Origin of the sequence: Serratia sp. 2880STDY5682894 (genome assembly GCF_001537385.1) — a bacterium.
Taxonomy (GTDB): domain Bacteria; phylum Pseudomonadota; class Gammaproteobacteria; order Enterobacterales; family Enterobacteriaceae; genus Serratia; species Serratia nevei.
Map to the genome: position 1 here is coordinate 388802 of NZ_FCJA01000003.1, position 57197 is coordinate 445998.

The 57197-nt window shown below is 60.8% G+C and carries 53 protein-coding genes (2 of these 53 running past the window's edge); 27 read left to right on the plus strand and 26 right to left on the minus strand.

Features of this window, described 5'->3' with window-relative positions; genetic code table 11:
• The 5 genes from AWX27_RS10095 to AWX27_RS10115 form a co-directional block, all read left to right on the plus strand.
• Window positions 1-658: the 3' portion of a beta/alpha barrel domain-containing protein gene (locus tag AWX27_RS10095; RefSeq protein ID WP_060421635.1), read on the plus strand. 35 nt of this gene lie to the left of the window's left edge; the window shows 658 of its 693 coding nt (coding positions 36-693); its start codon lies off the left edge, out of view; its stop codon occupies window positions 656-658.
• Between the two features lie 183 nt (window positions 659-841).
• Window positions 842-1192 (plus strand): hypothetical protein, encoded by a 351-nt coding sequence (locus AWX27_RS10100; RefSeq protein ID WP_139159301.1) that lies wholly within the window; start codon window positions 842-844, stop codon window positions 1190-1192.
• 381 nt (window positions 1193-1573) lie between these two features.
• Window positions 1574-3055 (plus strand): Tle-like phospholipase domain-containing protein, encoded by a 1482-nt coding sequence (locus AWX27_RS10105; protein ID WP_060421637.1) that lies wholly within the window; start codon window positions 1574-1576, stop codon window positions 3053-3055.
• Window positions 3052-3825, plus strand: a complete 774-nt coding sequence (locus tag AWX27_RS10110) for an ankyrin repeat domain-containing protein (RefSeq protein WP_060421641.1) — start codon at window positions 3052-3054, stop codon at window positions 3823-3825. Before AWX27_RS10105 ends, AWX27_RS10110 begins: the two co-directional genes overlap by 4 nt.
• 89 nt (window positions 3826-3914) lie before the next feature.
• Window positions 3915-4658 carry an ankyrin repeat domain-containing protein gene (locus tag AWX27_RS10115; RefSeq protein WP_060421644.1) on the plus strand — a complete coding sequence of 248 codons (744 nt, stop codon included), beginning with the start codon at window positions 3915-3917 and terminating at the stop codon, window positions 4656-4658.
• A gap of 475 nt (window positions 4659-5133) precedes the next feature.
• Here AWX27_RS10115 and AWX27_RS10125 read toward each other — a convergent pair whose 3' ends face one another.
• Window positions 5134-6822 (minus strand): aspartate:alanine antiporter, encoded by a 1689-nt coding sequence (locus AWX27_RS10125; protein WP_047728000.1) that lies wholly within the window; start codon window positions 6820-6822, stop codon window positions 5134-5136.
• Between the two features lie 293 nt (window positions 6823-7115).
• On the opposite strand from AWX27_RS10125, the gene AWX27_RS10130 reads away from it, so the two are divergent.
• Window positions 7116-7505, plus strand: coding sequence for an inner membrane protein YbjM (locus AWX27_RS10130; protein WP_033637808.1), 390 nt, complete (start codon window positions 7116-7118; stop codon window positions 7503-7505).
• 45 nt (window positions 7506-7550) lie between these two features.
• On the opposite strand, the gene AWX27_RS10135 is transcribed toward AWX27_RS10130, so the two are convergent.
• A complete protein-coding gene (locus AWX27_RS10135) occupies window positions 7551-7814 on the minus strand; it encodes a GrxA family glutaredoxin (RefSeq protein ID WP_004938676.1) in 264 nt (87 codons plus the stop codon).
• A gap of 230 nt (window positions 7815-8044) precedes the next feature.
• Here AWX27_RS10135 and AWX27_RS10140 point away from each other — a divergent pair, with 230 nt between their 5' ends.
• From AWX27_RS10140 to rlmC, 9 genes are all read left to right on the plus strand, one after another.
• Complete coding sequence (locus AWX27_RS10140) at window positions 8045-8347, plus strand: YbjC family protein (RefSeq protein WP_033646672.1); 303 nt, start codon at window positions 8045-8047, stop codon at window positions 8345-8347.
• Between the two features lie 56 nt (window positions 8348-8403).
• Window positions 8404-9306, plus strand: coding sequence for a 30S ribosomal protein S6--L-glutamate ligase (rimK, locus tag AWX27_RS10145; protein ID WP_038880682.1), 903 nt, complete (start codon window positions 8404-8406; stop codon window positions 9304-9306).
• A 136-nt stretch (window positions 9307-9442) separates the two neighbouring features.
• Window positions 9443-9922: a type III secretion system chaperone family protein gene (locus tag AWX27_RS10150; protein WP_060421651.1), complete on the plus strand. Its 480-nt coding sequence runs from the start codon at window positions 9443-9445 to the stop codon at window positions 9920-9922.
• A gap of 406 nt (window positions 9923-10328) precedes the next feature.
• The gene (gene potF, locus AWX27_RS10155; protein WP_060421655.1) at window positions 10329-11438 is read left to right on the plus strand and encodes a spermidine/putrescine ABC transporter substrate-binding protein PotF; all 1110 of its coding nucleotides are present in this window, start codon (window positions 10329-10331) and stop codon (window positions 11436-11438) included.
• A 122-nt stretch (window positions 11439-11560) separates the two neighbouring features.
• On the plus strand, window positions 11561-12694 hold the full coding sequence (gene potG, locus AWX27_RS10160; protein WP_049202214.1) for a putrescine ABC transporter ATP-binding subunit PotG: 1134 nt from the start codon (window positions 11561-11563) through the stop codon (window positions 12692-12694).
• A gap of 24 nt (window positions 12695-12718) precedes the next feature.
• Window positions 12719-13681, plus strand: a complete 963-nt coding sequence (potH, locus tag AWX27_RS10165) for a putrescine ABC transporter permease PotH (RefSeq protein WP_049202213.1) — start codon at window positions 12719-12721, stop codon at window positions 13679-13681.
• On the plus strand, window positions 13678-14523 hold the full coding sequence (gene potI, locus AWX27_RS10170; RefSeq protein ID WP_025302238.1) for a putrescine ABC transporter permease PotI: 846 nt from the start codon (window positions 13678-13680) through the stop codon (window positions 14521-14523). The genes potH and potI overlap by 4 nt, the downstream gene beginning before the upstream one ends.
• Window positions 14524-14627: 104 nt before the next feature.
• A complete protein-coding gene (locus AWX27_RS10175; RefSeq protein WP_060421656.1) occupies window positions 14628-15107 on the plus strand; it encodes a YbjO family protein in 480 nt (159 codons plus the stop codon).
• Between the two features lie 69 nt (window positions 15108-15176).
• Window positions 15177-16307, plus strand: coding sequence for a 23S rRNA (uracil(747)-C(5))-methyltransferase RlmC (gene rlmC / locus AWX27_RS10180; protein WP_060421659.1), 1131 nt, complete (start codon window positions 15177-15179; stop codon window positions 16305-16307).
• 32 nt (window positions 16308-16339) lie between these two features.
• On the opposite strand, the gene artJ (AWX27_RS10185) is transcribed toward rlmC, so the two are convergent.
• From artJ (AWX27_RS10185) to AWX27_RS10210, 6 genes are all read right to left on the minus strand, one after another.
• Window positions 16340-17074: an arginine ABC transporter substrate-binding protein gene (gene artJ, locus AWX27_RS10185; RefSeq protein WP_033637816.1), complete on the minus strand. Its 735-nt coding sequence runs from the start codon at window positions 17072-17074 to the stop codon at window positions 16340-16342.
• A gap of 199 nt (window positions 17075-17273) precedes the next feature.
• Window positions 17274-17942 (minus strand): arginine ABC transporter permease ArtM, encoded by a 669-nt coding sequence (gene artM / locus AWX27_RS10190; RefSeq protein WP_033637817.1) that lies wholly within the window; start codon window positions 17940-17942, stop codon window positions 17274-17276.
• Entirely contained in the window at window positions 17942-18658 is a 717-nt protein-coding gene (gene artQ, locus AWX27_RS10195) for an arginine ABC transporter permease ArtQ (RefSeq protein WP_025159684.1), read from the minus strand. The genes artM and artQ overlap by 1 nt, the downstream gene beginning before the upstream one ends.
• Window positions 18659-18667: 9 nt before the next feature.
• On the minus strand, window positions 18668-19399 hold the full coding sequence (gene artJ / locus AWX27_RS10200; RefSeq protein ID WP_004928409.1) for an arginine ABC transporter substrate-binding protein: 732 nt from the start codon (window positions 19397-19399) through the stop codon (window positions 18668-18670).
• Window positions 19400-19431: 32 nt separating this feature from the next.
• On the minus strand, window positions 19432-20160 hold the full coding sequence (gene artP, locus AWX27_RS10205) for an arginine ABC transporter ATP-binding protein ArtP (RefSeq protein ID WP_038884338.1): 729 nt from the start codon (window positions 20158-20160) through the stop codon (window positions 19432-19434).
• A gap of 264 nt (window positions 20161-20424) precedes the next feature.
• Complete coding sequence (locus AWX27_RS10210) at window positions 20425-20967, minus strand: lipoprotein (protein WP_049202208.1); 543 nt, start codon at window positions 20965-20967, stop codon at window positions 20425-20427.
• A 159-nt stretch (window positions 20968-21126) separates the two neighbouring features.
• Here AWX27_RS10210 and AWX27_RS10215 point away from each other — a divergent pair, with 159 nt between their 5' ends.
• On the plus strand, window positions 21127-21450 hold the full coding sequence (locus AWX27_RS10215; RefSeq protein WP_004928400.1) for a heavy metal-binding domain-containing protein: 324 nt from the start codon (window positions 21127-21129) through the stop codon (window positions 21448-21450).
• 49 nt (window positions 21451-21499) lie between these two features.
• On the opposite strand, the gene AWX27_RS10220 is transcribed toward AWX27_RS10215, so the two are convergent.
• On the minus strand, window positions 21500-22972 hold the full coding sequence (locus tag AWX27_RS10220) for a DUF3300 domain-containing protein (protein ID WP_060421662.1): 1473 nt from the start codon (window positions 22970-22972) through the stop codon (window positions 21500-21502).
• Window positions 22973-23159: 187 nt separating this feature from the next.
• Here AWX27_RS10220 and AWX27_RS10225 point away from each other — a divergent pair, with 187 nt between their 5' ends.
• Window positions 23160-23996 carry an N-acetylmuramoyl-L-alanine amidase gene (locus tag AWX27_RS10225; protein ID WP_060421666.1) on the plus strand — a complete coding sequence of 279 codons (837 nt, stop codon included), beginning with the start codon at window positions 23160-23162 and terminating at the stop codon, window positions 23994-23996.
• On the opposite strand, the gene AWX27_RS10230 is transcribed toward AWX27_RS10225, so the two are convergent.
• Both AWX27_RS10230 and AWX27_RS10235 read right to left on the minus strand, forming a co-directional pair.
• Window positions 23997-25007, minus strand: a complete 1011-nt coding sequence (locus AWX27_RS10230) for an NAD-dependent epimerase/dehydratase family protein (protein WP_060421669.1) — start codon at window positions 25005-25007, stop codon at window positions 23997-23999. It lies immediately after the preceding gene.
• Between the two features lie 158 nt (window positions 25008-25165).
• Window positions 25166-26605: a DUF2867 domain-containing protein gene (locus AWX27_RS10235; protein ID WP_060421672.1), complete on the minus strand. Its 1440-nt coding sequence runs from the start codon at window positions 26603-26605 to the stop codon at window positions 25166-25168.
• Window positions 26606-26756: 151 nt separating this feature from the next.
• On the opposite strand from AWX27_RS10235, the gene AWX27_RS10240 reads away from it, so the two are divergent.
• Complete coding sequence (locus AWX27_RS10240) at window positions 26757-27104, plus strand: DUF1294 domain-containing protein (protein ID WP_033654657.1); 348 nt, start codon at window positions 26757-26759, stop codon at window positions 27102-27104.
• Here AWX27_RS10240 and AWX27_RS10245 read toward each other — a convergent pair whose 3' ends face one another.
• The gene (locus AWX27_RS10245) at window positions 27105-27932 is read right to left on the minus strand and encodes a MurR/RpiR family transcriptional regulator (protein ID WP_060421676.1); all 828 of its coding nucleotides are present in this window, start codon (window positions 27930-27932) and stop codon (window positions 27105-27107) included.
• Between the two features lie 167 nt (window positions 27933-28099).
• Between AWX27_RS10245 and AWX27_RS10250 the strand changes: the two genes are divergently transcribed.
• Both AWX27_RS10250 and AWX27_RS10255 read left to right on the plus strand, forming a co-directional pair.
• Window positions 28100-29656 (plus strand): PTS transporter subunit EIIC, encoded by a 1557-nt coding sequence (locus AWX27_RS10250; RefSeq protein ID WP_060421679.1) that lies wholly within the window; start codon window positions 28100-28102, stop codon window positions 29654-29656.
• A complete protein-coding gene (locus tag AWX27_RS10255; RefSeq protein ID WP_060421682.1) occupies window positions 29653-30348 on the plus strand; it encodes an N-acetylmannosamine-6-phosphate 2-epimerase in 696 nt (231 codons plus the stop codon). Before AWX27_RS10250 ends, AWX27_RS10255 begins: the two co-directional genes overlap by 4 nt.
• Window positions 30349-30378: 30 nt before the next feature.
• Here AWX27_RS10255 and ltaE read toward each other — a convergent pair whose 3' ends face one another.
• From ltaE to AWX27_RS10280, 5 genes are all read right to left on the minus strand, one after another.
• Complete coding sequence (gene ltaE / locus AWX27_RS10260) at window positions 30379-31395, minus strand: low-specificity L-threonine aldolase (RefSeq protein ID WP_060421685.1); 1017 nt, start codon at window positions 31393-31395, stop codon at window positions 30379-30381.
• Window positions 31396-31470: 75 nt separating this feature from the next.
• A complete protein-coding gene (poxB, locus tag AWX27_RS10265; protein ID WP_060421690.1) occupies window positions 31471-33192 on the minus strand; it encodes a ubiquinone-dependent pyruvate dehydrogenase in 1722 nt (573 codons plus the stop codon).
• Window positions 33193-33391: 199 nt separating this feature from the next.
• A complete protein-coding gene (hcr, locus tag AWX27_RS10270; protein WP_060421694.1) occupies window positions 33392-34393 on the minus strand; it encodes an NADH oxidoreductase in 1002 nt (333 codons plus the stop codon).
• 56 nt (window positions 34394-34449) lie between these two features.
• A complete protein-coding gene (gene hcp, locus AWX27_RS10275; protein WP_060421649.1) occupies window positions 34450-36099 on the minus strand; it encodes a hydroxylamine reductase in 1650 nt (549 codons plus the stop codon).
• 180 nt (window positions 36100-36279) lie between these two features.
• Window positions 36280-37176 (minus strand): LysO family transporter, encoded by an 897-nt coding sequence (locus AWX27_RS10280; RefSeq protein ID WP_060421699.1) that lies wholly within the window; start codon window positions 37174-37176, stop codon window positions 36280-36282.
• A gap of 187 nt (window positions 37177-37363) precedes the next feature.
• Here AWX27_RS10280 and AWX27_RS10285 point away from each other — a divergent pair, with 187 nt between their 5' ends.
• Window positions 37364-39022, plus strand: a complete 1659-nt coding sequence (locus tag AWX27_RS10285) for an ATP-dependent endonuclease (RefSeq protein WP_038880734.1) — start codon at window positions 37364-37366, stop codon at window positions 39020-39022.
• 14 nt (window positions 39023-39036) lie between these two features.
• Here the strand turns inward: AWX27_RS10285 and AWX27_RS10290 are convergent, their stop codons facing one another.
• Window positions 39037-39990 (minus strand): VirK/YbjX family protein, encoded by a 954-nt coding sequence (locus AWX27_RS10290; RefSeq protein WP_060421702.1) that lies wholly within the window; start codon window positions 39988-39990, stop codon window positions 39037-39039.
• A gap of 194 nt (window positions 39991-40184) precedes the next feature.
• Between AWX27_RS10290 and macA the strand changes: the two genes are divergently transcribed.
• Window positions 40185-41300: a macrolide transporter subunit MacA gene (macA, locus tag AWX27_RS10295; protein WP_060421705.1), complete on the plus strand. Its 1116-nt coding sequence runs from the start codon at window positions 40185-40187 to the stop codon at window positions 41298-41300.
• Window positions 41300-43246 carry a macrolide ABC transporter ATP-binding protein/permease MacB gene (macB, locus tag AWX27_RS10300; RefSeq protein WP_060421708.1) on the plus strand — a complete coding sequence of 649 codons (1947 nt, stop codon included), beginning with the start codon at window positions 41300-41302 and terminating at the stop codon, window positions 43244-43246. The genes macA and macB overlap by 1 nt, the downstream gene beginning before the upstream one ends.
• Before the next feature lie 87 nt (window positions 43247-43333).
• On the opposite strand, the gene cspD is transcribed toward macB, so the two are convergent.
• Window positions 43334-43555 (minus strand): cold shock-like protein CspD, encoded by a 222-nt coding sequence (cspD, locus tag AWX27_RS10305; RefSeq protein ID WP_004928349.1) that lies wholly within the window; start codon window positions 43553-43555, stop codon window positions 43334-43336.
• 356 nt (window positions 43556-43911) lie between these two features.
• Between cspD and clpS the strand changes: the two genes are divergently transcribed.
• A complete protein-coding gene (clpS, locus tag AWX27_RS10310; RefSeq protein WP_004928347.1) occupies window positions 43912-44232 on the plus strand; it encodes an ATP-dependent Clp protease adapter ClpS in 321 nt (106 codons plus the stop codon).
• Between the two features lie 27 nt (window positions 44233-44259).
• Window positions 44260-46539, plus strand: a complete 2280-nt coding sequence (gene clpA, locus AWX27_RS10315) for an ATP-dependent Clp protease ATP-binding subunit ClpA (RefSeq protein ID WP_004928343.1) — start codon at window positions 44260-44262, stop codon at window positions 46537-46539.
• Window positions 46540-46744: 205 nt separating this feature from the next.
• Here the strand turns inward: clpA and infA are convergent, their stop codons facing one another.
• The 7 genes from infA to trxB all read right to left on the minus strand — a co-directional run bounded on the left by infA (window position 46745) and on the right by trxB (window position 54153).
• Window positions 46745-46963 (minus strand): translation initiation factor IF-1, encoded by a 219-nt coding sequence (gene infA / locus AWX27_RS10320; RefSeq protein ID WP_002211347.1) that lies wholly within the window; start codon window positions 46961-46963, stop codon window positions 46745-46747.
• Window positions 46964-47068: 105 nt separating this feature from the next.
• Window positions 47069-47794, minus strand: a complete 726-nt coding sequence (aat, locus tag AWX27_RS10325; protein WP_047727955.1) for a leucyl/phenylalanyl-tRNA--protein transferase — start codon at window positions 47792-47794, stop codon at window positions 47069-47071.
• 29 nt (window positions 47795-47823) lie between these two features.
• Window positions 47824-49563 (minus strand): heme ABC transporter ATP-binding protein/permease CydC, encoded by a 1740-nt coding sequence (gene cydC / locus AWX27_RS10330; protein WP_060421712.1) that lies wholly within the window; start codon window positions 49561-49563, stop codon window positions 47824-47826.
• Window positions 49564-49565: 2 nt separating this feature from the next.
• Window positions 49566-51332, minus strand: a complete 1767-nt coding sequence (cydD, locus tag AWX27_RS10335; RefSeq protein WP_060421717.1) for a heme ABC transporter permease/ATP-binding protein CydD — start codon at window positions 51330-51332, stop codon at window positions 49566-49568.
• A gap of 175 nt (window positions 51333-51507) precedes the next feature.
• Window positions 51508-52125: a glutathione transferase GstA gene (gene gstA, locus AWX27_RS10340; protein WP_060421720.1), complete on the minus strand. Its 618-nt coding sequence runs from the start codon at window positions 52123-52125 to the stop codon at window positions 51508-51510.
• Between the two features lie 93 nt (window positions 52126-52218).
• Window positions 52219-53106, minus strand: coding sequence for a LysR family transcriptional regulator (locus AWX27_RS10345; protein ID WP_060421725.1), 888 nt, complete (start codon window positions 53104-53106; stop codon window positions 52219-52221).
• Window positions 53107-53181: 75 nt separating this feature from the next.
• The gene (gene trxB, locus AWX27_RS10350) at window positions 53182-54153 is read right to left on the minus strand and encodes a thioredoxin-disulfide reductase (RefSeq protein ID WP_047727946.1); all 972 of its coding nucleotides are present in this window, start codon (window positions 54151-54153) and stop codon (window positions 53182-53184) included.
• 654 nt (window positions 54154-54807) lie between these two features.
• Between trxB and lrp the strand changes: the two genes are divergently transcribed.
• Together lrp and AWX27_RS10360 are read left to right on the plus strand one after the other, a co-directional pair.
• Window positions 54808-55302 carry a leucine-responsive transcriptional regulator Lrp gene (gene lrp, locus AWX27_RS10355; RefSeq protein ID WP_004928318.1) on the plus strand — a complete coding sequence of 165 codons (495 nt, stop codon included), beginning with the start codon at window positions 54808-54810 and terminating at the stop codon, window positions 55300-55302.
• Window positions 55303-55422: 120 nt separating this feature from the next.
• Window positions 55423-57197, plus strand: partial view of a DNA translocase FtsK 4TM domain-containing protein gene (locus AWX27_RS10360; protein ID WP_060421728.1) — the 5' end (the start) only. Its footprint extends 1867 nt past the window's final position; the window shows 1775 of its 3642 coding nt (coding positions 1-1775); the start codon lies at window positions 55423-55425; its stop codon lies off the right edge, out of view.

Consider the following 57197-nt stretch of genomic DNA (forward strand, 5'->3'; position numbering starts at 1 on the left):
CAACGACAGCACGGTGCCCGATGCGCAAGCGCGGCTACCAGAGGTGCTGGCTGCCGGCGTGAAGCATATCGGCTTTAAGGATATCGGCCTGCCGCTGGATCAACTCAAACAGTTGGCGCAGGCGATCCACGCCGGTGGCGCCACCGCTTATCTGGAAGTGGTTAGCCTGGATGAGGACAGCGAGATGAATTCGGCGCGTGCGGCGCTGGCGTTGGGCGTTGATGTATTGATGGGGGGAACGCGGCCGGAAAGCGTGCTGCCGATCATTCGTCAGTCTGGCCTGCGCTACTATCCGTTTGCCGGCCGCATCAGCGGCCACCCCAGCGTGCTGGAAGGTGACATTGACGATATTGTCGCCAGCGCCCGCCAGCGCGCCGCTTTACCGGGCGTGACAGGGCTGGATCTGCTGGCCTACCGCTTTGCCGGCGACGTGCCGACGTTGATTCGGCGGGTGTGCGATGCGGTCGACAAACCGGTTTATATCGCCGGGTCTATCGACCGCGAAGATCGCATCGCCGCCGTGGTGACGGGCAATGCGGTTGGCTTCACCGTCGGTACCGCGGCGCTCGACGGCGTGTTTCCCGCCGACAAGCCGGGGCTGACGGCGCAACTCAACGCCGTGAAATGCCTGATTGGCAATGTGATCCGCAAACTGTAACGCGTCTCCATTCGGTTCTTTCCACGGCGATGGGGCGGTTATCTCATTCGTTGAATCATTAATTTGTATGGCTTCTCTTTTTAATGCTCTAGCGAGCAGGCACGCCCTTGGGCGCTCGCCGACATTTACCCGGCAAAACAGCGTAATTGCCGCCAGATTCAATATATATAGAGGGAGTGAAAAATGAATAAAGGGTTAGGGAGTACCGTTGTGGCGGTGAGCCTGTTGTTAACCGGCTGCGATACCTTCAGCCTGCTGCGCGATCAAAAGATCGCCGAGGCCTTTCACGTCGGCGCCGACAAGCGCTCGGTCAGCCGGGATTTCGGCGCGCCGATCGCCACCCGGCCGACGCTGAACGGCCAGGGCGTGTGCCACGACTATAACCACCGCTTGCCGAACGGCACCGTGACGCCGTTCTACGTCGGCTTCAGAAACAGCGACGGCAAAGTGGTGGCCTTTGGCCCCACCACCTGCGGGGAAGCGCAGGCCAACGGTAATCTGAACAGTGATGAACCTATCAAACAGCGGTTCTAAACGGGCATTGCTGCGCCGGCCTGTGGCCGGCGCAGCAAAAGCAGCCCAGCAACGTCGGGTGTGCCATTTTTCTTTTTCTCTATATCCCTTCTGATTTTCCGCCAGGCTTTTATCTGAGATTTATTTTCCTATGGCGTATGCCAGATGCCGCTGCCGAAAAACGCCATTGCATGGATTTCCTCCACCGGGTGTTACGGTGTGAACAGCAAGACAACAAAGCAATCTTTGCTGAATTGTGCTAGTTTTTCGAACATTCACGGACATGCAGTGACCTGCAAGATAAGGATATCCAATGCGTTATCGTTCGCTAAATCTCGGCGAGGTGACAAGGAAAGGGGCCGGAACGCCGCCTCAGGGAAGCGACGTACGGACTGGTGCCGTATGAAGCTGCTCTCTCTCTTTTCTGAACACACGGCGCCGGAAAGTTTCTCCCGGATACTCACCCCGACACAAGCGTGCCATGAGCTGGAACGGCATTATCTGTTCGGCGGCGCAGCCGGCATATCGATAAGCAGCCGGTATTCCATAACCCGCAATACTCAATCCGGTATTGGCGTCACCGGTTATCGTGAGGACGCGATTGTGAAGCGCAGCGTGTTCGATGATCTCAATCGGGGCGGTTTGCTGGCGATTGATGAGGAAATAGGTGCCTGGACGCCGACCAAATACGCGTTTTACGTCGACGCGGAAGGCCGATTACAGCGCTATCCCGGCAGCTCTCTTCCTGCCTTTTATCCTACAGGGCGCGTGATCGCCCGCTATGAAGAAATGGTCAGCCGCTATGGCCGGCGGGCAAAACCGACGGTGCTGCCGGCGAGGCAGAATACGACCCGGAATCCCCCTCTGCAGCAAGCCATCGCTACCGCAGTGGCAACCGTTGCCGCCACGGTACAGGCCATCCGTCCGATGACCAAGGCAGAGCGCTGGCAAGAACGCCAATACCTGATAGGGCGAGGCAACCGCAGCATTTACCCGGATGCGCGCATGGCGGCACAGCGATTGGCGGAGAACAACGTCGCGGTCGAAAAGGCGAAGTTGGCTGAGAATGTTTACAAGACCACTAACCCACTCAAGGACACGATAGACATCCCTGAGGGCTGGAAGGACATCAGTAACAATGATGGGGTGCTGGGCCGGCTTGGTTTGAGCAGTAACATGCTTTATGACAAACCAATGAATCCTGACTTTTTAGCCCGAGTTTATCAGCCAGACGAAAGTGTCTTTGGCAAGGCGATGAACCCGACGGTGGTATTCCGCGGATCGCGGGCACCAGAATTCCCGGAGGGAATAAGCCGCGCAACCCAAAAAGCCTTAATAAGGGGTGACTTATCAGGCATTAAAAATCTCAGTGACTGGAAAAACAACGGTGCTCAGGGAATAGGGCTTAATTCTGAATACTACAAAAAAGCGGTTGGTATTGGCGATAAAATTTCAAAGGTATCCAATATCGACGTTGCAGGTCACTCATTAGGCGGTGGCATGGCGTCTGCTGCCTCCATGGCCAGCGGCAAGCCAGCTTGGACGTTTAATGCCGCTGGATTGCATGCGGGAACCGTAGAAAAATACGGCGGCTCTATAATAGGCAGTGTCGATAATATTCAGGCGTATCGCGTGAAAGGGGAGCTGTTGACCAAGCTGCAGGAGGTTGATTTGTGGGAGGATGCCAAAGACCTCAAATTTTATCCGCCGGCGGTGATGGCGAAAGAACGGTTGTCCATGTTGGCGCCTGACGCCGTGGGAGTAAAACACACGCTTTCCGGTGGAACAGGCTCACTGCTGGATAAGCACGGTATAGACCAGGCGATACAATGCATTGAAAATGAAAAAGACGATGACATTGCCACAATCAAGGGAAGAATATGAAAAAACTTATTCTCATTATCACGATGGTAGTGTCTACGCTCATCATGCAGGGGTGCGAAAAAGGTATGGATTTACAACCGCAGGATTATTTTGACGGTCAGCAATTGGACATTGCCAAAGCCATTTATGATGGTGACAGGCCGCAGTTGGATAAACAGTTATCATCAGTAAACAAAGAGATCTTAAATCGTCCAGCTAAGGAAGAAATGACCTTATTGTTCTGGGCAATAAACAATGCCATCTATGATAAAACCACACCTGAAAGGCTGAAAATTATCACTGATTTGGTAAAAGCCGGCGCAGATCCTTTACAGCCTCAACCCAACACGCCAGGTAGCCCAGCTGAATTTGTTATGAAAGCGGATAAAGGTATCTGGATACAGGCTATGTTAGAGGGCGGGCTTTCTCCAAATGCTAGGGATAAGGTTCATAATCAACCCATTATATTTAATAGCATCTTTGCAAAAAACACAGAAACATTAGAGGTCATGTTGGAGCATGGTGCTGATATAAATATAAGAAATTCACTGGGTGATACGCTGCTCATCGATGCTTTAGACTATCACTCCTATGACCACGTCATTCTTCTTTTAGAAAAAGGTGCCGATAGCGATATAAGAGGCAACTCGGGTTGGACGATGGGTAATCAACTGCAACGGCTGATTAATAGGAGTCAGGACGGCAGTGAGGCGAAAGAGTCTCTTGAGCGCATCAGAGACGAGCTAATTAAGCGTGGCGGGAAATGGCCGCCTGCTCCTGTCAGTAAATAAGCCATTCTCAGTATCCCAAGGGTGTAGAGGGATACTGATACGGTAATAAAGCAAAGTTGGGCCGTGGTTATGTTAAAAATGGAGATGGCATGAGGCACAGCACTCTTATCATTATCATGTTGCTGTCGATGCTCATGATGCAGGGATGCGAACAAGGTAGGGATCTACAACCACAGGATTACTTTGAAGGTAAGCAGCTGGACATCGCCAAGATCATCTACGAGGGTGACAGGCAAAAGCTGGATAAGGTTTTACCGACGGTAAGCAAAGAAACGTTAAATCGGCCGGCCAAGGCGGAGATGACGTTATTATTCTGGGCGATAAATAACGCTATCTTTGACAAGAACACGCCAGAGCGGCTCAAGATCATTACGGCTCTGGTCAAGGCGGGAGCAGACCCACTGCAGCCAAGAGCTGAGGGGGGGAGTAGCCCAGCTGAATTTGTTATGAAGGCGAATAAAGGCGTATGGATACAAGCTATGTTAGAGGGCGGGCTCTCTCCAAATGCCAGAGATAAGGTTCATAATCAACCCATTATATTTGAAAGTTTTGATGCGGCGAACACCGAAACATTAAAGATATTAATTGCATACAAAGCTGATGTTAATATCAAAGGCGCTATGAGCCGAATGCCATTAATTAATGCGCTGTATAACAGCTGCCCTGAGCACATTGAGGTTCTTTTGGCTCATGGCGCTAACCCCTTAGCCAAAGATGACTTTAATGACAGCTTCCTTTCTCTGATTTCTGCGGAAATAGCCAAAGGTGATAAGAGCAATGCGTACATAAAAAAGCTAATTAAAATTAAAGAAAAAATAAAACAGGTGAATTAGATGGTCTCGACTCTCATGGGGGACAATGCCGGCACTTCCCCCAGTGCAGTACCATGACATGATGACATACAGGAAGATGATGGGATGTGCCATCAAAGAGCACCCAGCCGGTGGTGACGAGAGTGGGGTGCTGTTAAGAGCCGTTTTTGGCGCCACCGAACAGTGGCGAACCCACAAGCAGCGTTTCTATTTTGAAACCTGCACATTGATGGGGATGCTGGCGTAAGCGACACCCAGAGGCAGGATGCTTTATGTCTGACGACGAGGCAGCGACAGCAGGTATTGCGGGCTGTTTCAGGCAACAAAAAACCCGATAATCTTGAACCTAAAAGGCGGGATTATCGGGCTCCACAAAATGGGGACATCAAAGAAAAGCAGTGGCACTAATTCAGACTGCGGCCCCCAACGAAAGTTCTGGCCGGCAACAAAAAAATCAAAATATTTTTATCGCCGATCCATCTCTCCCGCTAATCGATCAGCCGAGTATCCCCGGCCATAGCACCACGATGAGTGAACCCGCCAGCGTTAACAGCACGTTAGCGATGGCGTAGGTGCCGGCATAGCCCAGCGCCGGGATATTGCTGCGTGCGGTGTCGCTGATGATCTCCATCGCCGGCGCGCAGGTGCGGGCGCCCATAATCGCACCGAACAGCAGGGCGCGGTTCATGCGCAGCACGTAGGCGCCGAACAGGAAGCAGATAACCACCGGCACCAGGCTGACGATCAGCCCGGCAATCAGCATCTGGCCGCCGACCGCGCCCAGGCTGTGGCCGATGCCGGCGCCGGCGCTCAGGCCCACGCCCGCCATAAACACCATCAGGCCGAATTCTTTCACCATGTTCAGCGCGCCCTGCGGAATGTAGCCGAAGGTCGGGTGGTTGGCGCGCAGGAAGCCGAGCATGATGCCGGACATCAGCAGGCCGGCGGCGTTGCCGATGCCGAACGAGAAGTTACTGAACTGAATGGTGATCTGGCCGATCAGCAGGCCGATGATGAAGAAGGCGCAGAACGCCAGCAGGTCGGTCACCTGGCTGTGGATCGAGATAAAGCCAATCTTCTCCGCTACGCTCTTCACCCGGCGCGCGTCGCCGCTCACCTGCAGCACGTCGCCTTTATTGAGCACGATGCTGTCGTCGATCGGCATTTCGATCTGGCTGCGGATCACGCGGTTGAGGAAGCAGCCGTGGTCGGTCAGCTTGAGCTGGCTCAGGCGCTTGTTCACCGCGTTGCTGTTCTTCACCACGATCTCTTCGGTCACGATGCGCATGTCGAGCAGATCGCGATCGAACACTTCCTTGCCGTTGCGGAAGCTCGGATCCAGCCGCGCGTGGGCGTCCGGGTAGCCGACCAGCGAGATCTCGTCGCCCACCTGCAGCACCGCGTCACCGTCCGGGTTGGCCAGAATGCCGTTGCGGCGGATGCGTTCGATGTAACAGCCGGTCTGGCGGTAGATGCCCAGTTCACGCAGGTTCTTGCCGTCGGCCCAGGCCACCAGCTCGGGGCCGACGCGGTAGGCGCGGATCACCGGCAGGTAGACCTTGCGCTGGCTGTCGGTGTCCAGGCCGCGTTCGCGGGCGATCTGCTGGGCAGAGGTGGACAGGTCCTGGTGCTGCAGCTTCGGCAGGTAGCGCGCGCCGAAGATCAGGCTGACCAGACCGATCAGGTAGGTGAGGGCGTAGCCGAGGCTCAGATGATCCTGCGCCGCCAGCAGCGCCGGGCCGTTGACGATGGTGTTGCGCAGCGTGTCGCCGGCGCCCACCAGCACCGGCGTCGAAGTCATCGAGCCGGCCAGCATGCCGGCGGTCAGGCCGATGTCCCAGTGGAACAGCTTGCCGAGACCGATGGCGAGCACCATCGCCGAGCCGACCATCACCAGCGCCAGCATCAGGTAGTTTTTGCCGTCGCGGAAGAAAATCGAGAAAAAGTTGGGCCCGGCTTCCACGCCGACGCAGAAAATAAACAGCATAAAGCCGAGATTCAGCGCCTCGGTGTTAATGGCGAAGTGTTGCTGGCCGAGCAGCAGCGAAACCACCAAAACGCCAATGGAATTACCGAGTTGGACGGAGCCCAGACGGAGTTTACCGAGGCACAGCCCCAGTGCGAGTACCACGAACAGTAACAGAATGTAGTTACCGTTTAACAAACTAGCGACGTTTATGTTCACGGAGGATAACTTATTGTTTACCAGTAAGTGCTTGATATAGATAACTATAAGAGATAAATTCAGCCTTAAAACGACGTCATAAATCACCACCAGCGTAAGGCGAAGCGAACCATCGTTCGGCGGCGTTCATTCTAGACGCTATGACCGATGACAGCCAGCACAGAAAGCTGATTTCCTGCGCCGCCGTGCGCATTTAACTCTCTTTTGACCAAGGAAAAAATTCGGTTCAGCGTCTCCACTCGGGGGCCGGGCCGATTTCTATTGATGCAGTAATTGGGCGGGGGAGAATTCGCATGACGAGTTATAGATATTGGCTGGGCATTCTCAGCTGTTTTCTGTTGTTCAGCCTGGTGTTTCTCGGCCAGCAAACCGGCCTGTTCGGCAGCACGGATCATGAGCATCACGGCGAAACCGGCCTGCTGCTGTTTGTGATCCCCGGTGCGATCGCCAGCTATCTGTCGAGCCGCAAGCGGCTGCTTTGCCCGCTGCTCGGCGCGCTGTATGCGCTGCCGCTGTGCCTGTTGATCCGCCACTTCTGGCTGACGCCGTCCTCTTCGTTCTGGCAGGAGCTGGCGTACGCCACCAGCGCGGTGTTCTGGTGCGTGTTCGGTGCGATGCTGATGCTGTTCGCCCTCGGCCTGTTGCAGACGCTGCAGCAACTGCACCGGCGGCAGCGGCAATAAAAAAAGGCGCGTTAAGCGCCTTTTTTGTCTTTGTCGTTCAAAAACTTACTGGAACAGGTTCAGGTGTTCTTTGGCGTAAGCTTCGAAATCGGTGCAACCGCCGATGTGCTTCTCATCCAGGAAGATCTGCGGCACGGTTTCAACCGGTTTGCCGACGGTTTTTTCCAGATCGGCCTTGGTGATGCCTTCCGCGTGGATGTCAACGTAACGGAAGTTGAAATCGTCGCGTTCTTCAGTCAGTTTTTCCGCCAGTTCTTTAGCGCGGACACAATAAGGACAGCCAGGACGCCCGAAGATTACTGCAAACATGCAACGCTCCTTAATTGGATTTTCAATAAATTGTTCGCTACCGCAACGACATCCCGTCACCGAAAAAGTCATTACCTGCGTCAGATGGCGCCTACTATGCCCGTTGAGGCGGTGAAAAAAAAGCAGGAATTACCTGTTAATCTGATTCATGTAACCAATTAGTCGGCCGGGGCTGTCGCCGCCGACGGGAATTCACTACACTGGGGGCAGACCTTCTGGAGAAGAAAAATATGCGTTCATTCGGTGACTTACCGCGCCCGGTGCTGGTGTTGGAAGGGCTGGGCATCGTGATGCTGGTGTTGGCCTACCTCAGCATTCACGGCCACCTGCAGCTGCCGGGCTGGCTGGCGTCGCAGCAGGCGGCGGTCGGCATGATTTTCCTCGGCGTGGCGCTGATGGTGCCGGCGGCGGCGTTTCTGGTGTGGCGCGTGGTGCAGGGCTTCGGGCCGCTGATGCGCGGCGGTCTGCCGCCGGAAAACGATCGCCGCAAGCCGCAATCGAAAGATAATCAGGACAGCGATCCGCGCGCTTGAGCGCCGCGGCCGCTAACCCGCCTGCCGGGCAGGCGTTGGTCTTTTTGGGGTGACGAGTGAAAATTGCCATTCTTTCTCGCGACGGAACGCTCTACTCATGCAAGCGGCTGCGTGAAGCGGCAGAAGATCGCGGGCACAGCATTGATATCATCGATCCGCTCTCCTGCTATATGAACATCAATCCGGCGGCGCCGACCATTCATTATCGCGGCCGCCAACTGGAGCGTTACGATGCGGTGATCCCGCGCATCGGCTCCGCCATCACCTTTTACGGCACGGCGGTGCTGCGCCAGTTCGAGCTGCTCGGCAGCTACCCGCTAAACGAATCCGTGGCCATTACCCGCGCCCGCGACAAGCTGCGTTCGCTGCAGCTGTTGGCGCGGCAGGGCATCGATCTGCCGATCACCGGCTTCGCCCATTCGCCCGACGACACCGGCGATCTGATCGAGCTGGTCGGCGGCGCGCCGCTGGTGGTCAAGCTGGTGGAAGGCACGCAGGGCATCGGCGTGGTGCTGGCGGAAACCCGCCAGGCGGCGGAAAGCGTGATCGACGCCTTTCGCGGCCTGAACGCGCATATCCTGGTGCAAGAATACGTACGCGAAGCGCAGGGCAGCGATGTGCGCTGCCTGGTGGTGGGCGGCCGGGTGGTGGCCGCCATCGAGCGGCAGGCCAAGCCCGGCGAATTTCGCTCCAACCTGCACCGCGGCGGCACCGCCCGCAAGGTGACCATCACCGCCAGAGAACGGGCGATCGCGGTGAAAGCGGCGAGCACGCTGGGGCTGGACGTCGCCGGGGTGGATATCCTGCGCGCCGAGCGCGGCCCGCTGGTGATGGAGGTCAACGCGTCGCCGGGGCTCGAAGGCGTGGAAACCACCACCGGGCTGGACATCGCCGGCATGATGATCGAATACATCGAGCAGCGCGGCCGGCCTGGCTTTCGCCTGAAATCCGGCGGGTGACGGGGCGGGCGGCGCGCTTTTCTGGCCGAGCAATATCTTAATTAGTGAATTAAGCCGCATTGATCGTGGCGTATCGGGTGAATATTCCGTAAGCTATGCGCCTTTTCGCGTATTGAATATTGTGAGGCTGGTTATTATGGATTCACTCATTGTCCCCGATTTGGCGCTGTTGCGGCGCTGGCTGGATCAGTCGGGCATTTCTTTCTTTGAGTGCGATTCCTGCCAGGCGCTGCACCTGCCGCACATGCAGAACTTCGACGGCGTGTTCGACGCCAAGATAGATCTGGTGGACAACGTCATTCTGTTCTCCGCGCTGGCCGAGGTGAAGCCGACCGCGCTGATCCCGCTGGTGGCGGATCTGAGCCAAATCAACGCCAGTTCGCTGACCATCAAAGCCTTTGTCGACATTCAGGACGACAACCTGCCGAAGCTGATCGTCTGCCAGTCGCTGAGCGTGGCGGTCGGCATCACTTATGAGCAGTTCACCCACTTTATGCAGCAGGGTGAAGAGCAGGTCTCGATGGTGATCCTCGAAGCGCGGGCGAACGATCTGCTGTTTATGGGGGACGAAGAAGAGATCCCCGCTGGCGCCGCGCGTCAGCCGATGCTGCACTGATCCTCGCCGTACCTGCAGCATGCCGTCGCTCCGGCGGCATGCTGCCGTTATTCCCCTCCGCAATAAAATATTCTGCACTTTGGCCTTTGCCGCCCGATCTTTCTCGCCTTTTGTGCCGTTAATGGCGTATCACATAGAGAAAAACTGCATAAAAAATCGATAAAAGGCGTTTTTTACCCCGGGGGCTGGCGGGTTGCGGTAGCAGCGGCTATGCTGCTGATTCTGCAAAGGGCTTGCGATTTCCCTTGTGACCACGCGAGCAGGGCAGTGAAAAAAGGCGCATGCAATCATATGCATAGCCATTCAGTTCGCGGTTGCAACGATTGCGCTCAATCAGGAAAGGTTTTGTATCGCTGCAGATACAAGTTCAATTCTATGATTCACCCTGTTTTGGAGGAAGTTACGGATGGTCACCCAACGTAAAAAGTGGTTATCGGGTGTGGTTGCCGGTCTGTTGATGGCCGCGTCCGTCACGGCGTCAGCCGAAGAGAAAACGCTGCACGTGTATAACTGGTCCGACTATATCGCGCCGGATACCCTGGCCAAATTCCAGAAAGAAACCGGTATCAAGGTGGTGTACGACGTCTTTGACTCCAACGAAGTGTTGGAAGGCAAATTGATGGCGGGCAGCACCGGCTACGATTTGGTGGTTCCTTCGTCCAACTTCCTCGAGCGTCAGTCGCAGGCCGGCATCTTCGAGCCGCTCGACAAGAGCAAGATCCCCAACTACAAAAATCTCGATCCCGAGATGCTGAAGCTGGTGGCGCACAACGACAAGGACAACAAATACGGCATCCCTTACATGATGGTGACCACCGGCATCGGCTATAACGTCGACAAGGTGAAGGCGGTGCTGGGGAAAGACGCGCCGGTCAACAGCTGGGATCTGATCTTCAAGCCGGAAAACCTCGAGAAGCTGAAAAGCTGCGGCGTTTCCTTCCTCGATGCGCCGAGCGAAGTCTACGCCACCGTGCTGCACTACCTGGGTAAAGATCCCAACAGCACCAACGCGGCGGACTATACCGGCGCGGCCAACGATCTGCTGCTGAAGCTGCGGCCGAATATCCGCTATTTCCACTCTTCCCAGTACATCAACGATCTGGCGAACGGCGATATCTGCGTGGCGATCGGCTGGTCCGGCGACGTGATGCAGGCGGCCAACCGCGCCAAAGAGGCGAAGAACGGCGTCAACGTGGCCTATGCGATCCCGAAAGAGGGGGCGCTGACCTACTTCGACATGTTCGCCATGCCGGCGGACGCCAAGAACAAGGATGCTGCCTACCAGTTCCTGAACTTCTTGCTGAAGCCGGACGTGATGGCGGACATCAGCAATCACGTTTACTACGCCAATGCGGTGAAGGATTCCACGCCGCTGGTGAATGTCGAAGTGCGCGATAACCCGAACGTCTATCCGCCGGCCGATGTTCGCGCCAAGCTGTTCACGCTCAACGTGCAGTCGCCGAAGCTGGACCGTGTCATTACCCGCGCATGGACTAAAGTTAAAAGCGGGAAGTGATGATAGGGGGATAGCCCCCTATCGTCGGTAAACCGGCAGGCGGGTGCCCCCGCCTGCATTGCCGTTTTGGGCCACGGCGCTCGCCGTGGTTTTGTGCCGCTTTACGCCGGAGAGCACCCCGATTGAACGACGCCATCCCTCGTCCTCAAGCCAAGTCGCAGAAGGTTTTCACCCCTCTGCTGGAAATCCGTAACCTCACCAAAACCTTCGACGGGCAGAACGCGGTCGAAGACGTCAGCCTTACCATCTACAAGGGCGAAATCTTTGCGCTGCTCGGCCCGTCCGGCTGCGGCAAATCCACCTTGCTGCGCATGCTGGCCGGCTTCGAACAACCCTCGGAAGGGCAGATCGTGCTCGATGGGCAGGATATGTCGCATGTGCCGCCGTACCAGCGGCCGATCAACATGATGTTTCAGTCTTACGCGCTGTTCCCGCATATGACGGTAGAGCAGAACATCGCCTTCGGCCTGAAGCAGGACAAAATGCCGCGGGCAGAAATCGCCGAACGGGTGGCGGAAATGCTGGCGCTGGTGCACATGCAGGAGTTCGCCAGGCGCAAGCCGCACCAGCTTTCCGGCGGCCAGCGGCAGCGGGTGGCGCTGGCGCGCAGCCTGGCCAAGCGGCCGAAGCTGCTGCTGTTGGATGAGCCGATGGGCGCGCTGGACAAGAAGCTGCGCGATCGCATGCAGCTGGAAGTGACCGACATTCTCGAGCGCGTCGGCGTGACCTGCGTGATGGTGACGCACGATCAGGAGGAGGCGATGACCATGGCGGGGCGCATCGCCATCATGAACCGCGGCAAGTTCGTGCAGATCGGCGAGCCGGAAGAGATCTACGAGCATCCGAACAGCCGCTTCAGCGCCGAATTTATCGGCTCGGTCAACGTCTTCGACTGCGTATTGCAGGAGCGGCACGACGACGCGCTGATCTTGCAAAGCCCCGGATTGCGCCATGCGATCAAGGTGGATCCGGACGCCTCGGTGGTGGACGGCGTGCCGATCCAGGTGGCGCTGCGGCCGGAGAAGATCCTGCTGTGCGAACAGGTGCCGGCAGACGGCTGCAACTTCGCGGTGGGGGAAGTGGCGCACATTGCCTACCTGGGCGATCTGTCCATCTATCACGTGAAGCTGCACAGCGGGCAGATTATCAGCGCCCAGCTGCAAAACGGCCACCGTTTCCGCAAGGGGATGCCGACCTGGGGCGATGAAGTGCGTCTGTGCTGGGAAACCGACAGCTGCGTAGTGTTGACAGTGTAGTGGAGCCGGTGAGGAGTAACCCGTATGACCCTGCTTTCTGAACGCACGCCGGAACCGCCGGCCAAAACGCCCGGCACCTTCAAGGCGCTGTTCCACCGCCTGCTGATGGCTCACGGCCGCAAGCTGGTGATCGCGCTGCCGTATTTATGGCTGACGCTGCTGTTCATGCTGCCGTTCCTGATCGTGTTCAAGATCAGCCTGGCGGAGCTGGCGCTGGCGGTGCCGCCCTACACCGAGCTGCTGAGCTGGGCGGACGGCAAGCTGAACATCGCGCTCAACTTCGCCAACTACCTGCAGCTGACCGACGATCCGCTGTATATCGACGCCTATCTGCAGTCGCTGCGCGTGGCGGCGGTCTCGACGCTGTGCTGCCTGATCATCGGCTATCCGCTGGCCTGGGCGGTGGCCCACAGCAAAGCGTCAACCCGCAACATTCTGCTGCTGCTGGTGATCCTGCCTTCCTGGACCTCGTTCCTGATCCGCGTCTATGCCTGGATGGGCATTCTGAAAAACAACGGCATTCTGAATAACTTTCTGATGTGGCTGGGGGTGATCGACCAGCCGCTGGTGATCCTGCACACCAACCTGGCGGTGTATATCGGCATCGTTTATTCCTATCTGCCGTTTATGGTGCTGCCGATCTACACGGCGCTGATCCGGCTGGATTACTCGCTGGTGGAGGCGTCGCTGGATCTGGGGGCCCGGCCGCTGAAAACCTTCTTCAGCGTGATCGTGCCGCTGACGCGCGGCGGCATCATCGCCGGTTCGATGCTGGTGTTCATTCCGGCGGTGGGCGAGTTCGTGATCCCGGAACTGCTCGGTGGGCCGGACAGCATCATGATCGGCCGCGTGCTGTGGCAGGAGTTCTTCAATAACCGCGACTGGCCGGTGGCCTCGGCGGTCGCCACCATCATGCTGCTGCTGTTGATCGTGCCAATTTTGTGGTTCCACAAACACCAGAACAAGGAAATGGGGGGGCAGGAATGAACAACTTGCCGGTAGTGCGTTCACCGTGGCGCATCGCCATCCTGACGGTCGGCTTTACCTTCCTGTATGCGCCGATGCTGATGCTGGTGATCTACTCCTTCAACAGCTCCAAACTGGTGACGGTGTGGGCCGGTTGGTCCACGCGCTGGTATACCGAACTGTTTCACGACTCGGCGATGATCAGCGCGGTGGGGCTCAGCCTGACCATCGCCGCCGCCTCCGCCACCGCCGCGGTGGTACTGGGCGCCATCGCCGCCGTGGTGATGGTGCGCTTCGGCCGCTTTCGTGGTTCGACCGGTTTTGCGTTTATGTTGACCGCACCGCTGGTGATGCCGGACGTGATCACCGGCCTGTCGCTGCTGCTGCTGTTCGTGGCGATGGGGCACGCCTTCGGCTGGCCGTCGGAACGCGGCATGTTCACCATCTGGCTGGCGCATGTCACCTTCTGTACCGCTTACGTGGCGGTGGTGATCAGCTCGCGCCTGCGCGAGGTGGATCGCTCAATTGAAGAAGCGGCGATGGATTTGGGGGCGCCGCCGCTGAAGGTGTTCTTCGTCATCACCTTGCCGATGATCGCGCCGGCGCTGATCTCCGGCTGGATGCTGGCGTTCACCCTGTCGCTGGACGATCTGGTGATCGCCAGCTTCGTCTCCGGCCCGGGCGCCACCACGCTGCCGATGCTGGTATTCTCCAGCGTGCGCATGGGGGTGAATCCGGAAATTAACGCGTTGGCCAGCCTGATCCTGCTGGTGGTGGGCATTCTCGGCCTGATCGCCTGGTGGTTTATGGCGCGCTCGGAAAAACAACGATCGCGTGAATTACAGCGGGCGGCCCGTAGCTGAATCGTAACAAACCTGCTATTTTTGCAATCAATAAGTATTGCAACTAACTACCTGACTTTACATGCGCCATCTGTATTGGTGGCGCGTCGTAGCGGAACACGGATATGTCAGACATGCTGAAAAGCGGGCAGGGAATGGGATCAACTTCGGATGCGCCGGTGCCGGTGATGGTGGCGGGTACCGCCATGGTCGCGATCAAGTGTATCAGCGTGGTGCTGCTGTTGGGCGAACTGGGCGTCGACGGTGCGCAGGAGTTCGTCAACACCAGCGCGCAGGCGTGGGATTCTACCCTTATTTTTCTGGCCGGCCTGATGCTGCTGTGCCTGCAAATCAGCTGCGGCTTTGCGGTGATGCGCGGCCGCAACTGGGGGCGCTGGGGCTATGTGGCCTGCCAGTGCATCGTGGTGCTTTACCTGCTGTTGGCCACCATCGGCAGCGTTTTCCCCGAGGTGTTTACCGTGGAAGGGGAAACCAGCGGCCAAATCCTGCACGTTCTGATCCTGCAAAAGATCCCCGACGTGGTGATCCTGGCGTTGCTGTTCGTCCCTACCACCAGCCGCCGCTTCTTCGCCGCGCGCAAGTGAGATTTTAGGCGCGCGGAGTGGTAAACTCTGCGCCCTTAATTCGTCATCCTGAACTTCACGGTAATCTTCATGCATTGCGCTTTGTATACGGCGGGCACCTGCCGTTCCTGTCAGTGGCTGGAAAAGCCCTATCCGCAGCAACTGGCCGACAAACAGCATCACCTGCAATCGTTGTTGGCCGGGCGCGACGTCGCGCAGTGGCTGCAGCCGGTGGCGGGAGAGCTGAGCGCATTTCGCAATAAAGCCAAGATGGTGGTCAGCGGCAGCGTGGAGCGCCCGCTGCTCGGCATGCTGCACCGCGACGGCACGCCGGTCGATCTGAGCGGCTGCCCGCTGTATCCCGCCGGCTTTGCGCCGATGTTTGCGGTGCTGAAAAGCTTTATTGCCCGCGCGGGCCTGACGCCGTATAACGTGGCGCGCAAACGCGGCGAGCTGAAGTACCTGCTGCTGACCGAAAGCTCGCTCGACGGCGGCGTGATGCTGCGCTTCGTGCTGCGTTCGGAAACCAAGCTGGCGCAGCTGCGCGCCGCGCTGCCGTGGCTGCAGCAGCAGCTGCCGCAGCTCAAGGTGATCTCCGCCAATATTCAGCCGGTGCACATGGCGATCATGGAAGGGGAGCGCGAGATTGCGCTGACCGAACAGCAGGCGCTGGAGGAGCGGTTCAATCAGGTGCCGCTGTTTATCCGCCCGCAAAGCTTCTTCCAGACCAACCCGCAGGTGGCCGCCGATCTGTATGCCACTGCCCGCGACTGGGTGCGCGCACTGGGTATCGACAGCATGTGGGATCTGTTCTGCGGCGTCGGCGGTTTCGGCCTGCACTGCGCGCAACCGCAAACGCGGCTGACCGGCATCGAAATCAGCGCGGAAGCGATCGCCTGCGCCCGCCAGTCGGCGCAGCGGTTAGGGCTGCTACACGTAGATTTTCAGGCGCTCGATTCCACCCGCTTCGCCACCGCTGAAGGTCAGGTGCCGCAGCTGGTGCTGGTCAATCCGCCGCGGCGCGGCATCGGCCAGGCGCTGTGCGACTACCTGAGCCAGATGGCGCCGGACTATATTCTTTATTCCAGCTGCAATGCCGAGAGCATGGCGAAAGATATCGAGATGTTGCCGGGGTACCGCATCGAACGGGTGCAGCTGTTCGACATGTTCCCGCATACCGCGCACTACGAAGTGCTGACGCTGTTGGTGCGGATTTTATAAAACATAAGGCCCGGATAACCGGGCCTTATTGCTTACTGCGGGAACCACTTGTCGTTGATGGCCTTGTAGGTGCCGTCGGCCTTGATGGCGTCCAGCGCGGCGTTCAGCTTGGCCAGCAGCGCCTGGTTGTCGGGGCGCACCGCGATGCCGAGGCCGGTGCCGAAGTATTGCGCATCGGTGATGTGCTCACCCACCGGCGCCAGCTGCGGGTTGGTTTTCAGCCACTCGTTCACCACGGCGGTGTCGCCGAACACGCCGTCGATACGGCCGTTTTTCAGCTCCAGAATGGCGTTCTGGTAGCTGTCGTAAGAGACGGTGTTAATCTCCGGATGCTTGTCCTGCATGTATTTCTGGTGGGTGGTGCCATTTTCCATGCCGAGCTTTTTGCCTTTCAGATCCGCCAGCGAGCTGAACTTGCCTTTTTGCGCGATCACGATCGCCGAGTTGGCGTAGTAAGGCTGGGTGAAAGCGACCTGTTTGCTGCGCTCCGGCGTGATGTCCATACCGGAAATCACCGCATCGTATTTCTTGAATTTCAGCGCGGCGATCAGGCTGTCGAACGCCTGGTTGGTGAAGGTGCACTGCGCCTGCATCTGCTTGCACAGCGCGTTGGCCAGATCGATATCGAAGCCGACGATCTGGTTGTTGGCGTCCAGCGATTCGAACGGCGGGTAGGTGGCGGAAGCGGCGAAGCGGATGGTCTCGGCCGCGGTAGCGTTAAAGGTGATCCCGGCCAACATCGTCGCGGCAAGCAGCAGTTTTTTCATGCGTAGAGCTCCTGTCTGAATCCTGAAAGTGATTATTCGCTATCGTTTGTTTTTACTGGTAATCGCCAGAGGTTTTTACGTGTGCGCTTGCTGATAACCCTGCCACTGGGTGAATTAAAATGCAATATAAATGATTAAGTATTGCTGTGGGGATAAAAAAAGCCCCGCGCAATGGCGGGGCTCATGGGGGGAGGCGGCCTCAGTTGCGGCGTTCAAACGCCAGCGCGCGGCGCTCCACCAAGCGCATCAGCAGCGTCAGCAGGCCGTTGACACACAGGTACACCAGGCCTGCGGCACCGAATACCATGACGTCGTAGGTGCGGCCGTACATCAGCTGGCTGTAGCCCATCACCTCCATCAGCGTGATGGTGTAAGCCAGCGAGGTGCTTTTGAACACCAGCACCACTTCGTTGGAGTAAGACGACAGCGCGCGCTTGAAGGCGAACGGCAGCAGGATGCGCAGCGTCTGCCGGCGCGACATGCCCAGCGCTTCGCACGACTGCCACTGCCCGGCGGGAATGGCGCGCACCGCGCCGTAGAACAACTGCGTGGTGTAGGCCGCGCTGTTCAGCGCCAGCGCTATCATCGCGCACAGCCAGGGCTGCGACAGCAGGTTCCACAGCCACGGGTAGTCGCGGATGGCCGGGAACTGACCGGGGCCGTAGTAGATCAGGAAGATCTGCACCAGCAGCGGCGTGCCGGTGAACAGCGTCACGTAGATCTTGACCAGCGGCGTCAGGATTGGCGTTTTCAGCGTCAGGATCACCGTCAGCAGCAGCGACAGCACCAGCGCGACGATCAGCGCGGCGACGGTCAGCGTCAGGCTGGTGTGTAACCCTTTGAGGATCTCCGGTAAATACTCAATCATCAGACTGGCCCCCGCTCAAAGCGCGTGGCGCGCAGCTCAATGCGTTTGATGACGTATTGGCTGAACAGCGTCACCAGCAGGTAGATGGCCGCGGCGATCACATACCAGGTAAAGGGTTCCTGGGTGCGGGTGGCGATGCTCTTGGTTTGCAGCATCAGATCGTTCACGCTGATCAGCGACACCAGCGCGGTGTCTTTCAGCAACACCAGCCACTGATTGCCGAGGCCGGGCAGGGCGTGGCGCCACATCTGCGGCATGATCAGGCGAAAGAAGATCGCCGCCTTGCCGAGCCCCAGCGCCTGGCCGGACTCCCACTGCCCCTGCGGCACCGCTTTGAGCGCGCCGCGCAGCGTCTGCGAAGCGTAGGCGGAATAGAGCAGGGCCAGAGCGATCACCCCGCACAGGAACGGGCTGACTTCGAAATTGTCGATCGCCAGCTGAATCGGCAGCTGGAACAGACCGAGGTTGAGGGTAAAGCCGTCGGAGAGCATCAGCAGCAGCTGCGACGAGCCGAAATAGATAAACAGCACCACCAGGATTTCCGGCAGGCCGCGCAGCACGGTCACCCAGGCGGTGCCGAGCCAGCTGACCGCTTTCCAGCGGGACGATTCCCATACGGCGAACAGCATCGCCAGAATCAGCCCGAGGATCAGGGCGCAAACGGCAAGGCCGACGGTCATGCCGGCGGCGCTTGCTAAAGGTTGTAATTCATTCATCGGGGCGTATTACTGCTGGAACCATTTTTTGTAGATGGTTTCATAGGTCCCATCCTGCTTGATCTTGTCCAGAGCGGCGTTGAACTTGCCCTGCAGATCGGTGTTCTTCTGGCGTACCGCGATGCCGAGGCCGGTGCCGAAGTAGTCTTTATCCGTCACTTTGGCGCCCACTGCCGCCAGCGCGTCATTCTGCTTCAGCCACTCGTTGACCACCGCGGTATCGCCGAACACCGCATCAACGCGGCCGTTCTTCAGATCCAAAATGGCGTTCTGGTAGCTGTCGTAAGGCACGGTGGTGATTTCCGGGTGCTTGTCGGTCAGGTATTTCTGGTGGGTGGTGCCGTTTTGCACGCCCACTTTCTTGCCTTTCAGCGCCGCCACGTCGGCGATTTTGCCTTTCTGCGCGATGAACAGCGCCGAGTTATCGTAGTACGGCTTGGTGAACAGCACCTGCTTTTCACGCTCCGGCGTGATGTCCATACCGGCCATGACCGCATCGAAACGCTTGAACTTCAGGCTCGGGATCAGGCTGTCGAACGCCTGGTTGGTGAAGGTGCACTCGGCCTGCATCTCTTTGCACAGGGCGTTGGCCAGATCGACATCAAAACCCTGAATCTTGTTGCCGGCGTCAATAAATTCAAATGGAGGATAGGAGGCTTCGGTAGCGAAACGGATCGTTTCGGCTGCGGAGGCGGAAACGCTGATGCCGGCCAGAACGGCGGCGATTATTAGTTTTTTCATCGCAAACTCCCCAAATTACAGCAAGTTAATTGTTAGTGTGATAAGTAGTTGGCAAACTCGGTGGTCCGCGGCTGCGTGAAGTGGCTGCTGTCGCCTTGCTCCACCACGTGGCCGTTTTCCATGTACACCACGCGGCTGGCGGTCTTGCGCGCCACTTCCACTTCGTGGGTGACGATCACCTGCGTGATGCCGGTGCCGGCCAGTTCGCGAATGATGCTGACGATCTGAGCGGTGATTTCCGGATCCAGCGCCGCGGTCGGTTCATCGAACAGCAGCACCTGCGGTTCCATCATCAGGGCACGGGCGATCGCCACGCGCTGCTGCTGGCCGCCGGAAAGGTGCAGCGGGAAGCGATCGGCGAAGTCGGTCAGGCGCAGACGCTTGAGCAGCTTGTCGGCACGCTCCATCGCCTGAGCCTTGGTCAGACCCAGCACGCGGCAAGGCGCTTCGATCAGGTTCTGAACCACGGTGAGGTGAGGCCACAGGTTGTATTGCTGGAAGACCATGCCGACATTTTGGCGCAGTTCGCGAATGGCTTTCTCGCCCGGCGCCTGCTTAAAGTCGAATTGGTTACCGGCGATCTGCAGTTGGCCCGAACGCGGCATTTCCAGCAGGTTCAGCACCCGCAGCAATGAACTTTTCCCGGCGCCGCTTGGGCCAAGCAGCACCAGGGTTTCCCCGGCTGGACAATCCAGCGTGATGTCAAACAGCGCCTGGTGAGCGCCGTAATAGCAATTGATACCGTTAAGTTGAATACTCATGCGCCAGAATTGAATAGACATTGATGCCGCAAATGTTAACTTCCACAGAATACTTATGCAATCTTTGTGCGTTAAAATTTATGAGTGTGCGGCGGGACAGTAAAAGATTAGCACAAGATACCGCGACTCAAGCCGAGGGAGGGGATTTGTGGCGCAGGCTGTGAGATCGGTAGCGAAATTTTTTCTATTGGACGAAATTCGAGCGGTGGGCGGACGGCGGGGATGACCGACGCGGCAAGCCCGCGTCGGCCGGGGTATTGCGGGTTACTGGTTTTCCAGCACCTGGCGCACGCTGCCGTTGGTGGCGTGCGCTGGAACATTCAGGTAGCGAATATCATCAACCACCCAGCAAGTGCCTTCGCGCACCATCAGCACTTCGTCCTGCCAGTTCACGGTGCTGTTGGCGTCTTTTTGGTAGCTCAAGTCAACGCGCAGCGGGATGTTTTTCGCATCGGTGTTAGGAATGGTCGAGGCGCTGGCGACGGACGCGCTGCTTGGCCCCTGCGCATTGCCGGAGAACAGATCGCCGGTTATCCGGTGCTTGCCCGGGTTCTGGCCGGCGCTGACCAGATCCTGATACAGCACTTTGCTCAGGTAAGGTTGCAGCTGCGCCAGGCGGTTACTGTCCGGCAGGCCGGCGCCCTGCTGGATGCGCAGGTCATAGAACTTTTGCGCGACCGTATCCGGGCCGCCTTCCACACAGCTGCCGCTGCGGGTGCCGATATCCTTGTATGCCGGTTCCACCGTGGTACAGGCACTCAGCAACAGCGCTAAGGGTAAAACAGCCGCAATCGTTTTTGTTTTCATCTTATTACCTTATGTGAAAGTCTCTACCATGAAGACCGATAGCTTACAGTATAAATGCGTTTTTTGGCCTTGCATTCGTACTGCGTGCCATTGATTAAGCGAACATAATGCCAATCCTCTGGTCATAGATACGTTGAATTAATCAAACAAGGAATTCTGATGCAGCTTTCAACTACCCCGACCCTGGAAGGGTTCACCATCACCGAATACTGCGGCGTCGTGACCGGCGAAGCGATCCTCGGCGCCAACATTTTTCGTGATTTCTTCGCCGGCGTGCGCGATATCGTCGGCGGCCGCTCGGGCGCTTATGAGAAAGAGCTGCGCAAGGCACGCTTGATCGCGTTCGAAGAGCTGGAAGATCAGGCGAAAGAGCTGGGCGCCAACGCGGTGGTCGGCATTGATATCGATTATGAAACCGTTGGCAAAGACGGCAGCATGCTGATGGTGACCGTCAGCGGCACCGCGGTGAAAGTCAGCCGCTAACGCTATTCTCCGCGCCCCGGCCATTCTGCCGGGGCGACGTTCTCTTGCTTTACCCCACCTTGTGCTGCTCGACGATCGGGCGGTGCTCCTGCGGTTTTACCGGCGCCGGCTCCTGGCGATGCTGTATCGGCTGAACGAACGACGGGCGGATCTGCGGCGCCGGGGCCGGATGCGGCATGACGCGTTCTTGCGGCATCGGCGTCGGGCGCACTACCGCCGGGTGCGGCGCGACCTGAACCGGTGGCCGCACGGCGGATTGATGCACCGGCGCGATGGCCGGCATCGGATGCGTCTGTACCGGCGCTGAATGCACGGCCATCGGCTGCTGCGCGTGGGGCGCCGTAGGCGCGGTATGCGTGAACGTCGGCATGCTCATCGGTTGCTGCACATGGGACGCGTTGACCGATTGTTGCACGTGCGGCGCGGCCGCTACCGGCTGGGTATGCGCAAAGTTCGGCATGGTCATCGGCGCATGGGCTGCAGGCGCGACGCGCGGCTGTTGCGGCGCCGATGCGTTGAAGCGCGGCGTCGGCGCGGCGGGGGGCGTATTGTAGTTGTTCACCGTGCTGGTGCTGCTGCGATTCACATTGTTGACGTTGTTATATTGGTTGATGTTGGTGACGCGATTTACCACGGTGGTGGAGTGCGATACGTAAGGCGCATTGCGGTAGACCACCGGTTGGCGTCGGTCGTCCCAGCGCATATCCCAGTTGTGCCAACCGCTGTTGTGCTGATTGAACAATGAGGCGACCGCGATGCCGACGCCGAAGCTGATCACGCCGGCCGCCAACATGTCGCCGCCGCTATAGCCCGAAGGCTGATACTGATAGCTGGGGTAGGCGGGGATCGGCGTGCCGTAGGCCACCCAGGGATCGTAATGCGGGACGTAAACCGTATCAGGCTGGCTGGGCTCGATGACGATGGTTTCGCCCGGCGCTGCGACCACGCTCTGGCGATAAGACTGTTGCTCCACGTAACGGGTGGTGGGAGCCACGACGATGCGCTGCTGTGGGGTGTTTTTCAGCGTACCCTGGCTGGCCGCCCGCTGGCGCATTACCTGAATGGCGTTCATCACGTCGGTGGGATCGTTGAGGTAGGCGCTGCCCAGGGCGGTGGTCCAGGGGATGTTCTTCGCCATCTGATCGAGCACGTCGGGGAATTGCACCAGGCCGCGCACGCTGGGATCCCAGGGCTGAGCGTCGGCCGCCGAGCTGAGCGCCGCCGGCTGCAGGCCGCGGTTTTGCGCCAGCCAGGCATCCGCGGCGCTGATTTGGTCAGGGTAACCCGCGCCGGCCAACACTTGCGCCAGCAGTTTGTCGGGGAACAGCGCCACCGGGCTGACCAATTGGTAAAGCTGATCGGCGGTCAGCGGCGTATAGGCCGGCGCACTTGCAGTGGCGGCGGGAGCGGCCGGGGGCGGTGTGCTCCCGCCCATCGCACCGGCGACTTTTTGCTGATCGCAGCCGCTGAGCGGCAGCATGGCGGCACAGAGCAACCAGGACAGATAGCGTGGTGTGAACATGTTCGACTCCGCTCTTTCAGCGCAGATAATACTTTGAGACTATCATGGGGTGAGCAGGGCGCCAGCCGAGAGAAATACTCGCTTGCACATCGGCGCTATCTGTCATCATTTCTCGATGAGCGTGATGATTGGATACAGGCTAATCGCGCCGCATTACCATTTTCACGGACGACAATCAGGGGGATAAGTGAAAATTTGGCCAGGGATCATCGCCGCCGCGCTGTTGGCGGGGTGCCAAAATCCACAGCAGGACACGCTCGTCGATCGCGGCGCTTACCAGCTCGAAACCCTGCATCAGGCGCAGGGCGCCGATCAACGCATCCGGTTTTTGGTGATGCACTACACGGCGGAAGACTTCCATTCATCGCTGAAAACGCTGACCGACGAGCACGTCAGCGCCCATTATCTGCTGCCGGCGCACCCGCAGCGCGAGCACGGCAAACCGACGGTGTACCGGCTGGTGCCGGAGGCGATGCGCGCCTGGCATGCCGGCACCAGCGCCTGGCGCGGTCGCAGCAACCTCAACGACACCTCGATCGGCATCGAAATCGTCAACAAGGGCTTCACCCGCAGCATGCTGTTCACCCACTGGCAACCCTATACGGCGGAGCAGATCGCCGTGCTGATCCCGCTGAGCCGCGACATTATCCAACGCTATGGCATCCAGCCGCAGGACGTGGTGGGGCACAGCGATATCGCGCCGCAGCGCAAACAGGATCCCGGCCCGCTGTTCCCCTGGCGGCAGCTGGCCCAGGCCGGCATCGGCGCCTGGCCGGACGAACGAGACGTGCAGCGTTTGCTGGCGGGGCGCGATCGTCATGCGCCGGTACCGATGGCGCCGCTGCTCGAAAAACTGGCGCGTTACGGCTATGCGATCGAGCCGTCATGGGATGCGCGGCAGCAGCGCAACGTGGTAGCGGCGTTTCAGATGCACTTCCGGCCCGACGATGTGCGCGGCGAGCCGGATGCAGAGAGTGAAGCGATTGTCGATGCGCTGCTGGTGAAGTACGGCGCGGCGCGTTGATTACAGGCCGTGCAGCTTGCCGTGATCTTTCAGCCAGCGGGCGGTGCGCGCGATGCCTTCTTCCAGCGAGACGATCGGCTGATAGCCCAGCTCTTGCTGCGCGCGGGTGGTATCGAGCGTGAGGTCGAAGTTGAGTTTAGCGACGCCGTAGTGGGTCAGCACCGGCTCCTTCTCGCTTTTGCTGCCGAGGCGTTCCATGCCGCGCGCCATCATATCGAGCATCGGATAGGGGACGGAGCGGATGCGGCATTTCATGCCCAGATCGTCGATCAGCTGCTGCACCACGGTGCGTAGCGGGCGCGGCTGCTGGTTGGTGATGTTGTAGGCGCGGCCGGACGGGGTATCTTCTTTTAGCGTCGCCAGCCACATGGCGTGCACCGCATTCTCCAGATAGGTCATGTCCACCATCGCCGCGCCGCCGCGCGGCAGCAGCAGGTTGCCGTAGCGTTTGATCATCTGCAGCAGCCGCGGCAGCATCACCTTGTCGTGCGGCCCGAATAATCCCTGCGGGCGCAGAATGGTGAAATGAGTCTGCGGATTGGACAGCGCCAACTGCTGGATCACCTGCTCGCCGGCGGCCTTGCTGCGCGCGAATTCGTTGGCGTAGCGCTGCGGGCGGAAGTCTTCGGTCACGTTGCGGTGATGGTGGAAATCGAAATAGATCGCCGGGGAGGAGATGTGAATGAACTGCGCTACGCCGTAGGCCGCCGCCCATTCGCCGAGGCGGCGGGTGGCGCGGACGTTGGCCAGTTCGAAGGCCTCTTCGGTGCCCCAGGGCGAGGTAAAGCTGGAGCAGTGCCACAGCACGTCGACGTCCGCCAGCATCGCCTTGGCCTGCGAAGAGATCAGATTGGTGAGATCGGCATGAATAAACTCCGCGCCCATTTTTTCCAGCAGGCCGCCCATCGCCTGGTTGCGGCCGGTGGCGCGCACTTTGATGCCCTGGCGGCGCAGATATTCAACGGCGTTACGGCCTAACCCACTGGTGGCACCGGTGACCAATACCTTCATAACGGACTCTATTCTCACCCAAAATCGGAATACCGGCGGGCGCTTGCGGCGCTCCCAGCAAATAAGATGCCATTCTTCCGTGATTTCGTGCGCTATGCAATCGGAAAGCCCCGAAGCACAGCGGCAAACTGTGCGGTTGATCGACAAATGAACGGCGTTCAGCGCTGTTGGCGATCCCGGCTCTCAGCAAGCTCGGCGATGCGCTTCGCCATGCCGCGAAAAATGAACAGGTGTGCGGGCATCATGGCGAACCAATACAGCAGCCCGCTGAAGCCGGCCGGATGCCACCAGGCGCGCACGTCCAGCGTGCGGCGATCGCCGTGATCGGTGATGCTGAAGCTCAGCCGCCCCAGCCCCGGTGCCTTCATGCCGAACAGCAGCGCCAGTTGCCGCAGCGGCTTCAGCGTGATGACTTTCCAGCCGTCGATCTCGTCGCCCAGCGCCAGGGTCGCGCGCGCCGGGCGGCCGTAGACCACCCCGTTGCCGATCATGTCGTCCATGCGAGCGCGTATCCGCCACAGAATATTGGCGTAGAAATAGCCTTCTTCGCCCCCCAGCTGCTGCACCGTTTGCCACAGGGCCTCGCGGGTGGCGGCGGTGTCCAGCGAACAACCGGCCTGTTTTGGATAGTAACCGTAGCCGGGGCGCCAGCGGGCCCGCGCCGCCGGATCGTAGCCCCAGTCGGCGGAATCGACCACCTCCTGTTCGCGCTGCAGCGTGGTGGCGACCGCCTGATCAAAGGTGTGCAGCCGCTGCGGGATCAGGGCCTGCAGCGGCCGGCCGTCGGCGGGCAGATCGTGCTTCAGCCCCTGGATCAGCGCGCGGGCGATCGGCGTTGGCACCGAGGTGATCAGGCTGATGAACCACACCGAAATCAGCCGCGTCGGCAAGGGGATCGGGATCAGCCAGCGCCGCTTGCCGCTGAGGGCGATAAAGCGTTTGAACATATCCTGATAGCTGAGGTACTCCGGCCCGGCAACGTCGAAGATGCGGTGTTCCTGCGCCGGGTGCGCCAGCAGATCGGCCAGATAAACCAGCAGGTTCTCCAGCGCCACCGGCGACGACTTCGAACGCACCCAGCGCGGCGGCGTCAGCACCGGCAGGTTATAGACCATGTCGCGCATCACTTCGAACGCCGCCGAGCCGGGGCCGACGATGATGCCGGCGCGCAGCTCGGTCACCGGCACGCCGCTCTGGCGCAAGATCTCGCCGGTCAGGCGGCGGGCCGCCAGGTGCGGTGAGCTGTCGTCGTTCGGCTGCAGCGCGCCGAGAAAGATCACCTGTTTGACGCCGGCATTGCGCAGCGCGTCGCGCAGGTTTTCCGCCGCCTGGCGCTCCTTCTCGATAAAATCGTCGCCGTCGCCCATCGCGTGTACCAGATAGTAAAGCGTATCGATCTCCCACAGCGCCGCGCTCAGGGTCTCCGGGCGATACAGATCGGCATACAGGCAGTTGACCTGCGGCCAGTTCCGCTCCTGCAGCCACTCGATGCGCCGCGCGGCGGCGGTAATCTGGTGCCCCTGTTCGATCAGGTGCGGGATCAGGTTCTGGCCTATATAGCCGCTGGCTCCAAGAACCAGTACGCGTTGGGGTGTCATCGGGCCGCCTTGTGCGGTAGAGGATTGGCAGAACGACAGGATGCCAAATTCAGGGTTTAAATGCACTTTTTGTATGGGTATAAGCCGGTTGCATCCATCCTGGCGCAGGTTCACACTACGCGCCCCCTTACCGAACGAAAAACCGGATGTCATGAAGCTCAATGTGATTTGTTACGCCCTGCTGGGCCTGGCGCTGGTCGCCAGCCTGTTCTCGCTGCATCCGGTGTGGATGTGGTTGCTGTTGGCCAACCTGCTGACGTTTCTGATCTACGGCGGCGATAAGCTGGCGGCGCGCAAAGGGTGGCGGCGGGTACCGGAGGCGACGCTGTTGCTGTTCGGCGCGCTGGGCGGATGGTTGGGCGCACTGGCGGCACAGCAGCTGTTTCGCCACAAAACCCAGAAACAGCCGTTTAAAACCTGGTTCATCCTCAGCGTGGCGCTCAACCTGGTGGCGGTGCTGGGGCTGTGGTACTGGGTTTATGGCCGCTGGATCTTCTGATTACAACAGCAGCGGTAGGGTAGCGCTCGCGGTAGCCTGCATCGCCTGAGCGTAGGCGGGATCGCGCTGAGCCAGTTCGGCGATCATCAACTCCACCAGCAGCATGGCGCCGACCTTGGCCGGCAGGGCGCCGGCGGTCAGCGGCCCTTCCGGTTTGGCCGCCACCAACAGCGTATCCGCCATTTTAGCCAGCGGGCTGCGTTGGGTGTTGCTGATTGCGATCACGCGTGCGCCGCGCCCTTTGGCCAACGCCACCGCATGCAGTACGTCCTTGGTGGAGCCGGAGCTGGAGATGACGATCAGCAGATCCCGCTCACTCAGTGAGGCGGCGTTCATCGCCGCCCGGTGCATGTCGCTGAACAGCTGCGCCGGTTTGCCGAGGCGCAACAGTTTGTAGTGCAGAAAATCGCCGATGATGGCGCTGGCGGCGACGCCGTAAATCTGTACCGAAGCGCAACGCTGCAGGCTGTCCGCCGCCTGTTGCAGCGCCTGAGGATCCAACAGCGCGCCGGTATCCCGCAGCGCCTGCACGCTCTCTTCCACCAAATTTTCCGTTGCGCTTTGCCGCGTCGTCGCCTCCGGCTGGTTTTGTTGCAGGCTGAGGGCCAGCGCCATTTTAAATTCGGTATAGCCTTTACAGCCCAGATGGCGGCACAGCCGCGTGACGCTGGCTTCGCTGGTGGCGCTTTCACGCGCCAGTTCGGTGATGGTCAGGTAAACGGCGCGGGAGGGCTCCGCAAGAAGATAGTTGCCGAGCTTTTGCAGCGTGGGGCTGTACCCCGCCAAATCCTGCCGCAGCCGCAATAACAAGTTGCCTGTATTCATCACGTTACCTTTCTGAGTATGCCCGTTTCTATTGTGGCGGAAAGACGCCGCCGCTCGCCAGCAAAATCGACGGATTGTGAAGCCGATCATCGTTATGAATAAAATTTTCATTAAATAAATTTTAATGTGGTAAAAATTTTCATCATAAAAATGATAGCGGGGAAAAATTTATGTCAACACCAGAATTGTCACGCTCCGGCGGCTGGTTCGAAAAAGCCCAGCTGTTCGGCAAATCGTTCATGCTGCCGATCGCCGTACTGCCGGCGGCCGGCCTGCTGCTGGGGATCGGCGGTGCGCTGTCCAACCCCAATACCGTCGAGGCGTATCCCTGGCTCGACGTCGGCTGGCTGCAAAGCGTATTTACGGTGATGGCCAGCGCCGGCGCCATCGTGTTCGCCAACCTGGCGGTCCTGTTCGCGGTCGGCGTGGCGGTGGGGTTGGCCAAAAGCGACAAGGGCACGGCGGGGCTGGCCTCGCTGATCGCCTATCTGGTGATGAACGCCACCATCAATGCGCTGTTGAAAATCAACGGCACGCTGGCCACGCAGAACGCCGGCGCGGTGGGGCAGGGAACGATTCTCGGGATCCAGACGCTGGAGACCGGGGTGTTCGGCGGGGTAGTCATCGGTCTGGTGACCTGGTATCTGCACGGCCGCTACAACAAAATAGCGCTGCCGCCGTTCCTGGGCTTTTTCGGCGGCTCGCGCTTTGTGCCGATTGTCAGTTCACTGGCGGCGATGGCGGTCGGCGCCCTGATGACCGTGGTGTGGCCGCCTTTCCAACGGCTGATCTTCGGCATGGGCGGCCTGGTGGACGCCAGCGGCTATCTCGGCACCTTTATCTACGGCTTCGTGCTGCGCATGCTTGGGCCGTTCGGCCTGCATCACATCTTCTACCTGCCGTTCTGGACCACCGCGCTCGGCGGCAGCGAAGTGATCAACGGACAGCTGGTGGAAGGCACGCAGCGCATTTTCTTCGCCCAGTTGGCCGACCCGAATACGCAGCAGTTCTACATCGGCACGGCGCGTTTCATGTCCGGCCGCTTTATCACCATGATGTTTGGCCTGGTCGGCGCCTGCCTGGCGATGTACCAAAGCGCGCGCCCGGAGAACCGCAAGCGCGTCGGCGGGCTGCTGCTGTCGGCGGCGCTGACCTCTTTCCTGACCGGCATCACTGAGCCTATCGAATTCTCGTTCCTGTTCATCGCGCCGGCGCTGTACGTGGTGCACGCGCTGTTCGACGGCCTGGCGTTCGCGATCGCACACATTCTGCATATCACCATCGGCCAGACGTTCTCCGGCGGTTTTATCGATTTCATGCTGTTCGGCGTGCTGCAGGGCGAAGCGAAAACCCATTGGATGTATGTGCCGCTGGTCGGGGTGCCCTGGTTCTTCCTGTACTACTTCACGTTCCGTTTCCTGATCCTGCGCTTCAATTTCAAAACGCCGGGGCGCGAGGTGGAAACCGTGCCGGAAGCGGTGATGAGCGGCACCGAACGCTCGCAGCAGGTGCTGGCGGCGCTGGGTGGCAAAGAGAATATCGTCGAACTGGATTGTTGCGCCACGCGGCTGCGCGTGACGTTAAAACAGAGCCGGTTGCTGGACGAGGGCGGGCTGAAGGACAGCGGCGCGCGGGCGGTGATCGTTCGCGGCAACGGCGTTCAGGTGATCTATGGCCCGCACGTGACCATTATTAAAAACGAAGTCGAGGAGTTGTTGGATTTATGACGCTTTCCATTTTGCAGCAGATTAAGGGCCGGCTGGTGGTGTCTTGCCAGGCGCTGGACGACGAGCCGCTGCACAGCGATTTTATCATGGCACGCATGGCGCTGGCGGCTGAGCAAGGCGGTGCGGCAGCGATCCGCGCCAACGGCGTCGAAGACGTTAAAGCTATCATGCGCACGGTGGCGCTGCCGGTGATCGGCATTATCAAGCGCGATTATGCCGGTAGCGATGTCTATATCACGCCGACCCTGCGTGAAATCGATGAGCTGATGGCTGCGGCGCCACAGATGATTGCGCTGGACGCGACCGGCCACCCTCGGCCAGGGGAGCTGCAGCTGGCGGCGTTGGTTGCCGCGATCCGCGCCAGGTATCCCCGGCTGCTGCTGATGGCGGACATTGCCACCGTGGAAGAGGCGCAAGAGGCTGCCAGATTGGGGTTCGACTGCGTGGGCACCACGCTGCACGGCTATACCGCCGAAAGCCGGGGCGCCCGACTGGCGGAGGGCGATTTCGGTTTTCTGCGCGCGGTGCTGGCGGCGGTGCCGGTGCCGGTCATCGCCGAGGGCAATGTCGAAACGCCGGCGATGGCCGCACGCTGCCTGACGTTGGGGGCGCATGCGGTCGTGGTGGGCGGCGCCATTACGCGCCCGCAGCAGATTACCCGCCGTTTTGTCGAGGCCATCGGCAGGCGGTGAAGGGCTCCCCGGCGCGCTGGGGAGGAGGGATCAGGCGTGCTGCTGGAGGAACTCCCGCCACAGTTCGACCACCCGCTGCAGATCCTGACGGCTGACGTCGAGGTGAGTCAGAATGCGCGTCAGCGGGCCGCTGCTGATCAGCACGCCGCGTTTGCGCATCCACGGGCCGAATTTGGCCGCCAGCGCCGGTGATTGGCGCAGGTACAGCACGTTGGTCTGTGCGCCGGGTTCGGCGATCTCTACGCCGATCTGCCGCAGCTGTTGCTCCAGCCAGACCGCGTTGTCATGGTCTTCGCGCAGCCGCGCGACGTTATGCTCCAAAGCGTAAAGACCGGCCGCCGCCAGGATGCCGGCCTGACGCAGCCCGCCGCCGGTCATCTTGCGCCAGCGCAGCGCGCGCTGAATGAAGGCCTCGCTGCCGCACAGCAGCGATCCGACCGGCGCGCCCAATCCTTTTGACAGGCAAATGGTGAAGGTGTCGCAGTATTGCACGATCTCTTTCAGCGGCAGGTTCAGCGCCACGGCGGCGTTGAAGATGCGCGCGCCGTCGATATGCAGCGCCAGCTGCCGCTCGCGGCTAAACTGCCACGCCTGCTGCAGGTAGGCCTGCGGCAGAACTCGGCCGCTGATGGTGTTTTCCAGGCTCAGCAGCCGGGTGCGGGCGAAGTGGATATCGTCGGGTTTGATGGCGGCGGCGAGCTTATCCAGCGGCAGCGTGCCGTCCGCGTCGGCCTCGATCGGCTGCGGCTGGATGCTGCCCAGCACCGCCGCGCCGCCGGCCTCGTATTTATAGTTGTGCGCCTGTTGGCCGACCAGATACTCGTCGCCGCGCTGGCAGTGGCTCAGCAGCGCCACCAGGTTGGCCTGGGTGCCGCTGGGCAAAAACAGCGCCGCTTCTTTACCTGACAGGCGTACCGCCTCGGCCTCCAGCGCGTTGACCGTCGGGTCATCGCCGTAGACGTCGTCGCCGACCTCTGCCTGAGCCATCGCCTGGCGCATGGCGGCGCTGGGGCGGGTGACGGTGTCGCTGCGTAGATCGATAAGCATAGGGTTCCTGGAATATAAGGGAGAGGAAAAGGGTACATGGCATCATATACCCTTTATTTCACCGGGGCAGCTTGCTTAGCGCAGCCAGTTGGTTTTCGCCAGCTCGACCACTTCGTCGCCGCGGCCGTTGATGATGGCGCGCAGCATGTACAGGCTGAAGCCTTTGGCCTGTTCGAACTTGATCTGCGGCGGCATCGCCAGCTCTTGCTTGGCGGTGACCACGTCCAGCAGCGCCGGGCCGGGGTGCGCCAACATCTCCTGCAGCGCGCCGTCCAGCTCCGAAGCTTTTTCCACGCGGATGCCCTTGATGCCGGCGGCGTTGGCGATCGCCGCGAAGTCCGGGTTATGCAGGTCGGTGCCGTCGGTCAGATAGCCGCCGGCCTTCATCTCCATCGCCACGAACCCCAGCACGCTGTTGTTGAACACCACGATTTTCACCGGCAGCTTGAGCTGCGCCAGCGACAGGAAATCCCCCATCAGCATGGTGAAGCCGCCGTCGCCGCACATGGCGATCACCTGTTTATCCGGCGCGGTGGCCTGGGCGCCGATCGCCTGCGGCATGGCGTTGGCCATCGAACCGTGGTTGAACGAACCGAGCAGGCGGCGCTTGCCGTTCATTTTCACGTAGCGGGCGGCCCACACCGTCGGCGTGCCGACGTCGCAGGTAAAGATGGCGTCGTCGCTGGCGAACTGGCTGAGTTGCTGCGCCAGATACTGCGGGTGGATCGGCTGGTCGTCGTTGGCGGTCGCCAGCCCGTCGAGATCCTTGCGCGCGTTGCGGTAATGCTCCAGCGCCTTGTCGAGGAACGCCCGGTCGCGCTTGGGCTCCAGCTGCGGCAGCAGGGCGCTGAGGGTGGTGTGGATATCGCCCACCAGCGCCATGTTGACCGGGCAGTGCGCGCCGATGCTGCCGGGGTTGATGTCGATCTGAATGATATTGGCGTTGGTGGGGTAGAACGCGCGGTAGGGGAACTGGGTGCCGAGCAGCACCAGCGTGTCGGCGTTCATCATCGCGTGATAGCCGGAGGAGAAGCCGATCAGCCCGGTCATGCCGACGCTGTACGGGTTATCCCACTCGATATGCTCCTTGCCGCGCAGCGCGTGCACCACCGGCGCCTGCAGCAGCTCGGCCAGCTTGACGACCTCATCGTGCGCGCCGGCGCAGCCGCTGCCGCACATCAGGGTGATGTTCTTCGCCTGATTCAGCGTCTCCGCCAGCTTGTTCAGCTCGCTCATCGGCGGCTGCACCAGCGGCAGCGCCGGGGTATGCCAGGTCAGGGTCGCGTCCTCCGGCGCCATGCGCAGCGCCACGTCGCCCGGCAAGACTACCACCGAGACGCCGCGGTTGAGGATCGCCTTGCGCATGGCGATCTCCAGCACGCGCGGCAGCTGTTCCGGGTTGGAAACCAGCTCGCAATAGTGGCTGCATTCGCGGAACAGCTCCTGCGGATGCGTTTCCTGGAAGTAGCCGCTGCCGATTTCGCTGGAAGGAATGTGTGCGGCGATCGCCAGCACCGGCACATGGTTGCGGTGGCAGTCGAACAGCCCGTTGATCAGGTGCAGGTTGCCGGGGCCGCAGGAACCGGCGCACACCGCCAGCTGGCCGGTGAGCTGGGCTTCGGCGCCGGCGGCGAAGGCGGCCACCTCTTCATGGCGGGTGCCCAGCCATTCGATGGTGCCCATGCGGTGCAGGCTGTCGCTCAGGCCGTTGAGCGAATCGCCGGTCACGCCCCAAATGCGTTTTACGCCGGCTTGATCCAGCGTTTTGGCGATCAGTGTGGCTACGGTTTGCTTCATGGTTCCCCCAAACATGGTTTGAAAAACGATGTGTACTCGATCCGGTGAGTGTCAGCAGAACAACTGCAAGCATAGCTTACCGGCTGTGGACGAGATGCGGTCAGGAAGGGTAAAGAGCGTAGGACGGAGGAAAGTGTAACCGGGCGGGGATGAGGGAGCTTGCCGATAAATGCCCCATCGCGGCGATGGGGCCAGGGGATCACGCCAGCGTGACGTCGCCCTGCAGCTGGCAACTGCAGGCCAGCACATAGCCCTGAGCTACCTCTTCCGCGCTCAGCGTCATGGTGCTGGTGGTGGTGTAGTCACCCTCGAGGATGCGGGTTTTGCACGAGCCGCACACCCCGGCGCGGCAGGCGGCGTTGACCGGCAGGGCATTGGCTTCCATCGCCGCCAGCAGCGTGCTGCCGACCGGCACGCGGAATTCGCGCAGCGGGCGGGCGGCGCGCAGCGTCAGCCCTTCAGTGGCATCGGCCTGCGTTGTCGGCGTGTGGAACTGCTCTTTATGGAAACGTTCGGCCGGCACGCCGAGCCGGCGGCAAAGCTGCTCCACCTGTTCCATGTAGGGCGCAGGGCCGCAGGTCATCACCGTGCGTTCGGCGATATCCGGCGCCGCCTGCCGCAGCGTCTGTTCATCGATGCGGCCGCTGAGATAGCCGGGTTGCAGATCCCGCTCGGCCATCAGCGTCAGGCGCAGCTGCGGATGGGCGGCGCACAGCGCGCGCCATTGATCGGCGAAAATCGTGTCGGCGGGGGTGCGCACGTTAAAGATCACGGCGATATCGCAGGCCGGATGGTTGGCGGTCAGCCAGCGGCACATCGAGACGATCGGCGTCACGCCGCAGCCGGCGGCCAGCATCAGATAACGATCGGCCGGGTGACGCTCGCAGCTGAACTCGCCCTGGGCATCGGACAGCCACAGCGTGTTGCCGGGCTTGACCTCTTGTGTCAGCCAGCGCGACCCGACGCCGTCCGGCAGGCAGCGCACGCTGATGCTGAGAAAGCGGCTCTGGCCGGGCGAGGAGGAGAGCGTATAGGCGCGCAGCGTCTCCTCGCTGTTGCGGATGCTGACCAGCGCAAACTGGCCCGCCTGATAAGGGTAGAAAACGTCGCAGATCAGGTTCAGCGTCCAGACGTCGGCGGTTTCACGCTGGATGGAATGCACCTGCATGCGGTTCGGGCAAAGCGGAGTGGGTTGAGTCATCGGGGCACCTCAAAAAGCAAAGGGGCCGGCGCAGGCGGCCCCATAACGTAACGGCATCAGGCGAGCAGCGCGTTGATATCCTGCTCGACGGTGGTGATCGGACGCAGGCCGAATTTCTCGTTGAGGATCGCCATCAGGTTGTCGGTCAGGAAGCCCGGCGCAGTCGGGCCGGTAACGATGTTTTTCACCCCCAGCGACAGCAGCGTCAGCAGAATGACGATCGCCTTCTGTTCAAACCAGGACAGCACCAGGCTGAGCGGCAGCTCGTTGACGCTGCAGCCGAGCGTGTCCGCCAGCTTGACCGCCAGCATGATGGCGGAGTAGGCGTCGTTGCACTGGCCGACGTCCAGCAGGCGCGGCAGCCCTTCCAGGGTGCCGAAGTCCAGCTTGTTGAAACGGTACTTGCCGCAGGCCAGCGTCATGATCAGGCAGTCTTGCGGCACGCTGCGGGCGAAGTCGGTGAAGTAGCTGCGCTCGTCGCGGCTGCCGTCGCAGCCGCCGACCAGGAAGACGTGGCGCAGTTTTTTCTGCGACACCAGATCGATCACCGTGTCGGCGGCGTTCAGCAGCGTCTGGCGGCCGAAGCCGACGGTGATCAGGTGCTCAATCTCGGTGTAAGGGAAGCCGTTCATGCCCTGCGCCTGGCGGATCACGGCGCCGAAGTCGTCGCCTTCCAGATGGTTGACGCCCGGCCAGCCGACGATGCTGCGGGTCCAGATGCGATCGCCGTAGTTGCCGACGTTCGGATCGATGATGCAGTTAGAGGTCATCACGATCGGGCCGGGGAATTTGGCGAATTCCGTCTGCTGGTTCTGCCAGCCGCTGCCGTAGTTGCCCACCAGATGCTTGAATTTTTTCAGTTCCGGATAGCCGTGCGCCGGCAGCATTTCGCCGTGGGTGTAGACGTTGACGTTTTGCCCTTCGGTTTGTTCGAGCAGCATGCGCAGATCTTTCAGATCGTGGCCGGAGATCAGAATGGCTTTCCCGGCCACCGGGCGCACGTTGACCGCGCTGGGCTGCGGATCGCCGTAGGCCTGGGTTTCGCCGCGATCGAGGATCGCCATCACGTTGAAGTTCATCTTGCCGATGCCCATGGCGTTGTTCAGAAGGGTATCGACGTCGCGCGGCCGGGTGCCGAGCCAGGCCATAAAGGCGTGGTAGTCGGCATAGAGCTGCTCGTCGAACTGGCCGAGCACGTGCGCGTGTTCCATATAGGCCGCCGCGCCTTTCAGGCCGTACAGGCACAGCATGCGCAACCCGTGGACGTCGTCGCCTACCTCGGCCTTGTCACTGTTGAGGGCAAACTGCGCCGCCTGTTGCAGCAGCGCAGGCATATCGTCACCGGCCAGCTGCAGCGCCGCCATCGGGTGATCGACGCGTACGCCGGCGTCCAGCAGCCGGCAACGGGCGGCCAGCGAATCGCGCAGCAGCAGGGTTTCGCGCGCGTAGCCGATGATGCGCTGAGAGTCGAAGTTAACGTTGGTCAGGGTGGAGAAGAAGGCGCGCGGGGCGAAGCTGTCGATCTCGTGGTCGACGATGCCCAGCGAACGCGCCTGCAGCGCCCAGGCGGAAAGCCCCTGCAGCGCCGCCACCAGCAGATCCTGCAGATCGGAGGTTTCCGCCGTCTTGCCGCACATGCCCTGAGCATACGCGCAGCCGTTGCCTGCCGGGGTACGGATGGTTTGTTCACATTGCACACAGAACATAGTCGCTTCCTTTTATTTTTAAAGTTGCATTTGTAATGCTTGTTTAAAAGCATAGATCGGCGATCGGGGTTGCAAAAGGCTTTTGTGCGACTACTGCGGGCAAGTTTGATTTAGCGCAATTTTGCCGTGCGGATGGGAATTATTACGCTTTGGGGGCCGGGCGGCCCCCAGGGGAAAGGATCAGGAGAACAGGGCGATCAGCACCGGCGCCAGCAGGCTGAGCAGGAAGCCGTGCACGATGGCGGGGGGCACCATGTCCAGCCCGCCGCTGCGCTGCAGCACCGGCAGGGTGAAGTCCATCGAGGTGGCGCCGCACAGGCCGAGGGCGGTGGAGCGGCTGCGGCGCACCAGCGTCGGGATCAGCATGATCGCCACCAGCTCGCGCGCCAGATCGTTGAAGAACGCGGCGCTGCCCATCACCGGGCCGTAGGCGTCGGTGATCAGAATGCCCGACAGCGAATACCAGCCGAAGCCGGAGGCCATCGCCAGCCCGGCCTTGACCGGCAGCCCCAGCAGCTGCGCCGCCAGCGCGCCGCCGGCCAGCGACGCGACGGTCACCACCAACGCCACCAGCGTGCCACGGCGGTTGAGCACGATCTGGCGCAGCGTCATGCCGCTGTTGCGCAGCTGAATACCGACCAGCAACAGCAGGAAGATCAGCGCATATTCGCTGCCTTTATGGGCGAACTGCAGCCATTGCCACTGCGTCAGGCCGAGCAGGAAGCCGCCGAGCACCACGCCGCACAGCTTGAGCGACTCCAGCGCCATGTGCACGCGCGAAGGCAGCTTTTCCTGTTTATGGCTGCTGCGCCACGGCATGCGCCGCTCCAGCAGCGTCAGCAACAGCAGATTGGCGCAGAGAATGCAGAAGAAGAACACCGCGCTGTACTGGAAGATCAGCACCAGGTTACTGCTGAGATCTTCCATGAACGCCAGGCTGATACCCATGAAAAACAGGATCACGTACACCATCCAGCTCAGCAGCCGGTTGATCAGCACCAGCAGCGGGCGATGGCGTAAGGGAATGAGGTAACCGACAATCAGCGGTAACAGAATAATCAACAGTCCTGAGTACATGGTGCAGCTTGTGTCCTTGAGTTTTGAAGCGCGCCGAACGGCGGCGAGGAGCACACGCTAACCAAAAGCCCGGCTGGAGTAAAGCGGCAGATTTGACGTTGGCCGCTTGACCTGCAAGGGGTTTTTTGACCATGCTCTGTGAAGGTCACCTCATTGAAGAGGCGACGGCGCGCACGGGAGGCGGCGGATGTTCTTGGAGCGTATCGAAATTGTAGGTTTTCGCGGCATTAATCGGCTGTCCCTGATGCTGGACGACAACACGCTGTTGCTCGGCGAAAACGCCTGGGGTAAATCCAGCCTGCTGGATGCGCTGACGCTGCTGCTGGCGCCGGAGCAGAAGCTGTATCGGTTTGAAGCGCACGACTTTCATTTTCCCCCCGGTGAAGAGTCGGCCAAAGAGCGCCACCTGCAGGTGGTGTTCACCTTCTGCGAAAAAGACATCGGCCATGCGCACCTGCCGCGCTATCGCCACCTGACGCCGCTGTGGGTCAAGGGCGAGGATGGCCTGAGCCGCATTCATTATCGCTGCGAGGGCGAGCTGGCCGACGACGGCACGGTGTGCACCTGGCGCGGTTTTCTCGACGCCGACGGCAACGCCTTTCAACTGCACCATATCGAACAGCTGGCCCACGCCATCATCCGCATCCACCCGGTATTGCGCCTGCGTGACGCGCGCTTTATTCGCCGCCTGCGCCCCAGCAGCCTCGGCGATGAACGCAAACCCGATACCCAGGCGCTGGCGCAGCAGCTGGATCAGCTGACGCGCGAGCTGGTGCGCAATCCGCAGAAGCTGACCAACGGTGAGCTGCGCCAGGGCCTGGCGGCCATGCAGCAGCTGCTGGAGCACTATTTTGCCGAGCAGAGTTCGCAGGTGGCGCGGCCGCGCCGCCGCGGCGGCGAACCGGAGCAGGATGCCTGGCGTGCGCTGGACGGCATCAACCGCATGGTGGCCGAACCGAACAGCCGCAGCATGCGCCTGATCCTGCTCGGGATGTTTTCCACCCTGCTGCAGGCCAAGGGCGACGTCAAGCTGGATCCGCATGCCCGGCCGCTGCTGCTGGTGGAAGACCCGGAAACTCGCCTGCACCCGATCATGCTGTCGGTGGCCTGGGGGCTGCTCAATCAGCTGCCGCTGCAGCGCATCACCACCACCAACTCCAGCGAACTGGTGTCGCTGGTGCCGGTGGAGCACGTCTGCCGGCTGGTGCGCGAGTCGGGGCGGGTCGCGACCTACCGTCTCGGGCCGCGCGGGCTGAGCGCCGAAGACGGGCGGCGCATCGCGTTTCACATCCGTTTCAACCGGCCGTCGTCGCTGTTCGCCCGCTGCTGGCTGCTGGTGGAAGGCGAGACCGAAGTGTGGCTGCTGAACGAGCTGGCGCGCCAGTGCGGCTACCATTTCGAGGCGGAAGGGGTGAGGGTCATCGAATTCGCCCAGTGCGGCCTGAAGCCGCTGCTGCGCTTTGCCCGCCGCATGGGCATCGAGTGGCATGCGCTGGTGGACGGCGACGAGGCGGGAAAAAAGTACGCCAATACCGTGCGCAGCCTGCTGGACAATCATGAAGACAACGAGCGCGATCGGCTGACCGCGCTGCCGGCGCCGGACATGGAGCACTTCATGTTCCGCGAAGGGTTCGGCCCGGTTTATCACCGGATGGCGTCGGTGCCGCTCAACGCGCAGATGCCGGTGCGCAAGGTGATCCTGAAAGCGGTCCACCACTCGTCGAAGCCGGATCTGGCGATCGAGGTCGCGATGCAGGCCGGCGAATGGGGCACGGACTCGGTGCCGCCGCTGCTGAAGAAAATGTTCTCACGGGTGATCTGGCTGGCGCGCGGCCGGGCGGACTGACGGCCAGCCGGGCGTTATCGGGCGCAGAAATGCGCCGCCAATCCTTGTTCCAGCTCGTCCAGCAGCTGATAGCGGCGGCGATACTCGGCGCGCTTCTTGCTGGCAATCTCTTCGATCGGCTTGCGAGCGATGCGTTCGGGCAGCAGGAAATAGCCGCTGTCGAGCGGTTTGGCGCCCATCGACAGCCAGAACTGATCGTAATCGGCGTGCAGTTTGTCCTTCTTCTTACTCTGGTAACGCCAGTTTTGATAGATATGGGTGGCGTTGCCGACCGCCACGATCTGGCGGATACCGAGGTGCCGCGCCAGCGTGCAGATGCCTTCCAGCACCAGGCGTTTGGGGAACAGGCCGTGACACTCTTTGGTGGTGTGCTGGATCTCGGCGTGCGGCACCTCATGGTTGGCGCCCTGCAGGCCGCCGATGAACAGCGTGGGTTGCTGCTGATAATGCATCAGCGCAAAGGTGATCTCCGCCAGCATCACGCCGTTGGCGTTGCGCAGCAGCAGCGTGGCTTCCCCTTCCTTATTCAGCTTGTCGATCGCCGCCAGTTCCAGCGCGATCGGCGCTTCGTTTTTGCCCATCGCGCTGGCCAGCACGAAAGACTGCGGGCCGAGGTGGCCGAGGCGCATCTTCAGCGGCATGCGCTGCGCGATGAGATCGTAATGATCGCGCAGGGCGAACAGGCATTCGATCTTGCTCATGTTGGCCGCCAGATACGGGCGATGCAGTTTGCACGGCAGGTTCGGCTGCGCGCTCAGGATCTCTTCCAGCAGCGGGTTGCTGGCCAGGGTGCTGAGCAGGCCGCTGGTAGTGCGCCAGTTGAGCAGCGAACGGCCGAGAAACTTCAGGCGAAACGAGGTTTTTTTCCAGGCGTTGCTCGGTGCCTTTTCGCCATTGATCAGCGCCGTCATCAGTTGCCAGCCGTTAAGCGGCCGGGCGGAGGCGAGTGGGTAGCTGAGCTGTGACATGATGAAATCCTTGGCTGTATTGAATGGCGCTATTTCATCAAGGCTTCACTAAACGGGAGTTCAATGCTGAACTGTAACCAGGCGTGTCTCCACATTGTGTTGAGCTAAGGTTTAGTTATTCCCTACGGTGCGTGCTAATTTAGCTCCGCCGCCGCAATGGGCGGTTGATATTCACAAGCACAGGCAGGTCAATTTTGACAGGGTTTAAAGGACATAAACGCCGCTGGATACTCGTTCTGGCGGTCATTGCGGCGCTTGCCGCGGCGGCCGTTTGGCACTTTCGCCATCCGGCGCCAACCGATTTCAAAACGGTAAAGGTCACCCAGCGCGATCTGCAGCAGAACGTGTTGGCGACCGGCCAACTGGACGCGGTGCGCAAGGTCGACGTCGGCGCGCAGGTCAGCGGGCAGCTGGAAAAGCTGTATGTCGAGATCGGCGACAAGGTGAAGAAAGGCCAGTTGCTGGGGGTTATCGATCCGCAACAGGCGCAGAACAGCATCCGCGAAGGCGAGGCGACGCTGCGTGAACTGCATGCGCAACTGCTGCAGGCGCAGGCCGAACAGCAGCTGGCGGCGGTCACGCTGCAGCGCAACCAGGCGTTGGCCAAGCTGCAGGCGGTGTCGCGCCAGGATCTGGATCAGGCGGCGACGCAGCTGGCGGTGAAGAAGGCGCAGGTGGGCACCATCAATGCGCAGATCGCGCGGAACCAGGCCAGCCTGGATACCGCCAAGATCAACCTGGCCTATACCCGCATCGAGGCGCCGATGGATGGCGACGTGGTGCAGATCACCACGCTGCAGGGCCAGACGGTGATCGCGGCGCAGCAGGCACCGAACATTCTGACGCTGGCGGATCTCGGCACCATGCTGGTGAAGGCGCAGGTATCGGAGGCCGACGTCATTAATCTCAAGCCGGGTCAGAAGGCCTGGTTCACGGTGCTGGGCGATCCGACCCGGCGCTTCGACGGCGTGCTGAAAGACATTCAGCCGACGCCGGAAAAGGTCAACAACGCCATCTTCTATTATGCGCGTTTCGAAGTGCCCAACCCGGAAAGGTTGCTGCGCTTGCAAATGACGGCGCAGGTGCATATTCAGCTGGCCGGCGTCGAGCAGGCGCTGGTGATCCCGCTGGCGGCGCTGGGCGATCAGATCGCCGACAATCGCTACCACGTCTCGGTGCTGAAACAGGGCAAGGAAGAGAAGCGCGAGGTGGCTATCGGCCTGCGCAACAATATCGACGTGCAGATCCTCAGCGGCCTCGAGGCGGGCGATGAGGTGATCGTCAGCCGCGGCGGCGTGGAGGCCGGCTGATGGCGGCGCTGTTGCAGCTGAGCGGCATCCGCCGCAGCTACCGTTCCGGCGAGCAGACGGTGGAGGTGCTGAAGGGGATCAGCCTGAGCATTGAAGCCGGTGAAATGGTGGCGATCATGGGGGCCTCCGGCTCCGGCAAATCGACGCTGATGAACATTCTCGGCTGTCTGGACAAGCCGAGCGCCGGCGTGTATCGGGTGGCCGGGCAGGATGTGGCCACCCTGAGCGACGATGCGCTGGCGCAGCTGCGGCGCGAGCATTTCGGCTTTATCTTTCAGCGCTATCATCTGCTGCCGCACTTGAGCGCGGCGCACAACGTCGAAGTGCCGGCGGTGTACGCGGGGCTGGGCAAAGCGGCGCGGCGCGAACGGGCGGTGGCGCTGTTGCGGCGTCTGGGGCTGGGGGAGCGCGTCAACTACCGGCCGAGCCAGCTTTCCGGTGGCCAGCAGCAGCGCGTCAGCATCGCCCGCGCCCTGATGAATGGCGGGCAGGTGATCCTGGCGGATGAACCGACCGGCGCGCTCGACAGCCACTCCGGCGAAGAAGTGATGGCGATCCTCAAACAGCTGTGCGCCCAGGGCCACACCGTGATCCTGGTGACCCACGATCCGGCGGTAGCGCGCCAGGCGGAGCGGATCATCGAGATCCGCGACGGCGAGATTATCGCCGATTCGCGTCCGGCACCGCAGGAGAATGCGCAGGCCAAGCCGCTGGCGCTGGCCGCGGCGGCGGCTTCCTGGCTGCAGGTGGGCGGCCGTTTCCGCGAGGCGCTGGTGATGGCCTGGCGTGCGATGGCGGCCAACAAGATGCGCACCGCGCTGACCATGCTTGGCATCATTATTGGCATTGCCTCGGTGGTGTCGATCCTGGTGATCGGCGACGCCGCCAAGCAGATGGTGCTGGCGGACATCAAATCCATCGGCACCAACACCGTCGACATATACCCCGGCAAGGACTTCGGCGATGACGATCCGACCTACCGGCAATCGTTGAAATACGGCGATCTCGATGCGCTGCGCGAACAGCCTTACATCAGCGCGCTGTCGCCGAGCATCAGCAGCAGCATGCGGCTGCGCTTGGGCAACGTCGACGCGGCGGCCAACGTCAACGGCGTCAGCGAGCAGTTCTTCCGCGTGTACGGCATGAGCTTTACCCAGGGCGTCGGCATCGATCCGCTGCAGGTGCAGTCGCAGGCGCAGACGGTGGTGATCGACGCCAATACCCAGCGGCGGCTGTTCCCGCACCAGAAGAACGTGGTGGGCGAGGTGATCCTGGTAGGCAACATGCCGGCGACGGTGGTCGGCGTGGCCAAGGAGAAGCAGTCGATGTTCGGCAGCAGCAAGACGCTGAACGTGTGGGTACCTTACAGCACCATGGCCAACCGGCTGATGGGCAACAATTATTTTGACTCGATCACCGTTCGCATCCGCGACGGCTACGACAGCAAGGAAGCGGAACAGCAGCTGTCGCGCCTGTTGACGCTGCGCCACGGCAAGAAGGACTTCTTCACCTATAACATGGACAGCCTGGTGCAAACCGCCGAGAAAACCACCCGCACGCTGCAGCTGTTCCTGACGCTGGTGGCGGTGATTTCGCTGGTGGTCGGCGGTATCGGCGTGATGAACATCATGCTGGTGTCGGTGACCGAACGCACGCGCGAGATCGGCATCCGCATGGCGGTGGGGGCCCGTTCCGGCGACGTGTTGCAGCAGTTCCTGATCGAGGCGGTATTGGTCTGCCTGGTGGGGGGCGCGCTGGGGATTACGCTGTCGTTCGCCATCGGTCTGGCGGTGCAGCTGGTATTGCCGGGCTGGCAGATCAGCTTCCCGCCGGCGGCGTTGCTGAGCGCGTTCCTTTGTTCCACCGGCATCGGGGTGGTGTTCGGCTATCTGCCGGCGCGCAATGCCGCGCGGCTGAATCCGATCGATGCGCTGGCGCGCGAGTAAGTAAAAGGCATAAAAAATGCCAGTCACACGGCGGCTGGCATTTTTATCGCAGTCACGGTCAATGCAGCGCGACGCTGCCGGAAGCGTTTAGGACAGCGCCTCGCTTTCCACCGGCACAATAAGGCTGGCATGGTTCCCTTTTGGCCCTTGATGCACGTCGAAGCTGACCTGCTGGCCCGCCTTCAACGTTCTGTAACCATCCATCTTGATGGTGGAATAATGCGCGAAAATATCTTCGCCACCGCCGGCTGGGCAGATGAAGCCAAAACCTTTGGCGTTGTTAAACCATTTAACAGTACCCGTCTCCATGCTTTTACATCCCTCGCAACGCTATTTTAAGTGAGATGAATAACTGATTTCGCACCCGCCGTGGGCGGGTAGCAGCGTGGACAAAGGGTGGTTAAAAGACCACCAGCCACGAATTTACACTCTAGAGCAAATGATCGGGCCGTCAAGGGATCGGCTTTTGTCGGCGGGGAGCAGTTCACCAAAGTTTGAAGCAGGTAACGCTATTGCCACGATTCAGTCACAATTGGCCCGTTTTTTTGCGCACGTTACAGTGCGGCGGGACGAAGCCGAAGATGATAAAATAGTAACTATCCCCCACTTTGAATAACCGAAACCTGCCCCCATATAAGAGGGCAGAGCAGAGAAGATGAGCAGCGATGGGCAATAACAACGACTGGCTAAACTTTGAACACTTGGCCGAAGAAAAACAAATCGATGCGGTAAAACCGCCGTCTATGTATAAAGTTATACTTAACAACGACGATTACACACCGATGGAATTTGTGATTGACGTTCTGCAAAAGTTCTTTTCTTATGATATTGAACGCGCAACGCAACTGATGCTCACGGTCCACTATCAAGGCAAGGCGATCTGTGGTGTTTTTACCGCCGAGGTGGCGGAAACCAAAGTCGTCCATGTGAACCGGTACGCAAGGGAGAATGAGCATCCGTTGCTTTGTACGCTGGAAAAAGCCTGAATAAGGCAATCTATTGGGGAGGTGCTTATGCTCAATCAAGAACTGGAACTCAGTCTCAACATGGCTTTCGCCAGGGCGCGTGAGCACAGACACGAGTTTATGACCGTGGAGCACCTGTTGCTGGCGTTGCTGAGCAACCCTGCCGCGCGAGAAGCGCTTGAGGCATGTACGGTGGATCTGGCCGCGTTGCGCCAGGAGCTGGAAGCCTTCATCGAACAAACCACACCGACGCTGCCCGCCGGCGAAGAAGAGCGCGACACTCAGCCGACGCTCAGCTTCCAGCGCGTGCTGCAGCGCGCGGTCTTCCATGTGCAATCTTCCGGCCGCAGCGAAGTGTCCGGCGCCAACGTGTTGGTGGCCATCTTCAGCGAGCAGGAGTCGCAGGCGGCCTATCTGCTGCGCAAACACGACGTCAGCCGTCTCGACGTGGTGAACTTTATTTCACATGGCACGCGTAAAGACGAGCCGGGCCAAGCGCCGAATGCGGAAAACCCGGTGAACGAAGAGCAGTCCGGAGGGGAAGACCGTATGGAAAACTTCACCACCAACCTCAATCAGTTGGCCCGTGTGGGCGGCATCGATCCGTTGATCGGCCGCGATCGTGAGCTGGAGCGCGCGATTCAGGTGCTGTGCCGCCGTCGTAAAAACAACCCGCTGCTGGTCGGCGAATCCGGCGTCGGCAAGACCGCCATCGCCGAGGGCCTGGCCTGGCGTATCGTGCAGGGCGACGTGCCGGAAGTGATGGCGGACTGCACGCTGTATTCGCTGGATATCGGTTCACTGCTGGCCGGCACCAAATACCGCGGCGACTTCGAGAAGCGTTTCAAAGCGCTGCTCAAGCAGCTGGAACAGGATCAGAACAGCATTTTGTTCATCGATGAAATTCACACCATCATCGGCGCCGGCGCGGCTTCCGGTGGGCAGGTGGATGCCGCCAACCTGATCAAACCGCTGCTGTCGAGCGGCAAGATCCGGGTGATCGGCTCGACCACCTACCAGGAGTTCAGCAACATCTTCGAAAAGGATCGCGCCCTGGCGCGCCGTTTCCAGAAGATCGACATCACCGAGCCGACGGCGGAAGAGACCGTTCAGATCATCAACGGCCTGAAGGCCAAGTATGAAGCGCACCACGACGTGCGTTATACCGCCAAGGCGATCCGCGCCGCGGTGGAGCTGTCGGTGAAATACATCAACGATCGTCATCTGCCGGACAAGGCGATCGACGTGATCGATGAGGCGGGCGCCCGCAGCCGGTTGATGCCGGCCAGCAAGCGCAAGAAAACCGTCAACGTGGCCGATATCGAATCCGTGGTGGCGCGCATCGCTCGCATCCCGGAGAAAACCGTGTCGGCCAGCGATCGCGACGTGCTGAGAAACCTGGGCGATCGCCTGAAGATGCTGGTGTTCGGCCAGGATCAGGCGATCGAAGCGTTGACCGAAGCGATCAAGATGAGCCGCGCCGGTCTGGGCCACGAGCGCAAGCCGGTCGGTTCCTTCCTGTTCGCCGGGCCGACCGGGGTCGGGAAAACCGAGGTCACCGTACAGTTGGCCAAGGCGATGGATATCGAGCTGCTGCGTTTCGACATGTCCGAGTACATGGAGCGGCATACTGTCAGCCGTCTGATCGGCGCGCCTCCGGGCTATGTCGGTTACGATCAGGGCGGGCTGCTGACCGATGCGGTGATCAAGCATCCGCATGCGGTGGTGCTGCTCGATGAGATCGAGAAGGCGCATCCGGACGTGTTCAACCTGCTGCTGCAGGTGATGGACAACGGGACGCTGACCGACAACAACGGCCGCAAGGCGGACTTCCGCAACGTGATCCTGGTGATGACCACCAACGCCGGGGTACGGGAAACCGAACGCAAATCGATCGGCCTGGTGCAGCAGGACAACAGCACCGACGCGATGGAAGAGATCAAGAAGGTGTTTACGCCGGAGTTCCGCAACCGTCTGGACAACATCATCTGGTTCAACCATCTGTCTACCGAGGTGATCCAGCAGGTGGTCGACAAGTTCATCGTCGAACTGCAGGCGCAGCTGGATGCGAAGGGCGTCTCGCTGGAAGTGAGCGACGAAGCGCGCGACTGGCTGTCGGTGAAGGGCTACGACCGTGCGATGGGGGCTCGCCCGATGGCGCGCGTCATGCAGGAGAACCTGAAAAAACCGTTGGCCAACGAACTGCTGTTCGGCTCGCTGGTGGACGGCGGTTCCGTGAAGGTCGAGCTGGACAAGGACAAGAAACAGCTGACCTACCACTTCCTCAGCGCCGCCAAACGCAAGGCGGACGAGGGCGCGGTACACTAAGGCTGCCTTCAGGCAAAGAAAAAGCGATGCTTCGGCATCGCTTTTTTTATGGGTGAGATTCACCGTACAACAGAAACGAGTGAGCCCTCTCAGTTTACCTGCGCACCTGCAACCCGTTGTGTAACGTCGCTGCGGGGGTAAACGGAAAGGGCTCCCGAGGGATTACATCCTCGATGCCGCCAGCGTGTGGCGCGCGGTGAGCCGATTAACGGCTACGGAAGACAATGCGGCCTTTGCTCAGGTCGTACGGGGTCAGCTCTACAGTGACTTTGTCGCCCGTCAGGATGCGGATATAGTTTTTACGCATTTTACCGGAGATGTGTGCGGTTACCACGTGCCCGTTTTCCAATTCAACGCGGAACATGGTGTTCGGCAGCGTATCAAGAACGGTGCCCTGCATTTCAATATTGTCTTCTTTGGCCATCGAATCCTCTAGGTCTAACTACCTTAGTTTTTAACCGGCAAGATAATGCCGAAAAACCCCCATTATGTAAAGATGTGTCGGTGAACATTGCACCGTTTCCACCAATTAGTTTACTGGAGAGGGCGGTTCAGCCGGCTGTGGGGATATGACTTGCGGCTCCCAGCACGCCGGCGCCAAAGGCCGCCGTTGAAGGGTGCTGAGCTGCTGCAAAAATTGACGGCGCGGAATTTCACGCGCGCCAAGGCGGGCAGTGTGAGCGTTCAGCACCTGGCAGTCAATCAATTCCCCGCCATAAGCGGCAAAATGGCGGCAAAAGGCCATCAATGCGCATTTTGAGGCGTTGGTAACGCGGCTGAACATCGATTCGCCGCAGAACAACGCGCCCTGCGCCACGCCGTACATGCCGCCGACCAGTTGATCATCCTGCCACACCTCCACCGAGTGCGCATAGCCGAGGCGGTGCAGATGCTGATAGGCGCGCTGTACCTCCGGGCCGATCCAGGTGCCTTCATCCGGCCGGTGGGCGCAGGCGGCGATCACCGCGGCGAAGTCGTGATTGAGCGTGATGCGAAACGGATCGTGGCGCAAAAAGCGTTTCAGGCTGCGGTTGAGATGAAACTCGGCAGGGAACAACACCGCACGCGGATCGGGCGACCACCACAGAATCGCTTCCCCCGGCGAGTACCAGGGGAAAATGCCGCGCTCGTAGGCCGCCAGCAGCCGCGGCGCCGTCAGGTCGCCGCCGATAGCCAGCAGGCCGTTAGGGTCGCGCAGGGCGCCCTCAGGCGAGGGAAACGCCAGCGACTGGGGGGAAAGTTTAACGATGCGCATACAGGCTCTCTGCGTCCTCTACGGGCCGATTACGGCGCCAGGTTGCTGATACGGTTGCGAAAGCGGGCATAGCGGCCCTGCCGGCGCATCAGGGTGACGTGATCGCCCTGTTCGACAATCCGGCCGTCGTCCATCACGCAAATGCGGTCGAGATGCTCCAGGCCGTACAGACGGTGCGTCACCAGGATCAGCGTTTTGCCCTGACAATGCCGGCGCAGCAGCGCCAGGATCTGCTGCTCGGTTTCGGCGTCCAGCCCTTCGGTCGGTTCGTCGAGCAGCAGCAGCGGGGCTGGGTGCAGCAGCGCGCGGGCGATGCCCAGACGGCGCTGTTCGCCGCCGGACAGCTGCCGGCCGCCTTCGCCCAGCCAGGCGTTCAGCCCGCCGTCGCTGTCCAGCAATTTGCCGAGCCCCACCTGCTGCAGTACCTCGCTCAGGCGAGCGTCGTCGGCGTCCGGCGCGGCCAGCCGCAGGTTTTCCCGCAGCGTATCGCTGAAGATATGCACCCGCTGGCTGACGACCGTGGTCATCCGACGCAGCGTGGTTTCATCATAATCCTCCAGCGGTTCGCCGTTGAGCAGAATGTTGCCGCCGTCGGTGCGCCAGGCGCGGGTCAGCAGCTGCAGCAGGGTGGACTTGCCGCAGCCGGTGCGGCCGAGCAAGGCGATGTGTTCGCCGGCCGCGACCTCGAGCGTGACGTCGCGCAGCACCGGCTGCGGCTGGTCGGGGTAGGTGAAACTCAGCTGCCGCAGGCTAAGCTGAGCCCGATCAGCGGCGGCCGGGCCGGTGGCCGGGAAGGTGACCTCCGGCTGACGATCGATGATCTGTTTGACCCGCGTGGCGGAGGCGATCACCTGGCCGAGATGCTGGAAGGCACCGGCGACCGGCATCAGCGCTTCGAACGACGCCAGCGCGGCGAAGACGAACAGTGCGATCAGCGCGCCGGGCTGGGTATCGCCGCCGATGCCGGCGGCGGTCAGCCACAGCAGCAGCGTCACCGTCAGCCCGCTGGCGAGGAGCATCAGCGCCTGCGCCTTGCCGCTCAGCGAGGCTTGCTGCCACTGGCGGCGTTGCCACCGCTGTTCGGTGGCGTTCAGCGTCTGGCGGAAGTCGTTGACGGCACCGAACACCACCAGCTCGGCCTGCCCCTGCAGCCAGGCGGTTAGGTCGGTTCGGTATTGGCCGCGCAGGGCGGTAAGCTGGCCGCCGATCGGCTTGCCGGCGCGATAGAACACCGGCGGCACCAGCAGCAGCAACAGTAACAGAATGCCGCCCAGCGTCAGGGCGAGCGCAGGATCGAGCCAGCTCAGGCCGTAGGTGACCACCAGGATCACCACCGCCGCGCTGATCAGCGGCGAGATCACCCGCAGATAAAGATGATCCAGCGTGTCCACGTCCGCCACCAGGCGGTTGAGCAGCTCGGCTTGGCGGAAGCGGGCGATGCCGCCCGGCGTCAGCGGCAGGATCTTGCTGAAGGTGAACACCCGCAGATGCGACAGTACGCGGAAGGTGGCGTCGTGGCTGACGACTCGCTCGGCATAGCGCCCGGCGGTGCGGAAGATCGCCGCGCCGCGCACGCCGGCGGCCGGCAGCATGTAGTTGAAGGTCAACAGGCCCGCCAATCCGGCCAGCGACGAGGCGGCCAGGAACCAGCCGGAGAGTGCCAGCAGGCCGATGCTGGCCAGCAGAGTGACGATCGCCAAAAGGATGCCCAGGCTAATCAGCAGGCTATGGCGGCGATACAACGCCAAAAACGGCAGCAAAACGCGCATGATTAAAGCTCCCCGCGGCGATGGGCGATCAGAGTGGCAAACAGGCCCGGTTGGGCGCTGAGGGTGGCGTAATCGCCCTGTTGCACGATGCGCCCGTTATCCATCACCCAAATCTGATCGTAGTCTTCGGTATCTTCCAGCTGGTGCGTCACCAGCAGGGTGGTTTGCTGATGCGAAGCGGCATTCAACGCCTGCATCACCCGCTGTTCGCTGTGGGCATCGAGGCTGGCGGCCGGTTCATCCAGCAGCAGCAGGCGGCGCGGACCGATCAGCGCCCGGGCGACCGCCACGCGCTGCGCCTGGCCGACCGACAGGCGAGCGGCGTTGTCGCCCACTTCGGTGTCGAGCCCCTGCGGCAGATAAGGGAGCAGTTCGCTGACGTAGGCGAGTTCCACCGCCTGCTGCAGCTGCGCTTCGTCGGCCTGCGGGCAGCCCAGCAGAATATTGGCGCGCAGGGTTTGCGCCGGCAGATGCGGGTTCTGGCCGACCCAGCTCAGCTGCTGGCGCCAGGTTTCGGCGGACAGTTCACGCAGCTCAATGCCGTTGACGGTCAACGACCCGCGATAGGGCAGGAAGCCGAGCAGCAGATTCAGCAGCGAGCTTTTACCGGCGCCGCTCAGCCCGACCAGCGCCACGCGCTGCTGCGGTTGCAGGGTGAAGCTCAGCGGCCCGGCCAGCAGTACGCCGTTCGGCGACAGGATTTCCAACGCGTTCGCCTGCAGCGTCAGCGGTTGATCGGCGGGCAGTTGCCGCGTGCCGTTGCCCATCTGCTCGCCTTCGGCGCTGAGGAAGGTTTCCAGCGCTTCCGCCGCGCCGATCGCCTGCGCTTTGGCATGGTAGAAGGTGCCGAGATCGCGCAGCGGTTGGAAAAACTCCGGTGCCAGAATCAACACCAGAAAACCGGAAAACAGCGTCACGCCGAGGCCGTAGCTGCCGAAGTTGAGTTCACCGAGGTAGGAAAAGCCGAAGTACACCGCCACCACGGCGATGGAGATCGAGGCGAAGAACTCCAGCACGCCGGAAGAGAGGAAGGCCAGGCGCAGCACTTCCATGGTGCGGCTGCGGAAGTCTTCGGAGGATTTGGCGATCTGCGCGGTTTCGGCCTGCGCGCGGTCGAACAGCCGCAGGGTGTCCAGGCCGCGCAGGCGGTCGAGGAAGTTGCCGCTCAAGCGCGCCAGCGCCACGAAGTTGCGGCGGTTGGCGTCGGCGGCTCCCATGCCGACCAGCGCCATAAACAGCGGGATCAGCGGCGCGGTTGCCAGCAGAATGATGCCCGCGGCCCAATTGATCGGGAAGACGGCGATCAAAATCAGCAGCGGGATGAAAACCGCCAGATACATCTGCGGCAGATAGCGCGAGTAATAGTCCTGCATATCCTCGATCTGTTCGACGATGATGCTGGCCCAGCTGCCCGCCGGTTTGCCCTGGATCCAGGCCGGGCCGAGCTGCTGCAGCTTATCCAGCACCTGTTGGCGCATGCGCTGGCGGATCACCTGCCCACACAGGAAACCAATCCGTTCCCGCAGCCAGCTTAACAGCGCCCGCAGCGCGAACGCGGCGGCCAGCCAGATAAACGAAGGGATCAGCTGTTCGCGCGGGGTATGTTCGATGATCAGGGCGTGCAGCAGGCTGGCCAGCAGCCAGGCCTGCGCCACGATCAGCAGGCTGCTGAACAGCCCCAACAGCATGGAAAGGCGCAGCCAACGCTGCGCTAACGAACTCTGGGTTTTAAGCCAACGGGTTAACTGTTGCTGTCTGGTTTTTTTCATCAGATATGCGTCTGCATCGCCGGCGCCCGTTTGTTACGGGCTGGGTTAACGTACTGTTAAATAATAGTGTTTGGCGCAATCGGCGGCAAACAAGCGAGGTCCCATGTTACCTCGTCACCCGGCAGACTGAAAATAATAAAGCGGCCAAATGTGGCTATAACAGACGCGTTACCGACTATTTGACTTCCTCACTTGCGGCCTCGGCTTCCAGAGCGGCGCACACCGACGCTCGCTCTGCGATCCGCGCCACATAATGCTGGAGCGGCGGCCACTCGCTCAGCGAAATCTCGAAGCGCGCCATCCAGCGCAACACGGTAAATAGATAAGCGTCTGCGACGCTGAAATGCGTTCCCAGCAGATAAGTTTGTGGTGCCAAAGCTTGCGCGATATAACCCAATCGCCGCCTCAACTTGTCGCGCAGCAACGCCTTGGCGCCGTCGGGCAGGGCGTCATTGAATAAAGGGGCGGCGCCGGCATGGATCTCGCTGGTGATGAAATTAAGCCATTCCTGCAGCCGTACCCGCTCAAAGGCCGTCGGTGGCGGCGCCAGCCGGCGCTCTGGGCGCAGGTCGGCGAGGTATTGAACGATAGCGGAGCCTTCGGTGATCACATTGCCATCGTCCAGTTGCAGGGCGGCGACGTAACCTTTGGGGTTGATGCGATAGAAATCCTCACCGTCGGCGCAGCGCTTGCTGCGATTGTTCACCCTGATCAGGGTGAAGGGGAGCGCTAATTCGCGCAGGACGATATGTGGGGCAAGCGAGCAGGCATCGGGAGCAAAATACAGCTTCATGCTATTTCCTTGTGGGTCAATGAGAACGCTTGCCACAGCATGCCGACGCGGGCACCGGCGGGAAAATGGAAATTTCAGAAAGCCGCTATTAGCTCAGCGACTGGCCAGAGTTTGCTCCTGTTCTCGCAGGTAACTCAGCAGGGTTTGGACGGGGAGCCGGGCCGCCGCCTCGGATGAGCACGCGAGGCCGAAACGGCGATAAATCGGCGCAACGAGCGGCAGAGCGCAAACCCCAAGCGCGTCGGGCGGGATCACGGACGCGGGCATCAGCGCGACGCCCGTGCCTTCCCTGACCAGCGTCAATGCCGTTTGCCAATCGCTGACGGTGGCGCGGATATCGGCCAGCGCCAGGCCCGACTGCTGCGCCAAGCTTTGCGCATTCAGATCGCACCCGCCGGTCGCCAGGATAAAAGGCAGCCGGAACAGGGCATCCAGCGCCACCGGCCGCCGCGCTCGCGCCAGCGGATACGCGCTGGGCACGACCGCCAGCCAGGCATCCTCTCCCAAAGGGAAGCACTGCCGCTCCGGCGCCGGATTGAGCACCACGCCGATGTCTGCCGTCGCCGATGTTAACCAGCTCTCCACTTCGTGATCGGTGCCCTCGAGCGTAATCAGCTCAATGTCGGGGTACAGACGGCGAAATTTACGCAGCAGCGGCGGCAACAGCTTGCTGAATGCCGACGGGAAACTGGCCAGGCGTATTTTGCCCGCGTGTGCGTTGCCGGCTTGTTGCGCACACTGCTGAATGGCCCGCAGTGCTTCCAACATCGTGCGGGCATGGGCGACGATCTGCTGGCCGCTTTGGGTCAGGACGACATTGTGCGGTTGGCGCACCAAAAGCCGGGTGCTCAGCATTGTCTCCAGTTGAGCGATGGCCTGGCTGGCGGCAGACTGCGTCATACCGCAGATCGCCGCAGCCTGAGTGATGGTGCCGTTGTCGGCGACGGCAACCAGCAGGCGCCAGTGAAGAAGATTATGCATCGGCGTGCATCCTCTTGAGGAGCGAAGACAAAAAAAGCGGCTCGAGAGCCGCTTTTTGCTGGTGGCGAGAAAGTCTTAGCAGACTTCTGCGCCGGCGATGCCGTCCAGGTAACGCTCTGCGTCCAGCGCCGCCATACAGCCGGTGCCGGCGGAGGTGATCGCCTGGCGGTAAATGTGATCCATCACGTCGCCTGCGGCGAAGACGCCGGGGATGGTGGTTTGGGTCGCATTGCCGTGAATGCCGGACTGCACCTTGATGTAGCCGTTTTCCAGCTCCAGCTGGCCGCCGAAGATGCCGGTGTTCGGGCTGTGGCCGATGGCGATGAACACGCCGGCCAGTTCCAGTTCGCGGGTTTCGTTTTCCGCTTTGGTGCTGCGGATACGCACGCCGGTCACGCCCATTTCATCGCCCAGCACTTCGTCCAGCGTATGGTCGGTGTGCAGCACGATATTGCCGCTTTTCACTTTTTCCATCAGCCGGTCGATCAGGATCTTCTCCGAACGGAAGCTGTCGCGGCGGTGGATCAGGTGAACCTCGGCGGCGATATTGGACAGGTACAGCGCTTCTTCAACGGCGGTGTTGCCGCCGCCGACCACGGCGACTTTCTGGTTGCGGTAGAAGAAACCGTCGCAGGTCGCACAGGCGGAAACGCCTTTACCCTTGAACGCGTCTTCGGAAGGCAGGCCAAGGTAGCGGGCGGAGGCGCCGGTTGCGATGATCAGCGCGTCGCAGCTGTATTCACCGCTGTCGCCGAACAGGCGGAACGGACGCTGCTGCAGATCGACGCTGTTGATGTGATCGAAGACGATTTCAGTCTGGAACTTCTCCGCATGCTCGCGCATGCGCTCCATCAGCGCCGGGCCGGTCAGGCCTTCGGCGTCGCCCGGCCAGTTTTCCACTTCGGTGGTGGTGGTCAGCTGGCCGCCTTGTTCCATACCGGTGATCAGCACCGGGCTCAGGTTGGCGCGCGCCGCGTAAACGGCGGCGGTGTAACCGGCCGGGCCGGAGCCCAGAATCAGTAATTTGCTATGTTTAGCCGTGCCCATGAATAACCTCTTTATTCCACAATGGCGGACAATGGAACCGATTGTAGGGAAAATGGCGCAGTAAAAAAAGCGCCGGGCGACGTTGTTAACGATTTGTATGATAGTTGTCGCCTATTAATGCACCCGCTGTCGGCAAATCGTACGCTGAACGCAGAAATTTACCTTATCAAAGCCGCATTCGGTTGCCGAATCGCCAACCGCGCAAAAACGGCGCATTCTGCGACTTCAGCCGCTCCCTGCCGGGGTTTATCTGCCAGCGATTCATAACCAAAAATGGGATGCAGACTTTTCGTGACGGTACGTTGTTCTGATTTTGCTTCTTTTACTTTGACAATCCGCTGCGCATTTGCGAAAACATCATAGGAAGAAGAAATTATCCCCGTAACACCAGCAAATCGTACGTATTTGCGCCGCGAGGCGGCAATGCGCGGTGGATGTGCGGAGCAGGGCGCGCAAGCGTTTGCAGATTTTTTCTCGACCTAAACGTCGTTACCGGCGTCGCGCGGGGTTGGACAGACAGGCTGCGCGGCGTGGAATGATGGTAGTGAAGAAGCATATGACAGGCATCGGGTCTTCGCTTGGAACGAACCCTTACACATTGACGTTGGCTAGGGTGTGGCAAGTGCACGGAAGAAAATAAGAGAGACAATAATAATGGCAGACAACAAGAAACGCCCGGGTAAAGATCTTGACCGTATCGACCGCAACATCCTGAATGAGCTGCAGAAGGATGGGCGTATTTCGAACGTCGAGCTTTCGAAGCGCGTGGGGTTATCCCCGACACCATGTTTAGAACGCGTGCGCCGTCTCGAGCGCCAGGGTTTCATTCATGGCTATACCGCATTGCTCAACCCGCATTATCTGGATGCGTCCCTGCTGGTTTTCGTGGAGATCACGCTGAACCGCGGCGCGCCGGATGTGTTTGAGCAATTCAACTCGGCAGTGCAGAAGCTTGAAGAAATTCAGGAGTGTCATCTGGTTTCCGGCGATTTCGACTACCTGTTGAAAACCCGCGTACCGGACATGTCGGCTTACCGCAAACTGTTGGGTGAAACCTTGCTGCGTTTGCCGGGGGTCAACGACACCCGTACCTACGTAGTGATGGAAGAAGTGAAACAGAGTAACCGTCTGGTTATCAAAACACGGTAAGGTGCAGGTGCAAAACCTGATTAAATTGGTTACACTCCTGTTTATTCATACAGTTTCGGCGCCGGGGAAGCTTCTCGGCGCTGTTGCTATGTCAGCTAACAGGAACCTGGAGAGCCTTTCTTGAGCCAGGAATATACAGAAGATAAAGAAGTTACCCTGAAAAGACTCAGCAGTGGCCGGCGTTTGCTGGAAGCTGTGCTTATCGTGGTAGCGATTTTTGCCGTTTACCTCATGGCTGCGCTGGTCAGCTTCAACCCGTCTGACCCAAGCTGGTCACAGACCGCATGGCATGAGCCGATTCACAATTTGGGCGGCGGTGTTGGGGCCTGGTTGGCCGACACGCTGTTCTTCACCTTCGGGGTGCTCGCCTACGCGATACCGCCGATCATGCTGGTCCTGTGCTGGGCGGCCTATCGCCAGCGCGGCAACAGAGACTACATCGACTATTTCGCGCTCTCCCTGCGCCTGATCGGCACCCTGGCGTTAGTGCTTACCTCCTGTGGGTTGGCGGCGCTGAACGTTGACGATCTCTATTACTTCGCTTCCGGTGGCGTGCTCGGCAGCCTGCTGAGCAACGCCATGTTGCCGTGGTTCAACGGCATCGGCGCCACGCTGGCGCTGCTGTGCGTGTGGGCGGCGGGGCTGACGCTGTTTACCGGCTGGTCCTGGCTGGTGATCGCCGAGAAGATCGGCGGTGCTGTGCTGGGCGTCGCGACGGTGATGACCAACCGCTCGCGCCGCGAAGAGCGCTATTTCGAGGATGACGAACGTTACGTTGACGACGAGCCTGAGCAGGCAGGGAAGGGGGCCGCCGCCGCGGTTGCCACCAGCGCCGCGGCCGCCGATGACGACGTGCTGTTCTCCGCGCCTTCGGTCACCGAAAGCGCCAAAGAGGCGGCGGAAGACGCCGCCGATCCGTTGCTCAGCGGCCTGCGAGCCGACGATGGTGAGGTTGAAGCCGACGCCGCGCCAATCGCGCCGGCGGCTTCGCCTGCACCGGCGGTGACGGCAGAGATCCACGAGCCCGTTGCCGCACCGATCGCCACACAGGCGCCGTCGGTAACGGTGGCGCCGGCCGCGCCGACCTCGGTCAATCAGCACCCGGTGAGCGCCCCGGCGCAAGACGCCACGCCGCCGCTGTATTCCTTCGAAATCCCGGAAGAAACGCCTGCGCCTAAGGCGACGCGTCCCGTCGACCCTTATCGGGACGACGATGAGCCGCGCCTGGGCAATTGGCAAGAGCCGGCTGCGCCGCAGCCGCCGGCGCGTTCTCCCTTTGATTTTACTGCCGCGCAGCGCGACAGTGCCGACGTCAGCGGAGCGGGTGGTTTCAGCGCCACCGGCGCCAAGCCACAGCTGGATACGGCAGCCGCTGCCGCTGCGGGCGCCGCAGCGGCGACCTTCATGCCGGCTTTCACGGCCACCAGCGACGGCAATCCGCAGGTTAAACAGGGCATCGGCCCTGAGCTGCCTCGGCCGAATCCGGTACGTATTCCGACGCGCCGCGAGCTGGCTTCTTACGGCATCAAGCTGCCTTCGCAGCGTGCGGCCGAGCAGGAACAGCGCCAGGCCGAGGTGGAGCCTCAGCAGCCGACGGCGGTGAGCCCGCAGGAAGAAGAGGCGCTGCAGGAAGCGGCGCTGCGTCAGGCGTTTGCCGAGCAGCAAAGCCAACGCTACGGCGAAAGTTACGCGCCGGAGCAAGATGACGAGAGCGCCCTGCAGGAAGCCGAGCTGAGCAAGGCGTTTGCCGAACAGCAGAGCCAACGTTACGGCGAAGGTTATCAACAGAACGACGAAGAGGCGCTGCAAGAGGCCGCGCTGCGCCAGGCGTTCGCCGAGCAGCAGCAGGCGCGTTACGGCCAGCAAGAACCGGCCCCGCAGGCGCCGGCTGCCAG

Bases quoted from the DNA above. Each gene is read 5' to 3' on its own strand.
- rlmC (WP_060421659.1), top strand. From the start codon at position 15,177: ATGCATTGCGCTTTGTATACGGCGGGCACCTGCCGTTCCTGTCAGTGG.
- cydD (WP_060421717.1), bottom strand. From the start codon at position 51,332: ATGAAAAAAACCAGACAGCAACAGTTAACCCGTTGGCTTAAAACCCAG.
- AWX27_RS10115 (WP_060421644.1), top strand. From the start codon at position 3,915: ATGAGGCACAGCACTCTTATCATTATCATGTTGCTGTCGATGCTCATG.
- AWX27_RS10280 (WP_060421699.1), bottom strand. From the start codon at position 37,176: ATGTACTCAGGACTGTTGATTATTCTGTTACCGCTGATTGTCGGTTAC.
- clpA (WP_004928343.1), top strand. From the start codon at position 44,260: ATGCTCAATCAAGAACTGGAACTCAGTCTCAACATGGCTTTCGCCAGG.
- AWX27_RS10215 (WP_004928400.1), top strand. From the start codon at position 21,127: ATGCAGCTTTCAACTACCCCGACCCTGGAAGGGTTCACCATCACCGAA.
- poxB (WP_060421690.1), bottom strand. From the start codon at position 33,192: ATGAAGCAAACCGTAGCCACACTGATCGCCAAAACGCTGGATCAAGCC.
- AWX27_RS10250 (WP_060421679.1), top strand. From the start codon at position 28,100: ATGTCAACACCAGAATTGTCACGCTCCGGCGGCTGGTTCGAAAAAGCC.
- AWX27_RS10140 (WP_033646672.1), top strand. From the start codon at position 8,045: ATGCGTTCATTCGGTGACTTACCGCGCCCGGTGCTGGTGTTGGAAGGG.
- hcr (WP_060421694.1), bottom strand. From the start codon at position 34,393: ATGACTCAACCCACTCCGCTTTGCCCGAACCGCATGCAGGTGCATTCC.
- aat (WP_047727955.1), bottom strand. From the start codon at position 47,794: ATGCGCATCGTTAAACTTTCCCCCCAGTCGCTGGCGTTTCCCTCGCCT.
- AWX27_RS10175 (WP_060421656.1), top strand. From the start codon at position 14,628: ATGTCAGACATGCTGAAAAGCGGGCAGGGAATGGGATCAACTTCGGAT.
- AWX27_RS10220 (WP_060421662.1), bottom strand. From the start codon at position 22,972: ATGTTCACACCACGCTATCTGTCCTGGTTGCTCTGTGCCGCCATGCTG.
- cspD (WP_004928349.1), bottom strand. From the start codon at position 43,555: ATGGAGACGGGTACTGTTAAATGGTTTAACAACGCCAAAGGTTTTGGC.
- AWX27_RS10150 (WP_060421651.1), top strand. From the start codon at position 9,443: ATGGATTCACTCATTGTCCCCGATTTGGCGCTGTTGCGGCGCTGGCTG.
- potF (WP_060421655.1), top strand. From the start codon at position 10,329: ATGGTCACCCAACGTAAAAAGTGGTTATCGGGTGTGGTTGCCGGTCTG.
- lrp (WP_004928318.1), top strand. From the start codon at position 54,808: ATGGCAGACAACAAGAAACGCCCGGGTAAAGATCTTGACCGTATCGAC.
- ltaE (WP_060421685.1), bottom strand. From the start codon at position 31,395: ATGCTTATCGATCTACGCAGCGACACCGTCACCCGCCCCAGCGCCGCC.
- AWX27_RS10230 (WP_060421669.1), bottom strand. From the start codon at position 25,007: ATGAAGGTATTGGTCACCGGTGCCACCAGTGGGTTAGGCCGTAACGCC.
- potH (WP_049202213.1), top strand. From the start codon at position 12,719: ATGACCCTGCTTTCTGAACGCACGCCGGAACCGCCGGCCAAAACGCCC.
- AWX27_RS10135 (WP_004938676.1), bottom strand. From the start codon at position 7,814: ATGTTTGCAGTAATCTTCGGGCGTCCTGGCTGTCCTTATTGTGTCCGC.
- artM (WP_033637817.1), bottom strand. From the start codon at position 17,942: ATGATTGAGTATTTACCGGAGATCCTCAAAGGGTTACACACCAGCCTG.
- AWX27_RS10130 (WP_033637808.1), top strand. From the start codon at position 7,116: ATGACGAGTTATAGATATTGGCTGGGCATTCTCAGCTGTTTTCTGTTG.
- AWX27_RS10110 (WP_060421641.1), top strand. From the start codon at position 3,052: ATGAAAAAACTTATTCTCATTATCACGATGGTAGTGTCTACGCTCATC.
- hcp (WP_060421649.1), bottom strand. From the start codon at position 36,099: ATGTTCTGTGTGCAATGTGAACAAACCATCCGTACCCCGGCAGGCAAC.
- AWX27_RS10290 (WP_060421702.1), bottom strand. From the start codon at position 39,990: ATGTCACAGCTCAGCTACCCACTCGCCTCCGCCCGGCCGCTTAACGGC.
- AWX27_RS10100 (WP_139159301.1), top strand. From the start codon at position 842: ATGAATAAAGGGTTAGGGAGTACCGTTGTGGCGGTGAGCCTGTTGTTA.
- artQ (WP_025159684.1), bottom strand. From the start codon at position 18,658: ATGAATGAATTACAACCTTTAGCAAGCGCCGCCGGCATGACCGTCGGC.
- AWX27_RS10345 (WP_060421725.1), bottom strand. From the start codon at position 53,106: ATGCATAATCTTCTTCACTGGCGCCTGCTGGTTGCCGTCGCCGACAAC.
- AWX27_RS10285 (WP_038880734.1), top strand. From the start codon at position 37,364: ATGTTCTTGGAGCGTATCGAAATTGTAGGTTTTCGCGGCATTAATCGG.
- artJ (WP_033637816.1), bottom strand. From the start codon at position 17,074: ATGAAAAAACTGCTGCTTGCCGCGACGATGTTGGCCGGGATCACCTTT.
- artJ (WP_004928409.1), bottom strand. From the start codon at position 19,399: ATGAAAAAACTAATAATCGCCGCCGTTCTGGCCGGCATCAGCGTTTCC.
- AWX27_RS10255 (WP_060421682.1), top strand. From the start codon at position 29,653: ATGACGCTTTCCATTTTGCAGCAGATTAAGGGCCGGCTGGTGGTGTCT.
- AWX27_RS10210 (WP_049202208.1), bottom strand. From the start codon at position 20,967: ATGAAAACAAAAACGATTGCGGCTGTTTTACCCTTAGCGCTGTTGCTG.
- cydC (WP_060421712.1), bottom strand. From the start codon at position 49,563: ATGCGCGTTTTGCTGCCGTTTTTGGCGTTGTATCGCCGCCATAGCCTG.
- artP (WP_038884338.1), bottom strand. From the start codon at position 20,160: ATGAGTATTCAACTTAACGGTATCAATTGCTATTACGGCGCTCACCAG.
- infA (WP_002211347.1), bottom strand. From the start codon at position 46,963: ATGGCCAAAGAAGACAATATTGAAATGCAGGGCACCGTTCTTGATACG.
- AWX27_RS10240 (WP_033654657.1), top strand. From the start codon at position 26,757: ATGAAGCTCAATGTGATTTGTTACGCCCTGCTGGGCCTGGCGCTGGTC.
- AWX27_RS10105 (WP_060421637.1), top strand. From the start codon at position 1,574: ATGAAGCTGCTCTCTCTCTTTTCTGAACACACGGCGCCGGAAAGTTTC.
- potI (WP_025302238.1), top strand. From the start codon at position 13,678: ATGAACAACTTGCCGGTAGTGCGTTCACCGTGGCGCATCGCCATCCTG.
- AWX27_RS10235 (WP_060421672.1), bottom strand. From the start codon at position 26,605: ATGACACCCCAACGCGTACTGGTTCTTGGAGCCAGCGGCTATATAGGC.
- gstA (WP_060421720.1), bottom strand. From the start codon at position 52,125: ATGAAGCTGTATTTTGCTCCCGATGCCTGCTCGCTTGCCCCACATATC.
- trxB (WP_047727946.1), bottom strand. From the start codon at position 54,153: ATGGGCACGGCTAAACATAGCAAATTACTGATTCTGGGCTCCGGCCCG.
- macB (WP_060421708.1), top strand. From the start codon at position 41,300: ATGGCGGCGCTGTTGCAGCTGAGCGGCATCCGCCGCAGCTACCGTTCC.
- clpS (WP_004928347.1), top strand. From the start codon at position 43,912: ATGGGCAATAACAACGACTGGCTAAACTTTGAACACTTGGCCGAAGAA.